This window comes from Streptomyces sp. NPDC031340 (assembly GCF_055569945.1).
Genome location: NZ_JBVIIE010000014.1, coordinates 1 through 56,636, shown reverse-complemented (window position 1 = coordinate 56,636; position 56,636 = coordinate 1). Strand labels below are relative to the sequence as shown.

General features: G+C 72.0%; 51 protein-coding genes and 5 tRNA genes (1 of these 56 running past the window's edge). 20 read left to right on the top strand and 36 right to left on the bottom strand.

The features are described from left to right. The 4 genes from ACZ5GT_RS13200 to ACZ5GT_RS13185 all read right to left on the bottom strand — a co-directional run. On the bottom strand, positions 1–504 hold the 5' end (the start) of the coding sequence (locus ACZ5GT_RS13200; RefSeq protein WP_469020440.1) for a sugar porter family MFS transporter. The gene continues 915 nt to the left of window position 1, outside the view; the window shows 504 of its 1,419 coding nt (coding positions 1–504); it begins with the start codon at positions 502–504; the stop codon falls past the left edge of the window. A 223-nt stretch (positions 505–727) separates the two neighbouring features. Beyond that, positions 728–4,303 carry a chromosome segregation protein SMC gene (gene smc / locus ACZ5GT_RS13195; protein ID WP_469020438.1) on the bottom strand — a complete coding sequence of 1,192 codons (3,576 nt, stop codon included), beginning with the start codon at positions 4,301–4,303 and terminating at the stop codon, positions 728–730. Positions 4,304–4,540: 237 nt separating this feature from the next. Next, entirely contained in the window at positions 4,541–4,744 is a 204-nt protein-coding gene (locus tag ACZ5GT_RS13190; protein ID WP_020942469.1) for a hypothetical protein, read from the bottom strand. A gap of 381 nt (positions 4,745–5,125) precedes the next feature. Further along, entirely contained in the window at positions 5,126–5,407 is a 282-nt protein-coding gene (locus ACZ5GT_RS13185; protein WP_469020435.1) for an acylphosphatase, read from the bottom strand. 169 nt (positions 5,408–5,576) lie between these two features. Here ACZ5GT_RS13185 and ACZ5GT_RS13180 point away from each other — a divergent pair, with 169 nt between their 5' ends. From ACZ5GT_RS13180 to ACZ5GT_RS13170, 3 genes are all read left to right on the top strand, one after another. Then, positions 5,577–6,710 carry a CAP domain-containing protein gene (locus ACZ5GT_RS13180; RefSeq protein ID WP_469020431.1) on the top strand — a complete coding sequence of 378 codons (1,134 nt, stop codon included), beginning with the start codon at positions 5,577–5,579 and terminating at the stop codon, positions 6,708–6,710. Between the two features lie 88 nt (positions 6,711–6,798). Further along, positions 6,799–7,185 carry a hypothetical protein gene (locus ACZ5GT_RS13175; RefSeq protein WP_469020428.1) on the top strand — a complete coding sequence of 129 codons (387 nt, stop codon included), beginning with the start codon at positions 6,799–6,801 and terminating at the stop codon, positions 7,183–7,185. An 89-nt stretch (positions 7,186–7,274) separates the two neighbouring features. Then, positions 7,275–7,676 (top strand): winged helix-turn-helix transcriptional regulator, encoded by a 402-nt coding sequence (locus tag ACZ5GT_RS13170; RefSeq protein WP_469020426.1) that lies wholly within the window; start codon positions 7,275–7,277, stop codon positions 7,674–7,676. Here the strand turns inward: ACZ5GT_RS13170 and mutM are convergent. The 8 genes from mutM to recG form a co-directional block, all read right to left on the bottom strand. After that, on the bottom strand, positions 7,649–8,509 hold the full coding sequence (mutM, locus tag ACZ5GT_RS13165) for a bifunctional DNA-formamidopyrimidine glycosylase/DNA-(apurinic or apyrimidinic site) lyase (RefSeq protein WP_469020424.1): 861 nt from the start codon (positions 8,507–8,509) through the stop codon (positions 7,649–7,651). The two genes, ACZ5GT_RS13170 and mutM, sit on opposite strands and share 28 nt — an antisense overlap. Before the next feature lie 100 nt (positions 8,510–8,609). After that, the gene (rnc, locus tag ACZ5GT_RS13160) at positions 8,610–9,479 is read right to left on the bottom strand and encodes a ribonuclease III (protein WP_469020420.1); all 870 of its coding nucleotides are present in this window, start codon (positions 9,477–9,479) and stop codon (positions 8,610–8,612) included. Between the two features lie 7 nt (positions 9,480–9,486). Next, entirely contained in the window at positions 9,487–9,660 is a 174-nt protein-coding gene (gene rpmF, locus ACZ5GT_RS13155; protein WP_007493396.1) for a 50S ribosomal protein L32, read from the bottom strand. Positions 9,661–9,662: 2 nt separating this feature from the next. Further along, positions 9,663–10,319, bottom strand: coding sequence for a YceD family protein (locus ACZ5GT_RS13150; protein ID WP_469020418.1), 657 nt, complete (start codon positions 10,317–10,319; stop codon positions 9,663–9,665). 130 nt (positions 10,320–10,449) lie between these two features. Next, on the bottom strand, positions 10,450–11,511 hold the full coding sequence (locus ACZ5GT_RS13145) for an ATP synthase F0 subunit B (RefSeq protein WP_469020808.1): 1,062 nt from the start codon (positions 11,509–11,511) through the stop codon (positions 10,450–10,452). Between the two features lie 57 nt (positions 11,512–11,568). Next, a complete protein-coding gene (coaD, locus tag ACZ5GT_RS13140) occupies positions 11,569–12,048 on the bottom strand; it encodes a pantetheine-phosphate adenylyltransferase (protein WP_469020806.1) in 480 nt (159 codons plus the stop codon). A gap of 26 nt (positions 12,049–12,074) precedes the next feature. After that, a complete protein-coding gene (rsmD, locus tag ACZ5GT_RS13135) occupies positions 12,075–12,662 on the bottom strand; it encodes a 16S rRNA (guanine(966)-N(2))-methyltransferase RsmD (protein WP_469020415.1) in 588 nt (195 codons plus the stop codon). Positions 12,663–12,829: 167 nt separating this feature from the next. Continuing rightward, entirely contained in the window at positions 12,830–15,058 is a 2,229-nt protein-coding gene (gene recG, locus ACZ5GT_RS13130) for an ATP-dependent DNA helicase RecG (protein ID WP_469020413.1), read from the bottom strand. Between the two features lie 164 nt (positions 15,059–15,222). Between recG and ACZ5GT_RS13125 the strand changes: the two genes are divergently transcribed. Then, positions 15,223–17,073, top strand: coding sequence for an HSP90 family protein (locus tag ACZ5GT_RS13125; protein WP_469020410.1), 1,851 nt, complete (start codon positions 15,223–15,225; stop codon positions 17,071–17,073). Next, on the top strand, positions 17,070–20,090 hold the full coding sequence (locus ACZ5GT_RS13120) for a tetratricopeptide repeat protein (protein WP_469020408.1): 3,021 nt from the start codon (positions 17,070–17,072) through the stop codon (positions 20,088–20,090). Before ACZ5GT_RS13125 ends, ACZ5GT_RS13120 begins: the two co-directional genes overlap by 4 nt. A 618-nt stretch (positions 20,091–20,708) precedes the next feature. Here ACZ5GT_RS13120 and ACZ5GT_RS13115 read toward each other — a convergent pair. Then, positions 20,709–22,481, bottom strand: coding sequence for a DAK2 domain-containing protein (locus ACZ5GT_RS13115; protein WP_469020803.1), 1,773 nt, complete (start codon positions 22,479–22,481; stop codon positions 20,709–20,711). A 266-nt stretch (positions 22,482–22,747) separates the two neighbouring features. On the opposite strand from ACZ5GT_RS13115, the gene rpmB reads away from it, so the two are divergent. After that, positions 22,748–22,933 carry a 50S ribosomal protein L28 gene (gene rpmB / locus ACZ5GT_RS13110; protein ID WP_003993230.1) on the top strand — a complete coding sequence of 62 codons (186 nt, stop codon included), beginning with the start codon at positions 22,748–22,750 and terminating at the stop codon, positions 22,931–22,933. A gap of 105 nt (positions 22,934–23,038) precedes the next feature. Here rpmB and thiD read toward each other — a convergent pair whose 3' ends face one another. After that, entirely contained in the window at positions 23,039–23,839 is an 801-nt protein-coding gene (gene thiD, locus ACZ5GT_RS13105; RefSeq protein WP_469020405.1) for a bifunctional hydroxymethylpyrimidine kinase/phosphomethylpyrimidine kinase, read from the bottom strand. Continuing rightward, positions 23,836–24,801: a thiamine-phosphate kinase gene (locus ACZ5GT_RS13100; RefSeq protein ID WP_469020403.1), complete on the bottom strand. Its 966-nt coding sequence runs from the start codon at positions 24,799–24,801 to the stop codon at positions 23,836–23,838. The genes thiD and ACZ5GT_RS13100 overlap by 4 nt, the downstream gene beginning before the upstream one ends. Positions 24,802–25,007: 206 nt before the next feature. Here ACZ5GT_RS13100 and ACZ5GT_RS13095 point away from each other — a divergent pair, with 206 nt between their 5' ends. Together ACZ5GT_RS13095 and ACZ5GT_RS13090 are read left to right on the top strand one after the other, a co-directional pair. After that, a complete protein-coding gene (locus tag ACZ5GT_RS13095; protein WP_324788849.1) occupies positions 25,008–25,241 on the top strand; it encodes an Lrp/AsnC family transcriptional regulator in 234 nt (77 codons plus the stop codon). A gap of 20 nt (positions 25,242–25,261) precedes the next feature. Beyond that, positions 25,262–25,744 (top strand): DUF3515 domain-containing protein, encoded by a 483-nt coding sequence (locus tag ACZ5GT_RS13090; protein WP_469020400.1) that lies wholly within the window; start codon positions 25,262–25,264, stop codon positions 25,742–25,744. Between the two features lie 416 nt (positions 25,745–26,160). Here the strand turns inward: ACZ5GT_RS13090 and ACZ5GT_RS13085 are convergent, their stop codons facing one another. The 3 genes from ACZ5GT_RS13085 to ACZ5GT_RS13075 all read right to left on the bottom strand — a co-directional run bounded on the left by ACZ5GT_RS13085 (position 26,161) and on the right by ACZ5GT_RS13075 (position 29,257). Further along, on the bottom strand, positions 26,161–27,318 hold the full coding sequence (locus ACZ5GT_RS13085; protein ID WP_469020396.1) for a D-alanine--D-alanine ligase family protein: 1,158 nt from the start codon (positions 27,316–27,318) through the stop codon (positions 26,161–26,163). Between the two features lie 152 nt (positions 27,319–27,470). Next, positions 27,471–28,481 (bottom strand): NAD(P)H-dependent glycerol-3-phosphate dehydrogenase, encoded by a 1,011-nt coding sequence (locus ACZ5GT_RS13080; RefSeq protein ID WP_469020393.1) that lies wholly within the window; start codon positions 28,479–28,481, stop codon positions 27,471–27,473. Beyond that, complete coding sequence (locus ACZ5GT_RS13075; protein ID WP_469020390.1) at positions 28,478–29,257, bottom strand: lysophospholipid acyltransferase family protein; 780 nt, start codon at positions 29,255–29,257, stop codon at positions 28,478–28,480. The genes ACZ5GT_RS13080 and ACZ5GT_RS13075 overlap by 4 nt, the downstream gene beginning before the upstream one ends. A gap of 341 nt (positions 29,258–29,598) precedes the next feature. Here ACZ5GT_RS13075 and cofC point away from each other — a divergent pair, with 341 nt between their 5' ends. After that, the gene (cofC, locus tag ACZ5GT_RS13070; RefSeq protein WP_469020388.1) at positions 29,599–30,237 is read left to right on the top strand and encodes a 2-phospho-L-lactate guanylyltransferase; all 639 of its coding nucleotides are present in this window, start codon (positions 29,599–29,601) and stop codon (positions 30,235–30,237) included. 10 nt (positions 30,238–30,247) lie between these two features. Next, positions 30,248–30,451 carry a hypothetical protein gene (locus tag ACZ5GT_RS13065; RefSeq protein ID WP_469020386.1) on the top strand — a complete coding sequence of 68 codons (204 nt, stop codon included), beginning with the start codon at positions 30,248–30,250 and terminating at the stop codon, positions 30,449–30,451. 81 nt (positions 30,452–30,532) lie between these two features. On the opposite strand, the gene ACZ5GT_RS13060 is transcribed toward ACZ5GT_RS13065, so the two are convergent. From ACZ5GT_RS13060 to leuC, 4 genes are all read right to left on the bottom strand, one after another. Continuing rightward, positions 30,533–31,144, bottom strand: a complete 612-nt coding sequence (locus ACZ5GT_RS13060) for an HU family DNA-binding protein (RefSeq protein WP_469020383.1) — start codon at positions 31,142–31,144, stop codon at positions 30,533–30,535. Between the two features lie 137 nt (positions 31,145–31,281). After that, entirely contained in the window at positions 31,282–31,512 is a 231-nt protein-coding gene (locus tag ACZ5GT_RS13055) for an SCO5555 family protein (protein WP_469020381.1), read from the bottom strand. Positions 31,513–31,775: 263 nt separating this feature from the next. Then, a complete protein-coding gene (leuD, locus tag ACZ5GT_RS13050; RefSeq protein WP_469020378.1) occupies positions 31,776–32,369 on the bottom strand; it encodes a 3-isopropylmalate dehydratase small subunit in 594 nt (197 codons plus the stop codon). A 6-nt stretch (positions 32,370–32,375) separates the two neighbouring features. Beyond that, positions 32,376–33,809 (bottom strand): 3-isopropylmalate dehydratase large subunit, encoded by a 1,434-nt coding sequence (gene leuC / locus ACZ5GT_RS13045; RefSeq protein WP_469020374.1) that lies wholly within the window; start codon positions 33,807–33,809, stop codon positions 32,376–32,378. Between the two features lie 188 nt (positions 33,810–33,997). Between leuC and ndgR the strand changes: the two genes are divergently transcribed. Next, entirely contained in the window at positions 33,998–34,714 is a 717-nt protein-coding gene (gene ndgR, locus ACZ5GT_RS13040) for an IclR family transcriptional regulator NdgR (RefSeq protein ID WP_015036427.1), read from the top strand. 178 nt (positions 34,715–34,892) lie between these two features. Here the strand turns inward: ndgR and ACZ5GT_RS13035 are convergent, their stop codons facing one another. After that, complete coding sequence (locus ACZ5GT_RS13035; RefSeq protein WP_469020368.1) at positions 34,893–35,405, bottom strand: DUF4188 domain-containing protein; 513 nt, start codon at positions 35,403–35,405, stop codon at positions 34,893–34,895. 90 nt (positions 35,406–35,495) lie between these two features. Between ACZ5GT_RS13035 and ACZ5GT_RS13030 the strand changes: the two genes are divergently transcribed. Continuing rightward, positions 35,496–36,140, top strand: a complete 645-nt coding sequence (locus ACZ5GT_RS13030; RefSeq protein ID WP_469020365.1) for a MerR family transcriptional regulator — start codon at positions 35,496–35,498, stop codon at positions 36,138–36,140. Positions 36,141–36,198: 58 nt separating this feature from the next. On the opposite strand, the gene ACZ5GT_RS13025 is transcribed toward ACZ5GT_RS13030, so the two are convergent. The 10 genes from ACZ5GT_RS13025 to ACZ5GT_RS12980 form a co-directional block, all read right to left on the bottom strand. Then, positions 36,199–36,271, bottom strand: a tRNA-Glu gene (locus ACZ5GT_RS13025). Positions 36,272–36,299: 28 nt separating this feature from the next. Beyond that, positions 36,300–36,371, bottom strand: a tRNA-Gln gene (locus ACZ5GT_RS13020). A gap of 20 nt (positions 36,372–36,391) precedes the next feature. Continuing rightward, a tRNA-Glu gene (locus ACZ5GT_RS13015) sits at positions 36,392–36,464 on the bottom strand. Between the two features lie 28 nt (positions 36,465–36,492). Beyond that, positions 36,493–36,565, bottom strand: a tRNA-Glu gene (locus ACZ5GT_RS13010). 39 nt (positions 36,566–36,604) lie between these two features. Beyond that, positions 36,605–36,676, bottom strand: a tRNA-Gln gene (locus tag ACZ5GT_RS13005). Positions 36,677–36,767: 91 nt separating this feature from the next. After that, positions 36,768–37,499: an HAD family hydrolase gene (locus ACZ5GT_RS13000; protein ID WP_469020360.1), complete on the bottom strand. Its 732-nt coding sequence runs from the start codon at positions 37,497–37,499 to the stop codon at positions 36,768–36,770. 45 nt (positions 37,500–37,544) lie between these two features. Beyond that, the gene (locus ACZ5GT_RS12995; protein ID WP_469020355.1) at positions 37,545–38,039 is read right to left on the bottom strand and encodes a hypothetical protein; all 495 of its coding nucleotides are present in this window, start codon (positions 38,037–38,039) and stop codon (positions 37,545–37,547) included. Positions 38,040–38,176: 137 nt separating this feature from the next. Continuing rightward, positions 38,177–39,664, bottom strand: coding sequence for a glutamate--tRNA ligase (gltX, locus tag ACZ5GT_RS12990; protein ID WP_469020349.1), 1,488 nt, complete (start codon positions 39,662–39,664; stop codon positions 38,177–38,179). Continuing rightward, positions 39,657–40,433 (bottom strand): fumarylacetoacetate hydrolase family protein, encoded by a 777-nt coding sequence (locus ACZ5GT_RS12985; protein WP_469020347.1) that lies wholly within the window; start codon positions 40,431–40,433, stop codon positions 39,657–39,659. Before ACZ5GT_RS12985 ends, gltX begins: the two co-directional genes overlap by 8 nt. A gap of 183 nt (positions 40,434–40,616) precedes the next feature. Further along, entirely contained in the window at positions 40,617–40,802 is a 186-nt protein-coding gene (locus tag ACZ5GT_RS12980; protein ID WP_351887381.1) for a hypothetical protein, read from the bottom strand. A gap of 604 nt (positions 40,803–41,406) precedes the next feature. Between ACZ5GT_RS12980 and ACZ5GT_RS12975 the strand changes: the two genes are divergently transcribed. From ACZ5GT_RS12975 to ACZ5GT_RS12940, 8 genes are all read left to right on the top strand, one after another. After that, a complete protein-coding gene (locus ACZ5GT_RS12975) occupies positions 41,407–45,195 on the top strand; it encodes a sensor histidine kinase (protein ID WP_469020343.1) in 3,789 nt (1,262 codons plus the stop codon). 9 nt (positions 45,196–45,204) lie between these two features. Further along, the gene (locus ACZ5GT_RS12970; RefSeq protein WP_003973453.1) at positions 45,205–45,618 is read left to right on the top strand and encodes a roadblock/LC7 domain-containing protein; all 414 of its coding nucleotides are present in this window, start codon (positions 45,205–45,207) and stop codon (positions 45,616–45,618) included. 110 nt (positions 45,619–45,728) lie between these two features. Then, a complete protein-coding gene (locus tag ACZ5GT_RS12965; RefSeq protein WP_108015325.1) occupies positions 45,729–46,124 on the top strand; it encodes a DUF742 domain-containing protein in 396 nt (131 codons plus the stop codon). Beyond that, a complete protein-coding gene (locus ACZ5GT_RS12960) occupies positions 46,105–46,680 on the top strand; it encodes a GTP-binding protein (RefSeq protein WP_115905688.1) in 576 nt (191 codons plus the stop codon). The genes ACZ5GT_RS12965 and ACZ5GT_RS12960 overlap by 20 nt, the downstream gene beginning before the upstream one ends. A gap of 376 nt (positions 46,681–47,056) precedes the next feature. Continuing rightward, entirely contained in the window at positions 47,057–50,359 is a 3,303-nt protein-coding gene (locus ACZ5GT_RS12955; protein WP_469020339.1) for a nitrate- and nitrite sensing domain-containing protein, read from the top strand. 10 nt (positions 50,360–50,369) lie between these two features. Further along, positions 50,370–50,783 (top strand): roadblock/LC7 domain-containing protein, encoded by a 414-nt coding sequence (locus ACZ5GT_RS12950; RefSeq protein WP_033321188.1) that lies wholly within the window; start codon positions 50,370–50,372, stop codon positions 50,781–50,783. Between the two features lie 94 nt (positions 50,784–50,877). Continuing rightward, positions 50,878–51,441, top strand: a complete 564-nt coding sequence (locus ACZ5GT_RS12945) for a DUF742 domain-containing protein (protein ID WP_469020335.1) — start codon at positions 50,878–50,880, stop codon at positions 51,439–51,441. Further along, positions 51,422–52,003 (top strand): GTP-binding protein, encoded by a 582-nt coding sequence (locus ACZ5GT_RS12940; protein WP_026248371.1) that lies wholly within the window; start codon positions 51,422–51,424, stop codon positions 52,001–52,003. The genes ACZ5GT_RS12945 and ACZ5GT_RS12940 overlap by 20 nt, the downstream gene beginning before the upstream one ends. 140 nt (positions 52,004–52,143) lie before the next feature. Here ACZ5GT_RS12940 and ACZ5GT_RS12935 read toward each other — a convergent pair whose 3' ends face one another. The 3 genes from ACZ5GT_RS12935 to ACZ5GT_RS12925 all read right to left on the bottom strand — a co-directional run bounded on the left by ACZ5GT_RS12935 (position 52,144) and on the right by ACZ5GT_RS12925 (position 56,494). After that, positions 52,144–52,335, bottom strand: coding sequence for an acyl-CoA carboxylase subunit epsilon (locus ACZ5GT_RS12935; protein ID WP_469020331.1), 192 nt, complete (start codon positions 52,333–52,335; stop codon positions 52,144–52,146). A 57-nt stretch (positions 52,336–52,392) separates the two neighbouring features. After that, the gene (locus tag ACZ5GT_RS12930; RefSeq protein WP_469020328.1) at positions 52,393–53,976 is read right to left on the bottom strand and encodes an acyl-CoA carboxylase subunit beta; all 1,584 of its coding nucleotides are present in this window, start codon (positions 53,974–53,976) and stop codon (positions 52,393–52,395) included. Between the two features lie 154 nt (positions 53,977–54,130). Then, positions 54,131–56,494: a polysaccharide lyase 8 family protein gene (locus ACZ5GT_RS12925; RefSeq protein ID WP_469020326.1), complete on the bottom strand. Its 2,364-nt coding sequence runs from the start codon at positions 56,492–56,494 to the stop codon at positions 54,131–54,133. Positions 56,495–56,636: the final 142 nt, after the last annotated feature.

The window sequence follows — 56,636 nt, the reverse complement described above, 5'->3', positions numbered from 1 at the left end:
GACCAGCTGGGAGACGGCGATGCCGACGACGATCGCGGCTTGCTGGAAGGAGCCGAGCCGGCCGCGGTAGGCGGGCGGGGCGACCTCGGCGATGTAGGCGGGGCCGATCACGGAGGCCATGCCGATGGCGAAGCCGCCGACGACGCGCCAGAACGCGAGGTCCCACAGGGCGAACGGAAGTGCCGAGCCGACGGCGCTGACGGTGAACAGCACGGCGGCGATCTGCATGCAGCGGATGCGGCCGATGCGGTCGGCCATGCGGCCGGCGGTCGCGGCGCCGATTGCGCAGCCGATCAGGGCGACGGCGATGACCTGGGCCAGGGCCGCGGAGCCGACGTCGTAGCGGTCCCGGACGGCCTCGACGGCGCCGTTGATCACGGAGCTGTCGTAGCCGAAGAGGAAACCGCCCATCGCGGCCGCCGCCGCGATGAATATGACGTGCCCGAGATGATCGGGGTGAGCCGTCCTGGCTCCTGACTGCTGCGTCTGCGTCGTGCTGGTCACGTTCCACTCCTCGGGCCACCGGCAACGTCGCCGGGTGGGGGTCAGCCCCTTACGAATGCCCCGTGGCGCATCCACCACACGCCACTGACACCTGAAGGCAATAGCAACGCAACAGAGATTATTCCTTCAAGTTCCGAAGTCGATAATCGGGCATGTGTGACGCCAGAGAGGATACGGAGGGCCGCGCGTTCATTCCTTGAACTGGACGGGGCGGTGCTCCCGGTCAGCGGAGTCGCTGGCTGATGACCTTCGACACCCCGTCGCCCTGCATGGAGACGCCGTACAGCGCGTCGGCGACCTCCATGGTGCGCTTCTGGTGGGTGATCACGATCAGCTGCGAGGTCTCCTGCAGCTCCTGCATGATGCGGATCAGCCGCTGCAGGTTGGTGTCGTCGAGGGCGGCCTCGACCTCGTCCATGACATAGAACGGGCTCGGCCGGGCCTTGAAGATGGACACGAGCATCGCGACGGCCGTCAGCGACCGTTCGCCGCCCGAGAGCAGGCTCAGCCGCTTGACCTTCTTGCCGGGCGGGCGCGCCTCGACGTCCACGCCGGTGGTGAGCATGTTGTCCGGATCGGTCAGGACCAGCCGCCCCTCGCCGCCCGGGAACAGCCTGCCGAAGACGCCCTCGAACTCCCGGGCCGTGTCCCGGTAGGCCTCGGTGAAGACCTGCTCGACGCGTTCGTCGACCTCCTTGACCACCTGAAGCAGGTCGGCGCGGGTCTTCTTGAGGTCCTCGAGCTGTTCGCTGAGGAACTTGTGGCGTTCCTCCAGGGCCGCGAACTCCTCCAGGGCGAGCGGGTTGACCTTGCCCAGCTGCTGGTAGGCGCGTTCGGCGGCCTTGAGCCGCTTCTCCTGCTCGGCCCTGACGAACGGCCTGGGCCGGTTGCGCGGGTGCTCCGGGTCCTCGGGCAGCCGCTCGCCCTCGGCGGGCAGCGAGGGCGGGACCGGCTGGTGGGGGCCGTACTCGGACACCAGCCCCGCCGGTTCGACGCCGAGTTCCTCCAGCGCCCTGGTCTCCAGCTGCTCGATCCGCAGCCGTTTCTCGGCGCCGAGCACCTCGCCCCGGTGGACCGAGTCCGTCAGCTTGTCGAGTTCGGCCTTGAGGTCCCGGCCGGTGGTGCGGGCGGCGGCGAGTTCCTCCTCGCGCCGGGCCTTGGCGGCCTCGGCGGCGGCCCGCTCCTGGTCGGCGCGGGCGAGGGAGACCTCGACGTGCGCGAGGAGCTGACGGGCGCCGTGGGCGACGGCCCCGGCGACGGCCGCCTCGTGCCTCAGCCGGGCGCGCCGCTGCTCGGCCCGCGCGCGTGCCTCGCGTTCGGCGCGGGCGGCCCGGTCCAGGGAGTCGGCGCGTCCGGCGAGCCCCTTGACGCGTTCCTCGTGGGTGCGTACCTGGAGGCGGGCCTCCATCTCGGTCTGGCGGGCGTTTGCGCCGTCGGCGGCGAGACGGTCCCGTACCGACGTGTCGGGTTCCTCCTCGGCCGGCATCTCCTCGGCGACGGCGAGGCGCTCGGCGAGTTCCTCGACCTCTCGCAGGGCCTTGTCGAGGGCCACCTGGGCGCGGGCGGCGGCCGCCACGGACCGCTCGGCCTCCCCCGCCGCTCCCCTGGCCTGCCCCGCGAGCCGGCCGAGCTGCTGGGCGACAGCGGATTTCTCCCGGTCGGCGGCCCGTCGGCGCTCGCCCAGTTCCTCGACGAGCGCGGCGCACTCCCGGCGCCGCTCGGCCGCCGCATGCTGCGCCTCGGCGAGCTCCTCGCAGCGCACGGCGAGTTCGGCCAGCTCGGCGGCGGCCTCGTCGACGGACGCCTGCACCTCCAGCAGGCTGGGCGCCCCCGCGGACCCGCCGTGCGCCAGGTGCGCGCCCAGCAGGTCGCCCTCGGCGGTCACCGCGGTCAGAGCGGGGCGCGCGTGGACGAGATCCTCGGCGTCTGCCAGGGTGCCGACGACGACGATGCCGCGCAGCAGACGGCGTACCGCCGGCATGAGCTCGGCGGGGCCGCGGACGAGGTCGGCGGCGAAGGGCGCGGCGCCGCCGCTGAGGTGTGCCGGCGGTCCCGGCGCGGCATCCTCCGGTTCGTCCGGGGCGCCCGCCAGCAGCAGCGTCGCCCGGCCCGCGTCCTGCTTGCGCAGCAGGCGGATGGCGTCGGCGGCCGCGGATGTGGTGGTCACCGCGACGGCGTCCGCGGCTGCGCCGAGGGCGGCGGCCAGCGGGACCTCATGTCCGGGGGTCACCGTCAGCAGCTCGGCCGCCGGGCCCAGGAGCCCGGTGAGGCGGTCCTTCGCGGCGAGCAGGGCCCCCGTGCCGTCCTTGCGGCGCAGGCCGGTGGCGAGCGCCTCGTGGCGGGCCTGGGTCGCCGCGCGCCGGCGTTCCGCCACGGTGGCGGCCTCCCGGGCGGCGGTCAGCGCGGCCTCCGCCTCGGCCAGCGCCCGCTTCGCCACCTCGTGCCGTTCGGCGAGTTCGGCGTCGTCGGCGTCGAGGCCGTCGACCTCGGCCCGCAGGGCCTCGTACTCCTCCTGGGCGGCCGCGGCCCGCTCCTGCGCCTCGTCTCGGGCGGCGGCCAGCCGGTCGATCTCGGCCTGTGCGGCGGCGGCCCGCGAGCGGGCCGCGCCCACCTGCCCGCTGAGCCGGGCGAGGCCCTCGCGCCGGTCGGCGATGGCGCGCGCCACGTCCTTCAGGCGGCGTTCCTCGAGGGCGAGCTCCCGTTCCAGGTCGGCGCGGTGGGCGACGGTGTCCTCCAGGGCGCGCTCGGCGGCCTCCAGGGCCGCTTCGAGTTCGGCCTCCTGCTCGCGGACGCGGGCGGCCTCGCGCTCCATGTCCTCCGGGTCGCGGCCGCGCCGCTCCTCGGGGGACGCGGAGGTGGCGCTCTTGACGCGCGCGTCGGCCAGCGAGATCGTGCCGCGCACCCGCTCGGCGAGCTGGGAGAGCTCGTACCAGGTCTGCTGGGCGGCTTGCAGGCGCGGGGTGAGCTTCCGCACCTCGTCCTCCAGGAGGGCCTCGGTCCGGAGGGCCTTGCCCAGCTCCCGCTCGGCGGCTTCCTTGCGTTCCTTGAGGGCGGCCTCGTCGGCGATCTCCGCCTTCAGCGCCTCCCGCAGCCGTACGAGGTCGTCGGCGAGCAGGCGCAGCCGGGCGTCGCGCAGGTCGGCCTGGATGACGGCCGCCCGTCGCGCGACCGCCGCCTGCCGGCCCAGGGGCTTGAGCTGCCGTCTGAGCTCGTCGGTCAGGTCCTGCACGCGCGCGAGGTTGGCCTGCATCGCGTCCAGCTTGCGCAGCGCCTTCTCCTTGCGCTTACGGTGCTTGAGGACGCCGGCCGCCTCCTCGATGAAGGCGCGGCGGCCCATGGGGTCGGCGTGCAGGACGGAGTCGAGCTGGCCCTGGCCGACGATGACGTGCATCTCGCGGCCGATGCCGGAGTCGGAGAGCAGTTCCTGGATGTCGAGCAGACGGCAGGTGTCGCCGTTGATCTGGTACTCGCTGCCGCCGTTGCGGAACATGATCCGCGTGATGGTGACCTCGGAGTACTCGATCGGGAGGGCGCCGTCGGAGTTGTCGATGGTCAGGGAGACCTCGGCCCGGCCGAGCGGGGGGCGGCCGGTGGTGCCGGCGAAGATGACGTCCTCCATCTTGCCGCCGCGCAGCGACTTGGCGCCCTGTTCGCCCATGACCCAGCTGAGGGCGTCCACCACGTTGGACTTGCCCGAGCCGTTCGGCCCGACGACGCACGTGATCCCCGGCTCGAACCGGAGCGTGGTCGCCGAGGCGAACGACTTGAACCCGCGGAGGGTCAGGGCCTTGAGGTGCACGCCGCTGGACTTTACCTTCCGGGTGCCGTCTCACACCGTGAACGACGGCACCCTCGCGGTTTCACCCACGATGGCGCAGGGCACACCAGAAGTTAAGACGGTGAAAGGATGCGCGGGGGACGAGAAAGAGCGCGGGGGCTCAAGAAAGAAGGGACGCCGAGGCGTCCCTTGCAAATCTGACAACCCAGCGGTTGGTACGAGCACCCCAACCACTGCTGTCATTGTGTGCTGCAGTGATCAGGTGAGCGCAGGCTCCGCCTGGTGTGCGTCGATGCTCTCCATGATCCTGTCGTGAGAAGCGGCAGCCGTCAGCGCCTCGTTCTCGGCCTGGATCCGTCCCAGCTCGGATTCCAGGTCCTGTACGCGCTGCTGGAGCCGTCGCATCTCGGCGAGGAGTCGCGGGTCGGAGCCGCCGACGTAACCGAGAAGCGCCTTTGCCATGATGGATGGTCCTCCACAATGAGTGACCGACCGATGCGGTGTGGGTCGTGAGGGATTCGCACCCGCGGTGCTTGACACTGTTGAGTTCGCACTGCCGTTCAACCATGCCAAACAGCCAGGGTGCGCGGGGTACTTTCAGCGTCTCACCAAAAAGTTTGACGGTCAACACGATCACGCCCCGTATCGGCGGGCAACCCTGGGTCGCGCGGCCGGAAGGGGCAGCGCCGCGATCCCTGCGGGGCCTCTGGGGGCGGGGAGATCATCCTCAGGTGCGGAGCCTGCCATGACGAGCCGTTCTTGGCAACCACCAGGTCAGTCCCGGTCCGGGCAGGTGCCGGTGGCATGTCCCGGTCTCCGGCCGCCGGCCGGCACCGGGCCGGCTCAGCGGACGGCGAAGCCGTCGTAGCCTCCGCGGGGTGTGTCCCAGATCTCGGTGACGCCGTCGACGCGTCCGGGCGTGTCGTCGCCCTGGAGCCAGTCGAGCAGTCCCTCGCAGTGCTCCCGCGGGCCCTCCGCGACCACCTGGACCCGCCCGTCCCCCAAATTGAGAGCAAAACCACTCAGGCTGCCGATCTCGAGGGCCTTGGCCCGCGTGAACCAGCGAAAACCCACACCCTGGACGCGTCCTCGCACCCAGGCGACCAGTCGCACATCGTCGCTCATGGCTGCAACCTAACGGGCTGATGTCTCCCTGGGCACTTCCTCCCCGCACGCCATGCGGTACCGTCCCGATCCAATGAATCTCATATAAAACTCACTCCTTCGAGTGAGCGGCGTCACCCGCACGCTCCGTGCGAGCCGGGCTGACCGCCAGGACGAGGAAGGCCAGAACATGGGACGCCACCGACGCTCCGCCGCCGGCCGCGCCGCCACGGGCCGCGCCACGGGGGTAACAGAAACAGGCGGCTCCTACCCGGGCAGCTATGACCCCCCGCAGTACTCGTACAGCTACGACCCGCCGCAGACCCACGGCGCCGACGCGTCGCCCGGCATGGGCACCGCGCCGTTCCTGGACACCGAGGCGTACGCCGAGGCGTCGGCGCGGAGCGCCGCGTACCTCTTCGCCAGCGAGGACGACTTCGCCACCGTCTTCCCGGAGCACGGGTTCAGGCCCGACGGCGGCACGCGGCGCGGCGGGAACCACCGCCGGCGCAGGAGGCGGGCCGTGACGCCGGTGCGCACCGGTCTGCTCGGCGTCTCGGCGGCGGTCGCCCTGGGCACCGTGGCGGTGGCCACCGGCGCGGTGCCGGGGCTCGACAACTACAAGCTCGGCGGCGGCAGCAGCAGCGGCGACAAGGTGCAGGCCGCGGGCTCGCCGACCAACTCGGCGAGCGAGCAGGGCGGCACCTCCGGCAGCGCGGACAGCCGCGCCGCCGGCTCCTCGACGAGCCGCGGCACCGACCGCACCGTGTCGCCCTCGTCGCCGGCGGCGTCCACGTCGACGGCGGCGCCGAGCGAGGCCCCGACGACGAAGCGGCCGAAGCCGAAGCCGGAGCCGGGCAAGACCAAGAAGCCGAAGACGACGCCCTCGAAGAAGCAGACCGCGAAGCCCGCGGAGACCGCCGCCCCCGCGGTGACGGTGTCGACGGCGACGGCCGCCGAGGCCGAGGTGCTCAGGCTGGTCAACGACGAGCGCGCCAAGGTGGGCTGCAGCGCGCTGGCCGCCAACAGCTCGCTGGCAGAGCTGGCCGGCGACTTCAGCGACGCCATGGCCGAGGACGACTTCTTCGACCACACCGACCCCAGCGGCGCGACGCCCTGGGACCGGGCGGCGAAGCTCGGCATAGACAACCTCGGCGGCGAGAACATCGCCCGCGGCCAGACGGACCCGGCCGCGGTGATGGAGGCCTGGATGAACAGCCCCGGCCACCGCGCGAACATCCTGAACTGCGACTTCAAGACGCTGGGCGTCGGAGTGCACTTCGGCTCGGGCGGCCCTTGGTGGACGCAGGACTTCGGCTACTGAGGAGACCGGCGCCGCCGTGACCGGCGGACCGTCCGCGGTCCGCCGGGGCCCACGTGTGCCGATACGATTCCCGGCCATGAAGGGTTCGATGATCGCGCTGGTCAGCGCGGGAGCAATCGCCGTCGCCGCAGCCGGGTACGCCCTCGGGGCGACCCGGCACGACGGCGCGTCCGACCGCTCCACCGCTTGCGCTCAGGCCGACAAGGAGTTCACCGGACGGGCCGGCCAGTTGCGGAAGCAGAAGCAGCGGGAAGCCCACGACGAGAAATACCTCAATTCCGTCAATCCGAACATGGAATCGGCGCAGGTCAAGATCCTCAGCATGATCGTGGAGCAGAACCCGGCATGCTTCGACGCCGGGACCCGTGCGACAGCGGCCTATCTGCGGCAACACCCGCCCCAGGGCGAGGAGGACGCCGCCGCGTGCGAGCTCACCGGCGTTCCCGCCGAAGACTGCCCCATATCGGCGGACTGAACGGACTCCCCGGCCCGGACGGCCGGAGGGCGCTGTCTCCTGCGCAGCGCAAGCCGTCGGGCAGCGCTGCGGGCGAGTACGCTGGCGTCATGGACAGCACCGAGGAGCGCGTGCCGGCGCGGGACCTCCCGTACGACGTGTTCGCCAGGGCCTGCCCGTCGCGCGGCACGCTGGAGCACGTCACGGGCCGTTGGGGCGGGCTCATCCTCGGCGCGCTGCACGACGGTTCGCTGCGCTTCAACGCGCTGCGCCGCAGGGTCGACGGGGTGAGCGAGAAGATGCTGTCCCAGACGCTGCACGCGCTGGAGCGCGACGGCCTGGTGCACCGCGAGGCCCAGCCGACGAACCCGCCCCGGGTGGACTACGAACTCACCCCGCTCGGCCGGGAGGTCGCCGAGCGCCTGCTGGGGCTGATCCACTTCGTGGAGGGCCGCATGGACGAGGTGCTCGAGGCCCGCCGGCGCTACGACGAGACGCGCGGCGCCCGCTGACAGCGCGGGCAGAAGTAGCTGGACCGGTTCATCCAGGGGCGGCGGCGCATCGGAGTGCCGCAGCGCCTGCAGGGCAGCCCCTCGCGGCCGTACGCGTCGAGCGAGCGGTCGAAGTAGCCCGACTCGCCGTTGACGTTGACGTAGAGGCTGTCGAAGCTGGTGCCGCCGACCGCCAGTGCCTCGTTCATCACGTCCCGGATGTGGCCGAGGAGTTCGGCGGTGCGCGGGCGGGTGAAGGCCGCGGTGGGGCGTTCGAAGTGGATGCGGGCGCGCCACAGGGCCTCGTCCGCGTAGATGTTGCCGACCCCGCTGATCAGCGACTGGTCGAGCAGGGCCCGTTTGATCGTGGTCCGCTTGTGGCGCAGGGCCCGGTGGAAGGCCTCGTCGTCGAACAGCGGGTCCAGGGGGTCGCGGGCGATGTGCGCGATGACGTCGGGCAGGCCGTCGTCGTCGGTGTCGTGCAGCGAAAGGCCGCCGAAGGTGCGCTGGTCGACGAAGCGGAGTTCGGTGTCCAGGCCGTCGGCGAAGCGGACCCGTACCCGGAGGTGCTTCTCGTCCGGCGCCTCGTGCGGCTGGACCAGCAGCTGGCCGCTCATGCCGAGGTGCGCCAGCACCGCCTGGCGGGTGTCCTCCAGGGGCAGCCACAGGTACTTGCCGCGGCGGCTGGGCACGCCGACGCGGTGGCCCTTGAGGCGGTGCGTGAAGTCGTCGGCGCCGGCCACGTGACGGCGCACAGCGCGCGGGTGCAGTACCTCGGCGTCGGCGACGACCCGGTGGGCGACCCACCGTTCCAGGCCGCGCCGGACGACCTCGACCTCGGGCAACTCGGGCATGGGATCCCCCGTGGGCAGACCGGCAGACCGGTGTACGAGCCGAGCGCCCGTCCCGGGACGGGAACGGGCGCTCGGGATGTGCTGTTCGCTGTGGTGCGGGTCAGGCGGAGACCGACGACGGGCTCTCCCCGTCCCCGGCGGCCTCCCCGGCGGCTTCCTCGACGGCCTGCTCGGCCACCGTCTCGGCCGCCGCCGCGGCGCGCTGGTCCGCCGCGGCCCGGATGGACCGCCAGGCGGACTCGGCGGCCTGCTGCTCCGCCTCCTTCTTGCTGCGGCCGGTGCCGGTGCCGTACGAGACGCCTCCGACGCGGGCGGCAGCGGTGAAGGTCTTCTCGTGGTCGGGGCCGGTCTCCGTGACCAGGTACTCGGGAACGCCGAGCCCCTCGGTCGCGGTGAGCTCCTGCAAGGACGTCTTCCAGTCCAGGCCGGCTCCGAGGTTGGAGGACTTCTCGATCAGCGGGTCGAACAGGCGGTGCACCAGTTCGGAGGCCGCGTCGAGGCCCTGGTCGAGATAGACCGCGCCGATCACCGCTTCCAGGGTGTCGGCGAGGATGGACGCCTTGTCCCGGCCTCCCGTGCCTTCCTCACCGCGGCCGAGCCGGATGAAGGAGCCAAGGTCGAGACCGCGGCCGACTTCCGCCAGCGCACGCGAGTTGACCACCGCGGCCCGCAACTTGGCCAGCTGGCCTTCGGGCAGGTCGGGGTGGGTGTTGTACAGCGTGTCCGTGACCACGAGGCCGAGTACGGAGTCCCCGAGGAACTCCAGTCGCTCGTTGGTCGGCAGACCGCCGTTCTCGTATGCGTAGGAACGGTGGGTCAGCGCTCGCACCAGAAGGGCGGACTCGACCTGGTAGCCGAGCCGCCCTTCCAGAAGCGTGTGGGACGAGGCTGTGTTGTCCGCCTTCTTCTTGGCGGATGGGTCCGCCTTGGCGTCATCCGCCTTCTTGGCAGTGGACACGGTGCCTCTCACCAGCCGCTCAGACCTCGAGGACCTGGCGCTTGTTGTAGGTGCCGCAAGACGGGCACGCGATGTGCTGCAGCTTGGGCTCGTGGCAGCGCTCGCACGCAACCAGGGTGGGGACCGCAGCCTTCCACTGCGACCGGCGGTGGCGCGTGTTGCTGCGCGACATCTTCCGCTTCGGAACAGCCACGGCTACTTCTCCTGCTTCTCGTCGACGCGCGCTGATCGAGTCGCGTCGCCGCTCATCTCGTCCTTCTCGCCGTCCGTCATGGTGTCGGCGAGTCCCTGCAGTGCCGCCCAACGGATGTCGACGGCGTCATGGTGGTGGTCCGGGTCGTCCGCGAGGCGTGCTCCGCATTCGGCGCACAGTCCCGGGCAGTCTTCCTGGCACACCGGCTGCATCGGCAGTGCGAGCACCACCGCATCACGCAGCACTGACTCGAGGTCGAACAGGCCGTCCTCGATGAAGAGCCTGTCCTCGTCGTCCTCGGCGTCGTCGCCGGGTTCCGCGTGGTGCGTGCGGCCCCGGTCGTCGGCGTCAGGGTACGAGAACATCTCCTGGAAGTCCGCTTCCACATCGAGCTGAAGCGGCTCCAGACACCTTACGCACTCCCCCTCGGCCTGTGCACGGGCGGTGCCTGTGACGAGCACCCCTTCCATGACCGACTCGAGCCGGAGTTCGAGTTCCACCGGGGCGCCTTCCGGCACTCCGATGACACCCTGGATACCCAGGTCCCTGGGAGCGTCGACCGTGCGGGTCAGGCGCTGCAGCGCGCCAGGCCGCCGGCCCAGCTCGTGCGTGTCGAACACGAGAGGGTTGCGGTGGTCGAGGCGGGCGTTGGAGGCCATTCCTGCTTTCGATCCGTGAACTCGGAGGGACGCCGCCCTTCGGTGTGCGGGCAGCGTTGATCGCGGATGTACGCGCGACCGAACAGCCAGGATACTGGACCTTTCGGCTACGGCCCAATCGGCCGGTTTCTCACTGCCCGCGGCCCTGTTCGTACGCCCGCAGCTGCTCGGGAGTGATCATGCTGGTGTCGAACAGGCTGGTCTCGTCGAGGGCGTATCCCGCCTGGGCCTGCGAGGCCTGCTGGGGCTGGGGGGCCTGCGGGGCCTGGTTCGGGTCGTAGGCGGGCTGCTGGGCGTCGTAGCCCTGGAAGGCGGCATACGGGTCGGCCTGCTGGTAGCCGTACGGGTCCTGCTGGCCGCCGTACTGCTGCTGGTAGCCGGCGTAGGCGTCCTGCTGCTGGTACCCGTATGCCGGCTGCTGGTCGTACTGCTGGGAGCGGCCGGCCGCCGCCTGGGCGTCCTGCTCCGCCAGGGCGGCCAGGTCGGCCAGGTAGTCGGCGTCGCTGGAGTGCTGCACGGTGCCCTGGTCGTCGGCGAGGGCGCCGAGGTCGTCGGTGGCGATGCGGCCGTGCAGCTTCTGGCGGCCGCGGCCGACGGCCTCCAGGGTCTTGGCGAGGACCGCCTCGAAGGCGCCCAGCTTGGTGTCCACGTACGCGTCGGCGTCGCGGCGCAGGGTCTCCGGGTCGTGGCTGCGTTCCGGGGCGTCGTCTTCCTCCGGGTCCACGTACCCCTGCTCGTCCAGGCCGGGGCCGGTGCCGAGCAGCTTCTGGCGGCCGCGGCCGACCGAGCCGAGGGTCTTGGTGAGGACGACCTCGAAGTTGGCGAGCTTGGAGTCGACGTAGTCGTCGGCCTCGGCGCGGATCTCCTCGGCCTCCTGGCGGGCCTCGGCGAGGATGCGGTCCGCCTCGGCCTGGGAGCGGCGGGCGATCTCGGTGTCGGAGACCAGGGAGCCGCGCTCGGCGTGCGCCTGCCCGATGATCCGCTCGGCTTCCTGGCGGGCCTGCTCCACCATCTGCTCACGGTCGCCGATCAGCTCCTGCGCCTGCGCCAGGGAGCCGGGCAGGGCCTGGCGCACCTCGTCCAGCATCGCGAGCAGTTCGGCGCGGTTGACCACGCACGAGGCCGACATGGGCATGGACCGGGCGCCGGAGACCGCGGCGACGATCTCGTCGAGCTTCTTCTGCACGTCCACCGTGTTGCTCGCCACTTCCTGCCAGTGTTGGAGACGGACGGGACGACTGTAGCCCCATCAGCCCCGGCGCAAGCGCCCGTTCAGGGCCTCCAGGACCACCGGCGGCACCAGGTGGGACACGTCGCCGCCCCAGGTCGCCACCTCCTTGACGAGCGAGGAGGACAGGAAGCTGTAGGTGGGGTTGGTCGGCACGAACAGGGTCTCCACGCCGGAGAGCCCGTTGTTCATCTGGGCCATCTGCAGCTCGTAGTCGAAGTCGCTGACCGCGCGCAGGCCCTTGACGATGGCCGGGATGTCGCGTTCCTTGCAGTAGTCGACGAGGAGGCCGTGGAAGGCCTCCACGATCACGTTGCCGTACTCGGCGGTGACCTGGCGGATCAGGTCGATCCGCTCGTCGATCTCGAACAGGCCCTTCTTGGACTTGTTGATCATCACCGCGACGTACACCTCGTCGTAGAGGCGGGAGGCGCGGGAGATGATGTCGAGGTGTCCGTTGGTGATCGGGTCGAACGACCCGGGACATACGGCGCGGCGCACTTGTGATCCCTCGCTCTCCGGTCCGGTCATCGTGCGTCTTCGCACGTAGAGGCGGCGCGACCGTACCAAAACGTTCCCTCGCCGTAGCGACGGGCCCGGATCGCGGAGAAGCCGTCCGGCCACCTGAACTCGCCGCCTCTGGTGCTGCGCTCCACGGTGACGAGGGCCCGCGCCGCGAGCCAGCCCTGCGAGCGGAGTGTGAGCAGAATCTCCCGAAGATCGTCGTCCGGGACGGCGTAGGGCGGATCGAGGAAGACGATGTCGTACGGCTGCGCCGGCGCCGGCGACTGGACGACCTGTTCGGCGCGGCCCGCCCTGACCTCGGCGCCCGCCAGGCCGAGGCGCCCGACGTTCTCCCGCACGACGCGGGCCGCGCGGGCGTCGGCCTCGACGAGGAGGACGTGGCCCGCGCCCCGGGAGAGCGCCTCCAGGCCGACGGCGCCCGAGCCGGCGTACAGGTCGAGGACCCGCTCGCCGTCGAGGGGGCCGCCGAGCAGGGACTGCCAGGTGGAGAACAGGCCCTCGCGCGCGCGGTCGGAGGTGGGGCGGGTGCCGGTGCCGGGAGGGACGGCCAGGCGGCGTCCACCGGCCGCGCCGGCGATCACGCGGGTCATCGCGGGTCCTCGTTCGTCGGGTGGGTCATCGGATGGTTCATCTGATGGCGGGCGGGTGGGTGGTGAGACGGGTCATCGGACGGGTCGGTCCGCCGGCCACGGGTCCAGTCTTGCAGCCGGAGGCAAGACGGTGCCCACGCCCCTTCGCGGCCGGTCTCGTCCCCTTCTCACCCCTTCTCCAGGTACTGCTCCCGCTCCTCGTCCAGCAGGGCGTCCAGGGCGGTGCGCAGGCCCGGCAGGCCGGTCAGCTCCGGGTCGGCCGCCACCACGGCGGTCGCCTCCTGTCTCGCCTCGGCGATGATCTCCTCGTCCTCGATGACCGTGAGCATGCGCAGGCTGGTGCGGGCGCCGGACTGGGCCTGGCCGAGGACGTCGCCCTCGCGGCGCTGTTCGAGGTCGATGCGGGACAGCTCGAAGCCGTCGAGGGTGGCGGCGACCGCGTTCAGGCGCTGCCGCGCCGGGGCGGCCTCGGGCATCTCGGTGACCAGCAGGCACAGGCCGGCCGCGGAGCCCCGGCCGACGCGGCCGCGCAGCTGGTGGAGCTGGGAGACGCCGAAGCGGTCGGCGTCCATGATCACCATGGCGGTGGCGTTCGGGACGTTGACGCCGACCTCGATGACGGTGGTGGCGACCAGGACGTCGGCGTCGCCGGCGGCGAAGCGGCGCATGACGGCGTCCTTGTCGTCCGGCGCCATGCGGCCGTACAGGACCTCGATGCGGAGCCCCTGGAGCGGGCCCTTCGCCAGCTGGGCGGCCACGTCGAGGACGGCGAGCGGGGGCCGCTTCTCGGCCTCGTCCTCCGGGGACTTCCGCTTCTTCGCGTCCCCGCCCTCGTCGTCCTCGTCGCCGATGCGCGGGCAGACGACGTACGCCTGGTGGCCGGCCGCGACCTCCTCGCGCACCCGCTCCCAGGCGCGGGCGAGGAAGTGCGGCTTGTCGGCGGCCGGGACGACATGGCTGGCGATGGGCGAGCGGCCGGCCGGGAGCTGGTCGAGGACGGAGGTCTCCAGGTCACCGAAGACGGTCATGGCGACGGTGCGCGGGATGGGCGTGGCGGTCATGACGAGCAGGTGCGGCGGCTGCTTGCCCTTCCCGCGCAGGGCGTCGCGCTGTTCGACGCCGAAGCGGTGCTGCTCGTCGACCACGACCAGCCCGAGATCGTGGAACTGCACCTTGTCCTCGATCAGCGCGTGCGTGCCGATGACCAGGCCGGCCTCGCCGGTGACGAGGTCGAGCAGCGCCTGCCGCCGGGCGGCCGCGCCGGTGGAGCCGGTGAGCAGGACCACCTTGGTGGCGTGCTCCGCCCCGCCGAGCATGCCCCCCTCGGCCAGCTCCCCCATCATCTCCACCACGGACCGGTGGTGCTGCTGGGCGAGCACCTCGGTGGGCGCGAGCATCGCGGCCTGACCGCCGGCGTCGACGACGGCGAGCATGGCGCGCAGGGCGACCAGGGTCTTTCCCGAACCGACCTCGCCCTGCAGCAGCCGGTGCATCGGGTGCTCGGTCGCGAGGTCGGCGAAGATCTCCTCGGAGACCTTGCGCTGGCCCTCGGTGAGGGTGAAGGGGAGGCGGGCGTCGAAGGCCGTGAGGAGGCCGTCCGGGGACGGTCTGCGGGGCACCGCGGGGAGCAGGCTGTCGGCGTGGCGGCGACGGGCCAGGGCCACCTGGAGGACGAAGGCCTCGTCCCACTTCAGGCGGGCGCGGGCGTCGGCGACGTCGGCCTTGGTGTGCGGGCGGTGGATCTTCAGCAGGGCCTCGGGCAGGGGGACCAGGCCGCGGCCGTCGCGCAGGGAGGGCGGCAGGGGGTCGACCGCCTCCTGCGCGGTGGGCAGCACCGTCTGGATCGCCTTGCCGATCTTCCAGGACTCCAGCTTGGCGGTGGCGGGGTAGATGGGGATCAGGGCGCCCGCCCAGGTCTCGGCGGTCTCCCCCGGGTCGTCCTCCGCACCGCGCAGCAACTCGTAGGCGGGGTGCGCCAGTTGGAGGCGGCGGTTGAAGACGGAGACCTTGCCGGAGAACATCGCGCGGGTGCCCGGCAGGAGTTCCTTGTGGGGCTTGTGCACGCCGTTGCCGAAGAAGACCAGCTGGAGCCTGCCGCTGCCGTCCGTGATCGTGACCTCGAGGCGCTGGCCCTTGCCCCGGGGGGCCCTGGAGGAGGCGAAGGTGTGCAGGCGGGCGTCGGCGACCATCGCGACCACCGTGACGTGCTCGTCCATGGGGAGGTCGGCGAGGTGGGTGAGCTGGCCACGCTCCTCGTATCTGCGCGGGTAGTGGTGGAGGAGGTCGCCGACGGTGTGCAGGGCGAGGTGCTCGGCCATCACCTTCGCGGTGGCGGGGCCGAGCACCGACTTCAGCGGCTGTTGCAGTGGTCCTTGCAGTGCGGGCACGGGATCCATTGCACACCACCGCACTGACATTGCCGTATCCGTACCGGGGAACGCCTGGTCAGGCGGTTCGGTCGGGCCCTAGGATGACGCGCCTCCGGCCATCCCGCGGTCACCGCCCCACCAGGGACCGCCCGACCCCGCGCCTCCCCCGTCCCCCCACCGGCGCAGCGACGATGGACTCCCAGACCTCACAGTCATCCCAGCCGTCCCACCCACCCCACCCACCTCACATGTTCCAGGTCGACCTTCGCGGCCTGGTGGATCTGCTGTCCCATCACCTCTACTCGAGCCCCAAGGTCTACCTGAGGGAGCTGCTGCAGAACGCCGTGGACGCCATCACGGCCCGGCGCGCGGAACAGCCCGGCGCCCCCGCGCGGGTGCGGCTCCACGCGGATTCCGCCGACGGCGTCGCCGCCCTGCGGATCGAGGACACCGGCGTCGGGCTGACCGAGTCGGACGTGCACGACCTGCTGGCCACCATCGGCCGCAGCTCCAAGCGCGCCGACGGCATCCAGGAGGCCCGCTCGGACTTCCTCGGGCAGTTCGGCATCGGCCTGCTGGCCTGCTTCGTGGTCGCCGAGCGGATCCGGGTGGTCAGCCGCAGCGCCCGGACGCCGGACGCGGCTCCCGTGGAGTGGACGGCGAGCGACGACGGCTCGTACACCGTGCGGACGCTGCCCCTCCAGGCGCGGCCCGAACCGGGCACCACCGTGCACCTGGTGGCCCGGGCGGGGGCCGCGGAGTGGCTGTCGCCGGAGCGGGTGCGCACGCTCGCGCGCCACTTCGGCTCCCTGCTGCCCTACGACGTCCGGGTCGGCGACGAGGCGGTCACCGACCTGCCCGCGCCCTGGGACCGCCCCCACCCCTCCCCCGCCGCGCGGCGGGTGGCCCTGGCGCGCCACTGTCACGAGCTGTTCGGCTTCACCCCGCTGGACTCGATCGGGCTGGACGTGCCGCTCGCCGGGATCCGCGGTGTGGCCTACGTCCTGCCGTCCGCCGTCAGCCCCGCCCAGCGGGCGACGCACCGTGTCCACCTCAAGGGCATGCTGCTGACCGAGCGGGCCGAACAGCTGCTGCCGGACTGGGCGTTCTTCGTGCGCTGCGTCCTGGACACGGACAGCCTGCGGCCGACGGCCTCCCGCGAGTCGCTCTACGAGGACGAGACGCTGGCGGCCGTGCGGGAGGCGCTCGGCGAGCGGATCCGGTCGTGGCTGACGGGGCTCGCGGCCGGCGACCCGGAGCGGCTGGCGGCCTTCCTGAACGTGCACCACCTGGGCGTGAAGTCGCTCGCGCGGCACGACAAGGAGATGCTGCGCACGATGCTGCCGTGGCTGCCCTTCGAGACGACGGACGGGCGGCTGTCGCTGGAGGAGTTCGCGCAACGCCACCCGGTGGTGCACTTCACCCGCACCGTCGAGGAGTACCGGCAGGTCGCGCCGATCGCGTCCGCGCAGGGCGTCGGAGTGATCAACGGCGGTTACACGTACGACAGCGAGCTGGTCGAGGCGCTGCCGTCGGTGCGGCCGGGGACGGTGGTGGCCGAGCTGGACGCGGACACGGTGACCGCGCACCTGGACGCCGTGGACCCGGCGGAGGAGCTGGCGCTGGCCGGGTTCCTGGCGGCGGCGCGGGCCAGGCTGGACCCGGTGGGGTGTGACATCGTTCTCCGCGCCTTCCACCCGCTGTCCGTCCCCGCCCTCCACCTCGACGACCGCGCGGCCCGTCACGAACAGGCCCGCGCCGAGGCGGAGGAGCAGGCCGACGACCTGTGGGCCGGCATCCTCGGCTCGCTGCGCGGCAGCGCCCCCCGCGCGCGTCTGGTGCTCAACCATCTCAACCCGCTGGTGCGCCGGATCAGTTCGCTGGGCGATCCGGAGCTGATCGGCACCGCGACGGAGTCCCTGTACGGGCAGGCCCTGCTGATGTCCCAGCGCCCGCTGCGGCCGGCCGACTCGGCGCTGCTGAACAGGGCGTTCATCGGCCTGCTGGAGTGGGCCACGCACGGCGAGGACGGTCACCGGTGAGCGGCATCACTGACATCGACTCCCTCCGCCGGGCGATGGCGGACAACTCCGACCAGCCGGAGGGGCCGGCCCGCAACGCGCGCGCGGAGCAGCTGCTCGTCGAGGCCGAGAAGCTGGACGTCCCGCTGGCCGTGATCGAGGCGCTCGGGCACCAGCTGAAGGTCTACAACTACAGCTCCGAGAAGGACAAGATGTTCGTCCCCTTCGCGCGCCTGCTGCGCATGTGGGACGAGCGTCCGGAGGACTTCGACGAGTACGAGACGCACTCGCTGCACTGGGTCTTCAAGTGGATGTCGGCCGGCATGCTCGACCAGCCGCACATCCCGCTCGCCTCGATCGAGAAGTGGCTCGCCGAGATGGAGCACCGTTACCGGCTCGCGGGCCACTCGGAACGGGCGGTGCGCAGCGCCGAGTTGAGCGTGGCCGCGCATGTCGGTGACGTGGCGCGGGCGGAGCGGGCGTACGCCGCGTGGCTGGCTGCGGACCGGGACAGCATGGCCGACTGCCACGCGTGCGAGCTGCACGGGCAGGGCTGGTGGCAGGCGGAGCGGGGCCGGGACGCGGAGGCGCTGCTGCTGTGGCGGCCGGTCCTGGAGGGCGAGTTCACCTGCGCGCACGAGCCGCACACGGTGCTGGCGTCCTCGCTGGTGCCGCTGCTGCGGCTGGACCGGCCCGACGAGGCACGCGCCAACCACCTGCGGGGCTTCAGGCTGGTGCGGTCCATGGAGAGCATGCGGGGCGCGTACGCGGACCATGTGGAGTTCTGCGCGCTGACCGGCAACGAGGCGCGCGGCCTGGAACTGCTCGCGGAGCGGCCGGCGTACTTCACGGACACCGGGCATCCGCGCAGCAAGCTGGACTTCATGACGGTCGTGGCGCTGCTCATGGACCGGCTTCAGCGGCGGGGGCTGGGCGAGGAGCGGGTGCCGGGTCCGGCGGGCCGGGCGTGGACGGCGCGGGAACTGGGCGCACATGCGCGCGCGGAGGCCCTCGCCCTGGCGGCGCGGTTCGACGAGCGCAACGGCACCCCGTACGTCAGTGAGCGGGCACGCGCGCGCATGGCGCAGGAGCCGCTGGTGGAACGGCTGCCGCTGGGTGTGCGCACCGTCCGCCCGGTCTCCGCGCCGCCCCCCTCGGCGGCGGCGCCGGCCGCCGGACCCGCGAGCGAGCCCGGCCTGAACGCCCTGCTGGCCGAGGCGCGGCGGCTGTCGGAGGGGCTGCGGCCGAACGCCGTCGAGGCGTGGGCGGCGGTCGCGCGGGCCGCGGAGGCCGCCGGGGGCGCCGGGGGCGCCGGACTGGACGCCCGCGCCCGCGCGGAGGTCGTCGACCACGAGGCGATGGGCCTGGGCCCGGAGGGCGCCGAGCTGTTCGAGCGGGCCGCCGGGCTGTACGCGGAGGCGGGCGACCCCGGGGAAGCGCTGGCGGCACGCACGCGCGCGGCCTACGTACGCGCCCTGGCGGGCCGGGTCGAGGAGGCCCTCGCCGCGGTCGCCGAGCCCTGCGACCGGGTCCTGGTGCTGTACGCCGACGGGGCCACCGGCCTGCGGCAGACGGCGTCCGTGCTGATGGGGCGGGCCCGGATATGGATGCGGCGGGTGCAGGAGGCGGGCGAGGCCGCCGGGGACGGAGTCGTCGCGGAGGAGATCGCCGCCGGGGCCGGTGCCGCGGTGCGCGAGGTGCTCACCCTCGTCGACGGGCACGCCGGGGACGACGTACGGCTCGCCTCGCGGGCGGCCGAGGCGCGGGCGATGCTGGCGGACCTGGCGGCCCGCGCGGGGGACCTGGCGGAGGCGGCCGAGCTGTTCCGGCGGGCCGCCGCGCAGTTCGTCGACGTGGGGCTGCCGTGGTTCGCGGTGGAGTACGAGGCGCGGCTGGCCGGGCTGGCGCACCACCTGGGCGACGTCGCGGAGACGGAACGGGCGCTGCGGGCGGCCCTGGAGCACGGCGGACCGTACCTGGAGGCGGTCGGACGGGCGCAGTTGCATCTCCAGCTCGCCGAGGTGCTCGGTGGGCGGGACCTGGCCGAGGAGGCCGCCGCGCACGCCCTGGAGGCCGCCCACTGGGCCGACGAGGCCGACGACGGGCCCGCGCTGGGCGCCTGGGCCCGGCACCAGCTCGGCGGTCTGCTGCTGCGCCAGGGCCGGTGGGCGGAGGCTGCGGAGGTGTTGGAGTCCGCGCTGCCCGACCTGGATGCCCGGACACACGGCGACGGCGCGGTCGTGCAGACGCTGTGGTGGCTCGGCGACTGCCTGAGCGAGCTCGGCGAGCACCGCGCGTCCGCGGAACGGCGGCTGCGGGCGGCCGAGATCGCCCGGCACTGGCCGGAGCAGCACGACCACGCCACGCTCGCCCACCTCGCCGCCGAGTCCCTCGGCCACGCGGGGCTGCCCGCCGAGGCCGACCGGGCCTACGTGCGCGCGGGCGAGCTGTGGCGCTCCCTCGGCGACGTCCACGGCCTGGTGCGCTCCCTGCGCGCCCGCGCGTGGCTCGCCCTGCGGACGGACGACGGGGCCGAGGCGGCGCGGGAGTTGATGGCGGACGCGGTCCGGGAGTGCCGGGCGGCGCTGGACGGCGGCCCGCCCGACGAGCCGGCACGGCCGCAACTGCTCGCCGAACTCGGCCACACGCACCGCCAGTTCGGCGAGCTGCTGGCCCGTTCCGCCGCCGAGGACGCCGACGACGACGCCATCCGGGCCACGCTGGAGGCAGCCCTGGCCCAGGTCTCCGAGGCGGCCGCGGTGTTCGCCTCCCTCGGCACCGACGCCCTGCACAGCCGCACCGGCGCCGAACTTGCCGCCGGGTGGCTGGAGTCCGACCTCGGCCGGCCCGATCGGGCGGCGGCACGCGCGCATGCGGTCCTGGCGGCCTACGACGGCCACGACGAGACGGAGGCGACGGACGAGCCCGACGAGACCGGCGAGCCAGGCGAGCCAGGCGAGACCGACGGGACGGTCGCGGGGCGCCGGGCGGAGGCGGAGCAGCTACTGCGAGCCGTACGGGAGCAGCAAGCCGGCTGAACAGCCCCGCAAGGCTGCGGACGCCGGGCTGCGATCCCGAGGCGGCAGGCGGCCGGGCAGCGGGGGCGCAGGGCGGCGTGACGCGGGGCGGCGTGACGCGGGGCGGCGTGGCGCAGGCCGACGTGGCGCAGGGCGGCGTGGCGTCCGGGAGCGGCAAACCGGGCGAGCGACCCCGCAGGGCTGCGTCCGCGGAGCAGCGAGGCTCAGGCCGGCGTGACGCGGGGCTGCGGGACCCAAGGCGGCAGGGCGCAGCACTGCGGCGCGCAGGGCGGCGGGACGCGAGGCGGCGCGGGGCACAAGGCTGCCGACAATAGGTGCCGGGACGCAGCCCGGGGTGACGCAGGGCTGCGCGGCATCCGGGAGCAGCAGACCTGCTGAGCCGCCCCGCAAGGCTGCGTCCGCAGGGCAAGCGAGGCTCAGGCCGGCGTGACGCAGGGCGGCGGGACGCAGGCCGACGTGGCGCGGGGCTGCGGTGCGTCCGGGAGCGGCGACCGGCTGGGCTGTGCGCCGTGAGGCGGCAGGACACTGGGCTGCGGAGCCTGAGGAGGCGGGGCGCAGGGCAGCGGGGTCCGAGGAGGCAAGTGCGCAGGGCTGCGGGGTGCAGGGTGCCGGGGTGTGTTACTCGACGCCGATGAGCAGTGGGGCGCCCTGGCGTCCGCCGTGGTGGACGACCGTGTCGACGGCGAGGTACGACTCACGCACCCGTGCTTCGAGGTGGTCGGCGATGGACTCGGGCGCCTCGTCGCCGAGGACGAGCGTGACGAGTTCGCCGCCGGCCGCGAGCATGCGGTCGAGTACCGTCTCGGCGACGGCGGTGACGTCGGAACCGATCACGGCCACGTCGCCCTCGATCAGGCCGAGCACGTCGCCGGCCTGGCAGATGCCGGCCGTGGTCCAGGACTCGCGTTCGGCGACGGCCACCTCGGCGTACCGGGTCGCGCCCGCCGCCGAGGTCATCGACACGACGTCCTCGTCGAAGCGGCGCCCGGGCTCGTGCACGGCCAGCGCCGCGATGCCCTGGACCGGGGAGCGCGTCGGGATCAGGGCCACCCGGACGCCCTCGGCGCGCGCCTGCTCGGCCGCCGCGGCCGCGGTGTGGCGCAGCTCGGCGTCGTTGGGCAGCAGCACGACCTCGCGCGCGTGGGCCCGCCGTACGGCGTCCACCAGCTCCCCGCTGGCGGGCGGCTCCCCCGGGCGCGCGAGCACACTGGTCGCGCCGGCCTCGGCGTACAGGCCGGCCAGTCCCTCACCGGGCACGACGGCCACCACCGCGCGCTGGGCGGGCTCCTGCGGCAGGCGCTCACCGGCGCGCGCGTGCACGTCGCCGGCCCCGAAGTGGGTGATCCGGATCCGGTACGGCCGTCCGGCCTCGATGCCCGCCTCCACGGCGGCACCCGCGTCGTCCACGTGCACGTGGACGTTCCACAGCCCGTCGCCGCCGACCACGACCAGGGAGTCCCCGAGACCGTCGAGGCGTTCGCGCAGCCGCGCCACGGCCGTGTCCCCGGCCTCCAGGAGGTAGATCACCTCGAAGGCGGGGCCGTCGTCATCCGGACCGTCGGCGCATTCGCCGCCGACGCAATCACCACCGACGCACTCGCCGTCGGCGAGGACGGTCGCGCGGTCCGGCGCGCCCCCTCCGTGCCCGCCCCACGCACCCGCGTCCGCGTCCGTGACGCGCGCGTGGACCGGGGCGACCCGCACCGGCACCGCCCCCGGCGTCTCCCCCGTGAACGTCTCCACCAGCGCGGCCAGCACCGCCACCAGCCCCCGGCCGCCGGCGTCGACCACCCCGGCGCGGCCCAGCACCCCCAGCTGCCCGGGCGTCGCGGCGAGGGCCCCCCGCGCGCCCTCGTAAGCGGCCCGCGCGACCGCCCCGCAGTCCCCGTCCGCCGCGACGGCCGCCTCCGCGGCGGCGGCGGCGACCGACAGGACCGTGCCCTCGACGGGGTGCTCGACGGCCCGGCGGGCGGACTCGGCGGCGTTGTGCAGGGCGCGCCGCAGACCGGGCCCGTCGGTGTGCGGCATCTCACCGTCGGCGGCGAGGACCTGGGCCATGCCGCGCAGCAACTGCGCGAGGATCGTCCCCGAGTTGCCCTGCGCGCCGATCAGCGCGCCGTGCGCCATCGCGTGCACCGCCTCGGCCAGCAGGGGCCCGTCGGTTCTGCCCGGCGCCGGGGAGCCGGCCTCGTGGGCCGCGAACACCGCCTCGACCGCCGCGACGGCGGACTCCACGGTCAGGTAGAGGTTCGTGCCGGTGTCCCCGTCGGCGACGGGGAAGACGTTGATCGCGTCGATCTCCTCGCGCGCGCGTCCGAGCGCCTCCAGCGCGAGGCCGCACCAGGTGCGCACCGCGAGAGCATCGAAGAATGTCTGCGGCACGTGCGCCACCTGCGCCTCCTTGAGCTGCTGGACTGCAGGCAGCGTAGACCCCGGGCCGGTGCGGACCCGGCGGCGGGCCGGGCGGGGGCCGGGAGCGGGGGTCTGAGCAGCCATGGTAGTTTCGTTGCACCGGCGCGGTCGTTGTATGCTGCTCCGGTTGCCCGATCCTGATCGGGCCATTCCCCTGGCAACGCCATCCAGATCTCTGATCCTTGATCTTGATCCCGGCATGCCGGGATCAACCGTAAGTGCATCTGAAGTCTTTGGAGTGACCCGTGGCTGCCAACTGCGACGTCTGCGGCAAGGGGCCGGGCTTCGGCAACAACATCTCGCACTCGCACCGCCGTACGTCCCGCCGCTGGAACCCGAACATCCAGCGTGTGCGTACCGTGGTGGGCGGGACGCCGAAGCGCGTGAACGCTTGCACCTCGTGCATCAAGGCCGGCAAGGTCTCGCGCTGACGCTCTGCTGTTGAGCGCGCGGCCACCGCTGGTTCGCTGCACGGAGCCGGTCCACCACCAGGTGGGCCGGCTTCTTGCTGTGCCCGGAAGCGGATCGGACCGGGGTCAGGCCGCGGGAGTATCCGTCCTGAAGGCCCAGCCGTGGTCCACGGGCCCGATACCGGCGCCGAGGGCGAAGCCGGCCGCGATCGCCCCGGTGACGTACTCCTTGGCGGCCGTCACCGCCTCCGGGACGGACCGCCCCTTCGCCAGCTGCGCGGCGATCGCCGAGGCGAGGGTGCAGCCGGTGCCGTGCGTGTGCCGGTTGTCGTGCCGGGGCGCGCGCAGCCAGTGCTCCACGGAGCCGTCGGTGAGCAGGTCCACGGCGTCGCCGGGCAGGTGACCGCCCTTGATCAGCACCCACGCCGGACCGTACGCCAGGACGGCCGCCGCGGCCCGCCGCAGATCCCCCTCCGCCTCGACGCGTACGCCGGTCAGCCGGGCCACCTCGTCCAGGTTCGGCGTCGCGACGGTCGCGACCGGAAGCAGCCTCGTGCGTACGGAGTCCAGCGCGGAGGCCGCGAGCAGCTCGTCCCCGTGCTTGGAGATCCCCACCGGGTCCACGACCGTGGGTGCGTCCGTCCGGGCGAGCAACTCCGCGACCGCCTCGACGAGTTCGGCCGAGGCCAGCATCCCGGTCTTCACGGCCTGCACGCCGATGTCGTCGACCACGCTGCGGTACTGGGCCCGCACCGCCTCCACCGGCAGCTCCCAGGCGCCCTGCACGCCCAGGGAGTTCTGCGCGGTGACCGCCGTGACGACGCTCATCCCGTGCACCCCGAGCGCCAGCATGGTCTTCAGGTCGGCCTGGATCCCGGCCCCGCCGCCGGAGTCGGAGCCCGCCACCGTCAGCACGCGCGGGATCACGTCTCGATGTCCCCGAAGTGGTCCCAGCCGCCCTTGCTGGTCCACGGCGCTCCGTCGACCGTCACCTGGGGCAGCGCGGAGGGGTTCAGCACCTCGCCGATCACCTTCCAGCGGGCGGGCAGCTTCACGTCCGGCGGGAAGGTCGCCACGATCGCGTGGTCCTCTCCCCCGGTCAGCACCCACTGCATGGGGTCGACGCCGACGGCCTGCCCGATGTCGTTCATCTGGGACGGGATGTCTATGGCGCCGGAGCGGATGTCGATGCGGACCTTGCTGGCCTCGGCGATGTGCCCGAGGTCGGCGATCAGCCCGTCGCTGACGTCGCACATCGCCGTAGCGCCGAGCGCCGCGGCGGCCGGACCGGCGTGGTAGGGCGGCTCGGGGCGCCGGTGCGCCTCCACGAACGCCCGCGGGGAGCGGAAGCCGCGGGAGAGTACCGCGTGCCCGGCCGCGGACCAACCCAGCCAGCCGGTGACCGCGACCCGGTCGCCGGGCTGCGCGCCGCCCCGGGTGACGGGCTCCTGGTTGCGCAGGTCGCCGAGCGCGGTGATCGACACCATGATCGTGTCGCCGCGTACGACGTCGCCGCCGACCACGGACGCGCCCGCGACCTGGCACTCGTCGCGCAGGCCGTCCATCAGCTCGCTCGGCCAGGTCACCGGCAGCTCGGCCGGCACGACCAGGCCGAGCAGCAGCGCGGTCGGCACGGCGCCCATGGCGGCGATGTCCGCGAGGTTCTGCGCGGCCGCCTTGCGTCCGACGTCGTAAGCGGTGGACCAGTCGCGGCGGAAGTGCCGTCCCTCCAGGAGGATGTCGGTGCTGGCCACCACCCGCCGGTCGGGCGCGGCGACGACCGCGGCGTCGTCGCCGGGGCCGACCCGGACCGCCGGGGTGGTGGTGAGACGGGAGGTGAGCTCCCTGATGAGCCCGAACTCCCCGAGCTCACCAACAGTGCCCTTCATTTCCCTTGCTCCCCTTCCGTCCCGTGCCGTGCCCGGTCGCGCGTCATCAGTGTCCCCGATACGGTCGAGGTGGCCGTCGGCTTCCGTCGTGCCCGCCCCGCGGCGCGCAGGCCCCGGCTACCGCGGGTCTCCCCGTGGCACGCGGCGACGCGATACGGTGGCGTTCCTTTTCCCCACATGATCCTCGTGGCCGCCCTGGAGGTTCCGTGGTACAGGCGTACATTCTGATCCAGACGGAGGTCGGCAAGGCGTCGACCGTCGCCGAGACGATCAGCAAGCTTCCTGGAGTCATCCAGGCCGAGGACGTGACCGGACCGTACGACGTGATCGTGCGCGCCCAGTCCGACACCGTGGACGACCTCGGTCGCATGGTGGTCGCCAAGGTCCAGCAAGTGGACGGCATCACGCGCACCCTGACCTGCCCGGTCGTGCATCTGTAGCCCCCGTCTACCCTTGGCCGGTGAAGTTCTTCCGTCACCGGCTCATCGGCCTGCCCGCGTTCGCCCTGCTGATCGCCGTCGCCGGCTGCTCCTCGGCAGACGAGCATGCGACGGCGGCGGTTCCCAGCCCCTCCCCGAAGGCCGCGAAACTGTGCCGGCACCTGGACGAGGCGCTGCCCGCGAAGGTGGACGGCCAGAGCCGCCGGGATCCCGAGCCCGCGTCCGCGCTGACCGCGGGCTGGGGGAACCCGGCGATCATACTGCGGTGCGGTGTGCCGCGGCCCGCGGAGATGAGCGATCCGGAGGCCGACGGCGTGGAGGCGAACGGGGTGGGCTGGCTGCTGCAGAAACGGGACGACGGCTCGTTCCGTTTCACCACGACGCTGCGCGTGGTGTACGTGGAGGTGACGATCCCGAAGGCGCGCACCGGCAACGGCCTGGCGCCGCTGGTGGACCTGGCGCCGGCCGTCAAGAAGGCGATCCCCGAGGGGATCGCCGACTGACTCACCGCCGCCTGACGCGCCACCGGCCGACTCGGCGCGGGGCAGACGCAGCGCCCGGCCTGCTCAACGCGGGCCGGACCCACGCCCGCTCGGCTCGGCGCGGGACAGCTCACCCAGACCGGCGGCTCAGCGCAGGCAGGCTCGCGCAGGCCAGCAACTCAGCGCGGGCCGACTCAGCGCCCGCCCCGCTCGGCGCGGGACGGCTCACCCAGACCGGCGGCTCAGCGCAAGCACGGCTCACCCAGACCGGCGGCTCAGCGCAGGCCGGCTCGCGCGGACCGGCGGCTCAGCGCAAGCACGGCTCACCCAGGCCGGCGGCTCAGCGCAGGCCGGGTCGCGCGGACCGGCGGCTCAGCGCAAGCACGGCTCACCCAGGCCGGCGGCTCAGCGCAGGCCGGGTCGCGCGGGACGGCGGCTCAGCGGAGGCCCGTGGGCCTGCGCAGGGCCGCCTGGAGGAGCCGGTCCACCAGTTCCGGGTAGCCGATCCCGGTCGCCTGCCACATCTGCGGGTACATCGAGATGGGCGTGAAGCCGGGCATCGTGTTGATCTCGTTGATCACGAACTCCCCGTCCTCGGTGAGGAAGAAGTCCGCGCGCACCAGCCCCTCGCAGGAGGCCGCCTCGAACGCCTCCACGGCGAGCGACCGCACCTCGGCGGTCTGCTCCGGCGTCAGCGGCGCCGGCACGATGCCCGGGGTGGAGTCGATGTACTTGGCCTCGAAATCGTAGTAGGCGTGCGCGTCCGGCGGCGGGATCTCCGCGGGCACCGAGGCGCGCGGGCCGTCCTCGAACTCCAGGACGCCGCACTCGATCTCGCGGCCGCGCACGGCGGCCTCCACGAGGATCTTCGGGTCGTGCCGCTGGGCCTCCGCGATCGCCTCGTCCAGGCCCGAGAGGTCGTCGACCTTGGTGATGCCGATGGACGAGCCCGCGCGCGCGGGCTTCACGAACAGCGGCCAGCCGTGCTCGCCGGCGAAGTCGACGATCCGCTTGCGGGCGGCCGGCTCGTCCCGCTGCCACTCGCGCGGCCGGATCACCACGTACGGGCCGACCTTGAGCCCGAAGGAGGCGAACACCCGCTTCATGTACTCCTTGTCCTGGCCGACGGCCGAGGAGAGCACGCCCGAGCCCACGTACGGCACACCGGCCAGGTCCAGCAGTCCCTGCAGGGTGCCGTCCTCGCCGTACGGGCCGTGCAGCACGGGGAAGACGACGTCGACCTCGCCGAGTGCCTTGGGCACCGACCCGGGCTCGCTGTAGACGACTTCGCGGTTGGCGGGGTCGACGGGGAGCACCACACCGCCCTCGCCGGGCTCGGCCAGCTCCCCGACCTCCGGCGTACGGCGGTCGGTGATCGCCATGCGGTCCGGTTCGTCGGCGGTGAGCACCCAGCGGCCTTCCCGGGTGATGCCGATCGGCAGGACGTCGTACTTCGTCCGGTCGATGGCCCTCAGGACGGCGCCGGCGGTGACCGTGGAGATCCCGTGTTCGGAGCTGCGCCCCCCGAACACGACGGCCACGCGCGGCTTGCGAGGCGGCTGCTCAGGGCTCTGGGGAAGGTTCTGGGTGCTCATATCGCGATGAGCGTACCCGGTGGTGGTGCCCGGAGACAGCGTGCGCCCCCGGTGAGCCGGAGGGCGCGTCGGCGTACCGGCAGCGGCATCGGCACCGGTACACCGGGCGGGGCGCCCGCGTGGCGGACGCCCCGGAGCGGGTGGTGCGTCGCTCAGCGTCGTTCCGGCTTCGCGCTGCGCGACATCAGCTCCTTGACGGCGACCACCGGGGACTTGCCCTCGTGCACGATGGCGACGACCGTCTCGGTGATGGGCATGTCGACACCGTGCCGGCGTGCCAGATCCAGCACGGACTCGCAGGACTTGACGCCCTCGGCGGTCTGCTTGGTGACCGCGATGGTCTCCTGCAGGGTCATGCCCTTGCCGAGGTTGGTGCCGAAGGTGTGGTTGCGGGACAGCGGCGAGGAGCAGGTCGCCACCAGGTCGCCCAGGCCGGCCAGTCCGGAGAAGGTCAGCGGATCGGCGCCCAGCGCGACCCCGAGCCGGGTGGTCTCGGCGAGTCCGCGCGTGATGAGGGAGCCCTTGGCGTTGTCGCCGAGGCCCATGCCGTCCGCGATGCCGACCGCGAGACCGATGACGTTCTTGACCGCGCCGCCCAGTTCGCAGCCGACCACGTCGGTGTTGGTGTACGGCCGGAAGTACGGCGTGTGGCAGGCGGCCTGCAGCCGTCGGGCGACGGCCTCGTCGGTGCACGCGACCACGGAGGCGGCCGGCATCCGGGATGCGATCTCCCGGGCCAGGTTGGGCCCGGTGACCACGGCGATCCGGTCCGCGCCGACCTTGGCGACGTCCTCGATCACCTCGCTCATCCGCATGGCGGAACCGAGTTCGACGCCCTTCATCAGCGAGACCAGGACCGTGCCCGGGGCCAGCAGCGGCACCCACTCGGCGAGGTTGGCGCGCAGCGTCTGGGAGGGCACCGACAGGACCGTGAAGTCGGCGCCCGCGGCGGCCTCGGCGGGGTCGGTGGTGGCCCGCAGGTTCTCCGGGAGCTCCACGCCGGGCAGGTAGTCGGGGTTCGTGCGGCCGGAGTTGATCGCCTCGGCGACCTCCGCGCGGCGCGCCCACAGGCTGACCCGGCAGCCCGCGTCGGCCAGTACCGTGCCGAACGCCGTGCCCCACGAACCGGCGCCGAAGACCGCCGCCTTGACAGGCTCGCTCACTTGCTGCCGTCCCTTTCCCGGCCGGTCCGCGCCCGGCCGGTCTGTGCCTCGGTCCTGCGGCGCTGCTCGATCCGCTCATGACGCGGGTCGTAGGGCGTCGCGGGCGCCTTCGCGCCGCGGATCTCCTCCAGCTGGCGGGTGATGGCGGCCATGATGGTCTCGGTCGCCTCCTTCAGCAGCTCGGGAGTCATCTCCTGGTCGTAGAAGCGCGAGAGGTCCACGGGCGGGCCGGCGAGCACGTGGTGGGTCTTGCGCGGAAAGAGGTCCGGCTTCCTCGCGTACGGCGGCAGCAGCTCGTTGGCGCCCCACTGGGCGACCGGAATCACCGGGCACTTGGTCTGCAGGGCGACGCGGGCGGCGCCGGTCTTGCCGGTCATCGGCCAGCCGTCCGGGTCGCGGGTGAGGGTGCCCTCGGGGTAGAAGGCGACACACTCGCCGCGTTCCACGGCGTCGATGGCCGCCCGGAAGGCGCTCAGGGCGTCCGTGCTCTCACGGTAGACGGGGATCTGCCCGGTGCCGCGCATCGCGGCACCGACGAATCCCTTCCGGAAAAGGCCGCTCTTAGCGAGAAATCGGGGGACCCGTCCGGTGTTGTACTGAAAGTGCGCGTATGCGACCGGATCCACGTGGGAATTGTGGTTCACCACGGTGATAAATCCGCCCTCGGCCGGAATGTGCTCCATTCCACGCCAGTCCCGCTTGATCAGAACCACCAGCGGCGGTTTGCAGAGCACCGCGGCGAAGCGGTACCAGAAGCCGATTCTGCGGCGGGGCACGCGGACACCTTCCTCTAGGGATCAAGGACGTCGGGGCCTGGGGGCCGCACAAGTGTCGCCCCAGGCCGCCGGTCTGTCGAGAACACCGTACGCCCGCCCGTCTCCCACCCCCACCCTTCCAAGGAGCTTCGCGCCTCCTCCTCCGGCCCGTCTCCCACCCCCACCCTTCCAAGGAGCTTCGCGCCTCCTCCTCCGACCCGTCTCCCACCCCCACCCTTCCAAGAAGCTTGCCTTCGCGCCCCTCCTCCTCCCGCCCCTCCACCCCCGCCCGACGGACGGCCGAGGCGACGGCTGAGTGACAATGGCCGCGACTGCCGCGACTAGGGAGGGAGGGAACGCTCGTGCAGTGGACCTTGGTCATCCCCGTGAAACCTCTGGCACGTGCCAAGAGCAGGCTCTCGGACACCGCCGACGACGGACTGCGCCCGGGCCTCGCCCTCGCCTTCGCCCAGGACACGGTGGCCGCCGCGCTGGCCTGCCCGGCGGTCGGGCATGTGGCCGTCGTCACGGACGACGCCCTGGCCGGCCGTGAACTGGCCGCGCTGGGCGCCCGGATCGTCGCCGGGGAACCCGGCGGCGGCCTGAACCCGGCCCTGACGCACGCGGCGGCGGCGGCACGCGCCGCGCGCCCCGGCGGCCCGGTGGCGGCCCTGAACGCCGACCTGCCGGCCCTGCGTCCCGCGGAATTGTCCCGGGTTCTGGAAGCGGCCGCGGAATTTCCCCGCGCTTTTCTCGCGGATGCGGCGGCGATCGGCACGACCGTGCTGGCCGCCGCCCCCGGCCGGGAATTGCGCCCGGCATTCGGCGGCGATTCCCGGGCCCGGCACCGCGCGTCCGGCGCCGCGGAACTCACCCTCGACGGGGTCGACTCGGTGCGTCAGGACGTGGACACCGGCGAGGATCTGCGGGCGGCCCTGAGCCTGGGCGTCGGGCCGCGGACGGCCGCGATGGCCGCACAGCTGCTGATCCCGGGGCAGTAGGCTGCCGGGCATGCAGGCGACCGCGTACACGTACGACCCCGAAACCCGCAGCGGGCAGGTGCTGCTCGACGACGGGACGCCGGTGCCCTTCGAGGCGGCGGCGTTCGACGCGGGCGGGCTGAGGCTGCTGCGGCCCGGGCAGCGGGTGCGCATCGAGACCGAGGGCGAGGGCGCCGGGCGGCGCATCACGCTGGTGACCCTCCAGACCTTCTGAGCCCCTCGGGAAACTCCCGTAACGCGCCGCGGGCCGGACTCCGTGCGGAGTCCGGCCCGGCGCGTGGGTGCCCCTGCGTCATTACCTCTTGCGGGCGGTGGCCTTCTTGGCGGTGGTGGTGCGGGCCGGCGACTTCTTGGCCGGGGCCTTCTTGGCCGTCGTCTTCTTGGCGGCGGTCTTCTTCGCGGCGGTGGTCTTGGCGGCGGCCGTGGTCTTGGCGGGCGCCTTCTTCGCGGCGGCCTTCTTCGCGGCGGCCGTGGTCTTCTTGGCCGGCGCCTTCTTCGCGGCGGCCTTCTTGGCGGCGGCGGTCTTGGTGGTTGCCTTCTTCGTCGCCGCCTTCTTGACCGTGGCGGCAGCCCCGCCGGTCAGGCTGCCCTTGGGGGCCTTCTTGACGGCGATGTCGCCCTTCGGGAGCTTCTTCGAGCCGCTCACCAGGTCCTTGAAGCCCTGCCCCGCACGGAAGCGCGGCACGGAGGTCTTCTTGACCCGAACCCGCTCGCCGGTCTGAGGGTTGCGGGCGTAACGGGCCGGGCGGTCGACCTTCTCGAAGGAACCGAAGCCGGTGACCGAGACCCGGTCACCCGCGACCACCGCACGGACGATGGCGTCCAGGACGGCGTCGACAGCATCGGCGGCCTGCTGGCGGCCGCCCATCTTGTCGGCAATCGCTTCTACGAGCTGCGCCTTGTTCACGTCTTCCCCTTCGGAGACATCGCCAGAACGAAAGTGTTCAAGCTTTTCGCACGTTAGGCAGATATATACCGCAAATCAAACACGAAACGGGCTTATCACCCTTGTGCCGCAGCGGAACTCGACTGCCTGGGAGTTGATCAGCGTTCCTCTCCGGGGAATCGACCCTCGTCGAGGTCCACGCGGAACCCCTCCAGCCGCCTTGCCGCGTCGGCGAGATCGTGCTTGGCCACGGCCGTAATGGCCAGCAGCTTCCGGGTCAGCGCCATCCGTACGCCCTCCGGGACTTGCAGTGCGCGCACCGTCGAGTGCGCTTCTTTGAGCTGGTCCGCGACTGCCGCATAGAGCTCGAGTTGGCCGTCGTGTTCCATGCACAGATTGTGCCATCTGGGGCAAGTTGTCGCCTGCGCAGGGGGTAACTCCCGCCTCGGACGGCCGATTCGGCACCGGCACAAGCCGGTGCCGCAGGACCCGGTTACCCCGGCAACAAGCGCTCTAACGTGGGAAGTTGAGGGTGCCCGGGGGGAGGCGCCGGGCCGTCCGGGTCCAGAAACGGCTGTACCCCCGATCGGGGCGATCGGGGGTACAGCGAGGAGATCGAGGTGGCCGAAACCAGCTCTTGCGGAGCCGGGGATCAGACCTGCAGCGTGTGCGGCTTGTACGACGGCCGCTTCTGCTCGTAGGCCGCGATGTCGGGCTCGTTCTGCAGCGTGATCGAGATGTCGTCCAGGCCGTTCAGCAGCCGCCAGCGCGAGTTCTCGTCCAGCTCGAAGGAGGCGGTGATGCCCTCGGCGCGCACCTCGCGGTTCTCCAGGTCGACGGTGATCTCGGCCTGCGGGTCGGCCTCCGTGAGCTCCCACAGGGCGTCCACGATCTTCTGCTCCAGAACCACCGTGAGCAGGCCGTTCTTGAGCGAGTTGCCGCGGAAGATGTCCGCGAAGCGGGAGGAGATCACGGCCTTGAAGCCGTAGTTCTGCAGCGCCCAGACGGCGTGCTCACGGGAGGAGCCGGTGCCGAAGTCGGGGCCGGCGACCAGGACCGTGGCGCCCGCGCGCTCCGGGCGGTTGAGGACGAAGGCCGCGTCCTTGCGCCAGGCCTCGAACAGCCCGTCCTCGAAACCGTCCCGGGTCACCTTCTTGAGCCAGTGAGCAGGGATGATCTGGTCGGTGTCGACGTTGGAGCGGCGCAGCGGGACGGCCCGGCCGGTGTGCGTGGTGAAAGCTTCCATGACTGATCAGACTCCAGCGGGCACAGATGCGGCGGTTGTGTCGGTCAGGTCGGCCGGGGAGGCCAGGTGGCCCAGGACCGCCGTCGCGGCGGCGACCTGCGGCGACACCAGGTGCGTACGACCGCCCTTGCCCTGCCGGCCCTCGAAGTTGCGGTTGGAGGTGGAGGCGGAGCGCTCGCCGGGGGCCAGCTGGTCGGGGTTCATGCCCAGACACATCGAGCAGCCCGCGTGCCGCCACTCGGCGCCGGCCTCCTTGAACACGACGTCCAGGCCCTCGGAGACGGCCTGCAGACCCACCCGCGCCGAGCCCGGGACGACCAGCATCCGTACGCCGTCGGCGACTTTGCGGCCCTTGAGCAGATCGGCGGCGGCGCGCAGGTCCTCGATGCGGCCGTTGGTGCACGAGCCTACGAAGACGGTGTCCACCTTGATGGAGCGCAGCGGCTGCCCGGCCTCCAACCCCATGTACTCCAGGGCCTTTTCGGCGGCGAGGCGCTCCGAAGCGTCTTCGTACGAAGCGGGGTCGGGGACGGACGCCGAAAGCGGCGCGCCCTGACCGGGGTTGGTGCCCCAGGTGACGAACGGCGACAGCGACGCGGCGTCGATCACGACCTCGGCGTCGAACTCGGCGTCGTCGTCGGTGCGCAGCGTCTTCCAGTACTCGACGGCCGCGTCCCAGTCGGCGCCCTCGGGGGCGTGCGGACGGCCCTCCAGGTACGCGAAGGTGGTCTCGTCGGGGGCGATCATGCCCGCGCGGGCGCCGGCCTCGATCGACATGTTGCAGATGGTCATCCGGGCCTCCATCGAGAGCTTCTCGATGGCGGAGCCGCGGTACTCCAGGATGTAGCCCTGGCCGCCGCCGGTGCCGATCTTCGCGATGATCGCCAGGATCAGGTCCTTGGCGGTGACGCCCTCGGGCAGTTCGCCGTCGACCGTGATCGCCATGGTCTTCGGGCGGGCCAGCGGCAGCGTCTGGGTCGCCAGCACGTGCTCGACCTGCGAGGTGCCGATGCCGAACGCCAGCGCGCCGAAGGCGCCGTGCGTGGAGGTGTGCGAGTCGCCGCAGACGACGGTCATGCCGGGCTGGGTCAGGCCCAGCTGCGGGCCGACGACGTGCACGACGCCCTGCTCGACGTCGCCCAGCGGGTGCAGCCGGACGCCGAACTCGGCGCAGTTCTTGCGCAGCGTCTCCAGCTGGGCCCGGGAGACCGGGTCCGCGATGGGCTTGTCGATGTCCAGGGTGGGGGTGTTGTGGTCCTCGGTGGCGATGGTCAGGTCGAGCCGGCGCACGCCGCGCCCGCTCTTGCGGAGCCCGTCGAAGGCCTGCGGGCTGGTCACCTCGTGCAGCAGGTGCAGATCGATGTAGAGGAGGTCGGGCTCGCCCTCGGCGCGCCGGACGACATGGTCGTCCCAGACCTTCTCCGCGAGTGTCCTACCCATCGCTTTCCCTCCGGCCGGCAAGAGTCCACCGGCCCAACTAGAGATCTTGAGGAGGCGGCGCCCGCGCCCCTGTTCCGGGCGTCCGCCGCCGGGCCCTCACGTTCACGGGCCGCTGTGTCATCCAAGAGTGGCGCGTTCCACGGAAAATTGAACTTGCGTTTCACAGAGTGAGACGCGAGTATCGTTGCATGGACAACAGTAGCGGCGTGGGCGTTCTGGACAAGGCGGCCCTTGTCCTGAGCGCCCTGGAGTCCGGCCCGGCCACCCTCGCGGGTCTGGTGGCGGCCACCGGACTGGCACGACCGACGGCCCACAGACTCGCGGTCGCCCTGGAGCATCACCGCATGGTGGCACGTGACATGCAGGGCCGCTTCATTCTCGGCCCGCGCCTCGCGGAACTGGCCGCGGCGGCGGGCGAGGACCGCCTGCTGGCCACCGCGGGCCCGGTGCTGACCCACCTGCGGGACGTCACGGGCGAGAGCGCCCAGCTCTACCGCCGCCAGGGCGACATGCGCATATGCGTCGCCGCGGCGGAGCGCCTGTCCGGGCTGCGGGACACCGTCCCGGTCGGCTCGACGCTGACGATGAAGGCGGGATCCTCCGCGCAGATCCTGATGGCCTGGGAGGAGCCGGAGCGCCTGCACCGCGGCCTGCAGGGCGCCCGCTTCACGGCGACGGCCCTGTCGGGTGTGCGGCGCCGCGGCTGGGCCCAGTCGATCGGCGAGCGCGAGCCGGGGGTCGCGTCCGTCTCCGCGCCGGTGCGCGGCCCCTCCAACCGCGTGGTGGCCGCCGTGTCGGTCTCCGGCCCCATCGAGCGCCTGACCCGCCACCCGGGCCGGATGCACGCCCAGGCCGTCATCGACGCCGCGGCCCGCCTCTCGGAGGCCCTGCGCCGCACGGGCTGATCCGCGGCACGCGCCGGCTCACCGCGCCGACGGGACAGGGCGGCCTCAACGCCGCGGCAGCCCTGCCCCGACAGCACGACGACCGGCCTCCGGACGACCGACAGGCGATCGCCCCGGAAGACCGGTCGGCGCCCCCTGCGGGACCGGCCGGACGACCGGCCTCGGGACGGGCGTGACGCTAGGCGTCCGTGCCCCGCCCCGCTGCCCGGGCGAACCGCTGCGCGGCGGTCCGCCCGCGGCGCTCGATCGGCAGCACCCCCGTGGCCGCCGCGAGACCGAAGGGCGGCATGTCGAAATAGATCGACTCGTACGACCCCTCGGGCACGACGTACGCCTCGTGCCACAGCCCCACGTGCCCGCGCACCTTCCCCGCCCGCTCCTTGCGGTTGACGATCCCCCACACCCGGTGGTGGAACATCTCCGGCGACGACGCGTAGGCGTAGAGCTTCTCCTGGGACTCCCAGTACTGGACGACGTAGTAGGTCCGCGGCGAGGCGGTCAGCAGGATGCGCCCCAGCAGCCCCCGGTTGCTTTCCCGGGCAAGCTCCCCCAGCATCCGGAACATCGACAGCATCACCGGGAGCCACTGGTGCACCGCCCAGAAGTGATTGATACGCATCCCGATCAGCAGGACCACCGCGTCGCCTTCGGCGGCCGCGGTCGTGCGGCCCGGAATCGGCTTTGCGAACATGGGGCACCCCCGTGGTCCCTGATTGGATACCGGAACTATCCTTCTGAGCGGTGATTGGATAGTGGCACTTCCCAAGGAGAGGCGCAAGAGGTGCGGCTGGCGGAACTGAGCAAGCGCAGCGGTGTGCCCATCGCGACGATCAAGTACTACCTGCGCGAAGGGCTGTTGGCGCCGGGCCGCCAGATCAACGCGAGGACCGCCGAGTACGACGAGGACCATCTGCGCCGGCTGCGCGTGGTGCGGGCGCTCATCCAGATCGGGCGGCTCCCGGTGGCGACGGCCCGCGAGGTGCTGGGCCACATCGACGACGACTCCCTGGGTCGGACGATCCGGATGGGCGCGGCCCTGTGGGCACTGCCCCAGGTGCCCGATCCGGACGGCGAGGACGAGTTCGTCGAGCGGGCGCGCGCCGAGGTGGAGCGGATGCTGGAGCAGCTCGGCTGGTCGAACGCGCAGGCACTCAGCACCATCTCCCCCGCCTACCGTTCGCTGGTGACGGGGCTGGCCGCGTTCCGGCGGCTCGGCTACGACTGGGACATCGAACTGACGGTGCCGTACGCGCGGTTGATGCACCAGGTGGCGGTCCTCGACCTGGACTTCGTGGAGTCCCACGCGTCGGAGGCGGAGAAGGTGGAGGTCGCGGTGCTGGGCACGGTCCTGCTCGAACCGGTGCTGAGCGCCCTGCGGCGGGTCGCGCAGGAGGAGGAGTCGGCCCGCCGGTACGGCTTCGAGTGAGCGGCGGGCCGGGGCACGACGAAGGCCCCCCACCCGAGTGGAGGGCCTTGCTGTCGAGTACCCCCGACCGGATTCGAACCGGCGCTACCGCCTTGAGAGGGCGGCGTGCTAGGCCGCTACACAACGGGGGCATGGACACTGCGTTTCCGCAGGCCCGAGCTGGTCTACCTGGACTCGAACCAAGACTAACTGAACCAGAATCAGTCGTGCTGCCAATTACACCATAGACCAATGTGGTTTAGACCAGTCAGTACCCCCGACCGGATTCGAACCGGCGCTACCGCCTTGAGAGGGCGGCGTGCTAGGCCGCTACACAACGGGGGCCCTAGCGATCCCGAGTGATCGAGATCAGTACCCCCGACCGGATTCGAACCGGCGCTACTGCCTTGAGAGGGCAGCGTGCTAGGCCGCTACACAACGGGGGCTTGCGGATGTGATCCGCGAGTGCAGATGAGCTCTGCGAGCTGGCCTACCTGGACTCGAACCAAGACTAACTGAACCAGAATCAGTCGTGCTGCCAATTACACCATAGGCCACTGGAACGCAAGCCCCTGCGGGGTTCTCGTTCTAGTTCGCTCCCCCGGTTCCCGGCCTTTCGGCCCGCTCCCCGGCGGCGCAGGAAGAACATTACCTGAAGGAGGACGGGGCTCCAAAACGAGTATCCGCACCGAGGATCGCCGGGAGTTCCGCGAGGGAGGCGATCCGGCGGGGACCGTGGAACGTGCCGGCGTCGGCGTACACGCCGCCGCGGTCGATCCACACCGACAGCAGCCCGGCGTCCGCGGCGCCCCGCCCGTCGATCTCGGGGTGGTCGCCGACGTACGCGACCTCACGCGGGGCCAGGCGCAGGGCGTCGCAGGCGGCCAGGAAGGCGGCCGCATCCGGCTTGGAGACACCGAGTTCCGCGGCGCACAGGATGGTCTCGAAGCGGTCGTGCACGCCGAGCACGCGCAGCTTGCGGTCCTGGACGGTGAGGCTGGAGTTGGACAGCACGGCGTGCCGGTGACTGGCGGAGAGGGCGTCGAGCACGGGCAGGACGTCCGGGAAGAGGGCCCAGGCGGCCTCGTAGTGCCGTACGTAACGCTGAAACCAGGCGTCGGCCTCGGCGTCGGTCAGCGGCTCGTCCAGGAAGACCCGCACGCGCTCGCGGCGCTGGTCCTCGAAGGTGGTCTCACCGGCCGAGAACCTGGCCCACTGCTGGTCGGTCACCCGCCGCCAGTGGGCGAGGGCCTGCTCGGCGGTGCCGTACCGGTCGAGCCGGCCCTCGGCCACGAGGTGGTCGCGCATGCCGACGCGGTCCGCGGTCGTGTAGTCGAAGAGGGTGTCGTCGACGTCCCAGACCACGGCCCGAATGCTCATGTTCCGACGGTAACCCGGCCGGGGCGCGGGCGTCCGGGAAACGGGTCAGTCGTGGGCGCCCCACCAGACGAACCGCTCGATCGGGATCATGTCCGTCACGGCGGCCGTGCTGCTGTAGATCGCGTCACCGTTGTCGGAGGTGCGCAGCTGGTCCGTGTAGAGGTTCATGATGCGGTGGTCGTCGGCGTTCCAGAACTGCTGTCCGCTGCCGCCGCAGGGGCTCGTCCACACGGCGTTGTTCAGGGACTTGGAGTCCGTGGTGAGGCAGTCGCCGTTGGCGTTGCTCACCAGCCTGCGGAAGGTGTAGCCGAAGGCGTCGGTGGTCACCGAGCCCCAGTGCCAGTTCCGCGTGACGAGGCCGTCGTTGCAGGGGGCGGACCAGACGTTGTCGGTCGTGGGCGAGGCGGTGAGGCAGTTGCCCTCGTAGTCGTTCGTGTACGTCCAGTTGGCGGCGGACGCGTAGGACAGGGTGCCGCCGGCGGCGAGCAGCACGGCGGCGAGGCCGGCGGGGACGGTCAGTCGCGTTCTCCAGGATGTCATGATCATGATCTTCGGGAGGGCGTACGGCCCCCCGGCGAACCGGCCCTGAACGGATCATGTCGATCGGCGTACGCGCGGACGGACGGAAGCGGAAGGGCGGCGACCGACACGGCCGCCGCCCTTCACGCGCGCGTGCGTCACGCCGCGAGCTTCTCCAGGGCGGCGTCGATGCGGGCCAGCGTCGCGTCCTTGCCCAGGACCTCGAGGGACTCGAACAGCGGCAGGCCGACCGTGCGGCCGGTGACGGCGACCCGGACCGGGGCCTGGGCCTTGCCGAGCTTGAGGCCGTGGGCCTCGCCGGCGGCCAGCACGGCCTCCTTCAGGGACTCGGCGGAGGTCCAGTCAGCCGCCTCGAGCTTCTCCCGCGCCGTGCGCAGCAGGGCGTCGGAGCCCTCCTTCATCGCCTTCGTCCAGCTCGCCTCGTCGAAGACCGGCTCGGGCAGGAACAGGAAGTCGACGTTTTCGGTGATCTCCGACAGCACCTTCAGGCGGGTCTGCGCGTGCGGCGCGATGGCCTGCCACTTGGCCTCGTCGAAGTCCTCCGGCGCCCAAGGGGCGAACGGGGCCCGCAGCCACGGCGCGCAGCGCTCCGTGAAGTCCTTCACGTCCAGCAGGCGGATGTGGTCGGCGTTGATCGCCTCGCACTTCTTGAGGTCGAAGCGCGCCGGGTTGGGGTTGACGTCCGCGATGTCGAAGGCCGCGACCATCTCCGCGACCGTGAAGATGTCCCGGTCGGCCGAGAGCGACCAGCCCAGCAGCGAGAGGTAGTTGAGCAGGCCCTCGGGGAGGAAGCCGCGCTCGCGGTAGAGGTTGAGCGAGGACTGCGGGTCCCGCTTCGACAGCTTCTTGTTGCCCTCGCCCATGACGTAGGGGAGGTGCCCGAACTCGGGGACGCCCTTGGCGACGCCCAGCTCGATCAGCGCCTTGTAGAGGGCGATCTGGCGCGGGGTGGAGGAGAGCAGGTCCTCGCCGCGCAGGACGTGCGTGATCTCCATCAGGGCGTCGTCGACGGGGTTGACCAGCGTGTACAGCGGGGCGCCGTTGGCGCGCACGATGCCGTAGTCCGGGACGTTCTCCGGGAGGTACGTGATCTCGCCGCGGACCAGGTCGGTGAAGGTGATCGTCTCGTCGGGCATCCGGAAGCGGACGATGGGCTCGCGGCCCTGGGCCCGGTACTCCTCGACCCGGTCGTCGGTGAGGTCGCGGCAGTGGCCGTCGTAGCCGGACGGCTTGCCGGCGGCGCGGGCGGCGTCGCGGCGGGTGTCGAGCTCCTCCTGCGAGCAGTAGCAGTGGTAGGCGTGGCCGGCCTCGATCAGCTTGGCGGCGACGTCCTTGTAGAGGTCCATGCGCTGCGACTGGCGGTACGGCGCGTGCGGGCCGCCGACCTCGGGGCCCTCGTCCCAGTCGAAGCCGAGCCAGCGCATCGCGTCGAGGAGCTGGTTGTAGGACTCCTCGGAGTCGCGGGCCGCGTCGGTGTCCTCGATGCGGAAGACGAGAGTGCCCTGGTGGTGCCGGGCGAACGCCCAGTTGAACAGGGCGGTGCGCACCAGGCCCACGTGCGGGTTACCGGTGGGCGAGGGACAGAAACGGACGCGTACGGAGGAGGAGCCGGATGCGCTAGCCACGCTTGACAACCTTGTTGGTGAGAGTGCCGATGCCTTCGATGGTGACGGCGACCTCGTCGCCGACGTTGAGGGGGCCGACCCCCGCGGGGGTGCCCGTGAGGATCACGTCGCCGGGGAGCAGCGTCATGGCCTCGGAGATGTTGACGATCAGATCCTCGACCGGGTGGATCATCTCGCTGGTGCGGCCGAGCTGGCGCTGCTGGCCGTTGACCGTGAGCTGGATCGTCAGGTCGCTCGCGTCCAGGTCCGTCTCCACCCAGGGGCCGAGCGGGCAGGAGGTGTCGAAGCCCTTGGCCCGGGCCCACTGCTTCTCCCTGCGCTGGACGTCGCGGGCGGTGACGTCGTTGGCGCAGGTGTAGCCGAGGATCACGTCCTTGACGCGCTCGCGGGGGACCTCGCGGCACATGCGGCCGATGACCACGGCCAGCTCGGCCTCGTGGTGCAGTTCCTCGGAGAAGGACGGGTACGCGATCTCGTCGCCGGGGCCGATCACCGAGGTGGAGGGCTTGAAGAAGGCGAAGGGCGCGTCCGGCACCTCGTTGCCCAGTTCGCGCGCGTGCTCGGCGTAGTTGCGGCCGAAGGCCACGACCTTGTTGGGGAGCACCGGCGGCAGCAGCCGGACCTTGTTCAGCGGTACCTTCGTGCCGGAGAGCTCGAAGTCCGCGAACGGGATGCCCTTGATGATGTCGAGGACGAGTTCGTCCGGCCTGTCGCCCTCGACCGCGCCGAAGGCGACGTTCCCGTCGATGGAGAATCTGGCGATGCGCACGGGATGCCTGCGCCCCTTACTGAGCCGACTGGAGTCTGACGCTCCAGGCTAACGCGGTACGCAGCCGGGACCTCGCGCAGCACGGCGCGAGCCCCGGGGCCGGGCGGCCTCCGGGGCTCCGCGGCGACCGGCCGGACCGTGCGGCCGGCGGCCGGTGCGCGTGCTGCTTCGGGCTTGCTCCGCCTACTCGGCGGCGGCCGCGACGGGCACGTCCATGAGGACGGTGCGCCGGGGGTTGGCGGTCTGGGCGGGGAGTTCGACGGAGTGCTCCGGCTGCTCCGGGGTCTGCAGCTCGTCGGCGTCCTCGAGGTGCGCCAGCGTCGTGCGCCGCGGGTTGGCTATCGTGCGGAACATCATCGTCGTCTTCACGGCTGTAGTCGACCTTGTCCTGTACGGGCACCCGCGTGCGGCGAAAGCCCCCAACACGGGCACGGTTGTCAAAGTGTTACGTCCTGTAAACCGTCAGGCTAAACATGCAATTCCCTTCGGAAGCCCTGAAGAAGCCGTGATCACCGTGTGAGTTTGCTCACTACCTCAAGGGCAAACCGGTCAATTCCGGCCCGCAATCCACCTGATCGAAACGGACATTGGCTCCCTGAAGCCACCATTCCGCTCCTGATCATGGCGACTGGGACACCGCTCACCACCGGACGACTCGCGGGCATACGTCCGATATTAACCGGATCTCGCTCTACGTCCGGTGACCCGCCACTCACAAACTGTCACGTGCGTCACGGCATGGCCCACGGGCCTTGTTGGAGATCCTGCACTGTGCTGGAATTCCACGGACCGCCGCAGGATCGAGCCGGCGCGCAGGGGGCGCAACGCAGCGCCGAGTGGCGGCGAGACAGGGGGAGCCAGCGCCGGTCACTCACGACCACCCGGGGGGCGTTTTCAGGGCGTTCCCCACAACGCCGACACCGTGTCCCTCCGTTCACCCGGAGGGGCGCCTGGTCCAGAGGTTGCGACGCTAGTGCAGGGACGTTTCAAGAGGGATAACGGCGCTTCGGCTCAGCCGGAGCCGCACGGCGGGACTGGCCCCATGGCCGGCAGCTCCTCGCCCCAGCACGCCCAGAACCCGGGCCCGACCCCGTCCGGCGACGGCGGCGACCGCGCCGGGCGCCCCGGCCCGACGGCGCCTTCCGGGCCCCCCGGCCCCACCTCCGCGCCGGTCAAGCCGCCCACCGGTCCGAGCGGTCCCGGATCGCGCGTGGCCCTGCGCAACTGGCGCATCTCCACGCGTCTGGTGTCGCTGCTCGCGCTCCCGGTGGTGGCGGCCACCTCGCTGGGCGCCCTGCGCATCAGCGACAACATGGACGACATCCAGCAGCTCGACAACATGAAGCTGCTGACGGACATGACCAAGCAGGCCACCGAACTGGCCGCCGCGCTCCAGGACGAGCGCGACCAGTCCGCCGGCCCCCTCGCGCACAGCTCCAAGGCCAGCGCGTACACGGTCAAGGGCTACCGGGACAAGACGGACCGGTCCGTGACCAACTTCAAGGACGCCGCGGAGGAGATCGACACCTCCAGCATGTCCAGCGGCAACCTGCTGGGCGTCCGGGAGACCCTGGTCGGCCTCGTCCGCGACCTGGGCGACCTGGCGAAGATCCGCAACTCCGCCTACGAGGCCACGGACAACTCGACCCAGACCGTCGAGTCCTACCACCGCCTCATCACCAACCTGCTGGACCTCTCCCAGGACATGGCGGAGGCCACCAGCAACCCCGAGATGATCCAGCGCACCCGCGCCCTGGCGGCCTTCTCCTCCGCCAAGGAGTACGCGTCGGTGCAGCGCGCGGTCCTCGCGGCGGCGCTGCCGGCCAACAACAACACCGTCGGCGACCTGTCGGAGAACGACCGCCTCTACGCCCAGTCCGCGCTGGCCAGCCAGACCTCCGACCTGCGCACCTTCAAGAGCCTCTACGGCACCGAGCGGGCGGCCGCGCTCCTGAAGCCCATCGAGGAGAACAACGCCTCGATCAAGGCCACCGACACCTACGCCAGCCGGGCGCTGGCGAGCAAGGACGGCCTGTCCGACCTGCAGAAGCGCTCCTACCAGGACTGGGTGGACGACAGCTCGACCAAGATCGAGCAGATGCAGAAGATCGAGCACACGCTGCTCGAGGACATGGAGCAGAAGGCGCGCGAGCTGCGCAGCGCCTCCGAGCAGGAAGCGATCATCTCCGGTGCGCTGATCCTGCTGGTGCTCGGCGTCTCGCTGGTCGGCGCCTTCGTGGTGGCCCGGTCCATGATCCGCTCGCTGCGCCGGCTGCAGGAGACCGCCACCAAGGTCGCCCAGGAACGCCTGCCCGAGCTGGTCAAGCAGCTGTCCGAGGCCGACCCGCAGGACGTCGACACCTCCGTCGAGTCGGTCGGTGTGCACTCCCGTGACGAGATCGGCCAGGTGGCCGCGGCCTTCGACGACGTGCACCGCGAGGCGGTCCGCCTCGCCGCCGAGCAGGCCCTGCTGCGGGGCAACGTCAACGCGATGTTCACCAACCTCTCCCGCCGCTCCCAGGGTCTGATCCAGCGCCAGCTGTCGCTGATCTCCGAACTGGAGTCCCGCGAGGCCGACCCGGACCAGCTGTCCTCGCTGTTCAAGCTCGACCACCTCGCGACGCGTATGCGCCGTAACGGTGAGAACCTCCTCGTCCTCGCCGGTGAGGAGCCCGGCCGCCGCTGGACCCGTCCGGTCCCGCTGGTCGACGTGCTCCGCGCCGCCGCGTCCGAGGTGGAGCAGTACGAGCGCATCGAGCTGGCCTCCGTGCCCACCACCGAAGTGGCCGGCCGGGTCGTCAACGACCTCGTGCACCTGCTCGCCGAGCTGCTGGAGAACGCGACCTCCTTCTCCTCCCCGCAGACCAAGGTCAAGGTCACCGGTCACGCGCTGCCCGACGGCCGGGTGCTGATCGAGATCCACGACACCGGTATCGGCCTCTCCCCCGAGGACCTCGCGGCGATCAACGAGCGGCTCGCCTCGCCGCCCACCGTGGACGTCTCCGTCTCCCGCCGCATGGGCCTGTTCGTGGTCGGCCGCCTCTCGCAGCGCCACGGCATCCGCATCCAGCTGCGCCCGTCCGACTCCGGCGGCACCACCGCGCTGGTCATGCTGCCCGTCGACGTCGCGCAGGGCGCCAAGAAGCCCGCTCCCGGCGGCAAGCCCGGCGCCCCCGCGCCGAGCGGCGGTCCGGCCGCCGCGCAGGCGGCCGCGGGTGCCGCCGCGGCACGCCGGCAGGCCGCCGCGCAGAACGGTGGCGGTTTCGGTGGCGGTGCCCTGGGCGCCGGTCCGGCCGGTGGCGGTGCCCTGGGCGCCGGTCCGGCGGGCGGCGGCCGTCTCGGCGCCGGTCAGGGACCGCGGGCCGCGCTGCCCGGTGCGGGCGCGGGCGGTCGTCCCGGTGCGCCGGGCGGACCGCGTGGACCGCAGGGGCCCGGGGTTCCCCCGCAGGGCCGGCCGGCTCCGGCCGCCGGCGCGGGCGCCGGGTTCGGCGGTCAGGCGCCGGGTGCGCCGCAGGGTCTGCAGGCGGCGGGCGCCGGCCAGGACGCCTTCGGCGGCGCTCGTGGCCCCGTGCCTCCGCAGCTGCCGGACGCCGGGGACGCGGGCCAGGCAGGGCCCGAGCGGCAGGGCGGACGGCGCCACCGCCGGGCCCAGCTGCCCGGCCGCGGCAGCAGCCCGCGCGCCGAACTGCCGGGCGGCGACCAGCAGCAGCCCCGGGTGCCGAGCTGGAGCGACGAGAACGCGCAGCCTCCGGTGCCCCGTGCCTCGCTCGACGCCCCGCGCGGACACGACGAGCAGGACCCCGCCCAGACCTCCCGCATGCCGCGGATCGACGACCGGCAGGGCGCCGGCTCCACCTCCGAGTTCCCCCGCCCGGACTTCGGCCCGGACTTCGGCGCCCCGGCGCCCAACAGTCCTCAGGACACCGGCCAGTTCGCGCGTCAGGAATTCGCTCCCCCGGCGCCGGCCGCGAACCCGCAGCAGAACGGTGGCCAGTTCGTCCGCCCGGACGTCTTCGGCACCCCGGGCGGCCAGTACGGCCAGAACAACCACAACAACCCGAACAACCCCGCGAACACGGGGCAGTTCGCGGTACCGCAGGCCTACGACAACGGCTCCACCGGCCAGTTCCAGCGGCCGGGCTACGACGGCTCCTCCACCGGACAGCACGCGCTGCCGGGCCGGCCGGACCAGGGCTCCACCGGGCAGTTCGAGCGGCCGCAGGTGGGCGGTGGCCGCGGCGGCGCCGACTTCGGCGCCCCGCGCCCGCAGATGCCCCCGCGCCCGCAGCATCCGGTCCGCCAGGAGCCCGAGGCCCTTCCGCCGGCGGCCGGACCGGGCGACGGCCGCACCCCGCTCTACGACACGCTGGAGACCAACTGGTTCCGCGGCGGCCGTCAGGGGCAGGGCGAGCCCGCCCAGCCCCCGCAGCAGCCGCAGGCCCCGGCCGCCCCCCAGCGTCCCGGGACCGCCGCCTGGCGCACCTCGCCGAACGACGACCTCGTCCGGCAGGCCGAGCGCGTACGGCAGCCGGCCGCGGGCGGCGTCACCACCTCCGGTCTGCCGCGCCGGGTACCCCGGGCGAACCTCGTCCCGGGCACGGCTCAGCAGCAACAGCACCAAAGCGGTCCGCAGGTCTCGCGTTCGCCTGACGACGTACGCGGCCGACTGACCAACCTCCGTCGGGGCATCGCGCAGGGTCGCCAGGCCGGTACCGGCCAGACCGGCAGTTTCCCGAGCCCCACTCACCAGCAGGAGCGTTAGTTGAGCCAGATGAGCCAGGCGGCACAGAACCTCAACTGGTTGATCACCAACTTCGTGGACAACACCCCCGGGGTGTCCCACACCGTCGTCGTGTCCGCCGACGGACTCCTTCTGGCGATGTCCGAAGGCTTCCCCCGCGACCGCGCCGACCAGCTCGCGGCCGTCGCGTCCGGCCTCACCTCGCTGACCGCCGGGGCGTCCCGGATCTTCGAGGGCGGCAACGTGGCGCAGACGGTCGTCGAGATGGAACGCGGATTCCTGTTCCTGATGTCCGTCTCGGACGGCTCGTCCCTGGCCGTGCTCGCGCACCCCGAGTGCGACATCGGCCTGGTGGGCTATGAGATGGCCCTGCTCGTCGACCGTGCAGGTGCGGTCCTCACGCCGGACCTGCGCGCCGAACTACAGGGCAGTCTGCTGCACTGATCGGCCTAGATCCACCCCCCTCACCAGATCACCGTCCGGCCGCCACAGTCCCCCCACCGGCCCCGTCAGACGGCTAGCCCGAACGACTTGCTGTCCCGCCCGGAGGATTCATGACCCCGCCCACCGCCTCTCATGATCCGTACGCGGAGCCGTACGAGGATGAGGGCGACCAGCCGCTGGTCCGTCCCTATGCGATGACCGGCGGCCGGACCCGGCCGCGTTATCAGCTCGCCATCGAGGCACTGATCAGCACCACGGCCGATCCGGCAGCGCTCATGGGGCTGCTCCCGGAGCACCAGCGCATCTGCCACCTGTGCCGTGAGGTGAAGTCGGTCGCGGAGGTGTCGGCGTTGCTGGCCATGCCGCTGGGCGTGGCACGGATTCTCGTCGCGGATCTGGCCGAGGCCGGTCTCGTCGCCGTTCACCAGCCTGGTGGCGACGAGACGACCGGTGCGCCCGACGTGACACTGCTCGAAAGGGTGCTCAGTGGACTTCGCAAGCTCTGAACCGAGCCGGGCCACCACGTCCGCCAAGATCGTGGTGGCGGGTGGCTTCGGCGTCGGCAAGACGACCTTCGTCGGCGCCGTATCGGAGATCAACCCGCTGCGCACGGAGGCCGTCATGACGTCCGCGTCGGCGGGCATCGACGACCTCACGCACACCGGGGACAAGACCACCACCACGGTGGCCATGGACTTCGGCCGCATCACGCTCGACCAGGACCTGATCCTGTACCTGTTCGGCACGCCCGGCCAGGACCGCTTCTGGTTCATGTGGGACGACCTGGTGCGCGGCGCGATCGGCGCGGTGGTGCTCGTGGACACCCGGCGTCTGGCCGACTGCTTCCCGGCCGTCGACTACTTCGAGAACAGCGGGCTGCCGTTCGTCGTCGCGCTCAACGGCTTCGACGGACACCAGCCCTACGCTCCCGAGGAGGTGCGCGAGGCGCTGCAGATCGGGCCGGACACCCCGATCATCACCACCGACGCGCGACACCGTGCGGATGCAAAGAGCGCACTGATCACGCTGGTCGAGCACGCGCTCATGGCCCGCCTGCGGTAGTACCCAAAATGACAGCCGCTTACGGCAGTTGTCGTAGGGACATCGGAGCCGGCTGTGGCCTTTGACACGGTCGGCCCCGGTGTTCATAACAGTTTGACAGAGGAATCGGGCGATACGGCCACGCGTCGCGGTCGACCGGTGCCGCTGTGTCCACGTCGGCCCCGTCATTTGACGGGGCTCGCTCTTTATGACCGTTTTATCTGTGACTTACATCGGAGCGAACCGGTTCGTTCCACTGTTTGGAAGACCGCAGGTCGACATGCTGGAATGCCTGAACTGCCCAATAGTCAACGACGTACTCATCAGTCGATGAGGCACGGGCTCTGAGAAACTGCGGCACAACGTAGGTGCCGACCGCCGAGAGGTTGTTGGTCGAGTGAGGCGAAGCAAGAACGGTCCCGAGCCGTCGGCGCGGGGCAACTTCACCCCGCCGCCGCGCGGAGCGGCGGCCGCCCCTGTGCCCGGATCGGAGCCGGCGGCCACGCCCGCTCCCAGCGGCGGCCGCCTCTCCCCGCGCAACTGGCGGGTGCCGACCCGGCTGAACGCGATCCTGCTCATACCCGTGATGGTCGGCCTCGTCATGGGCGGCTTCCAGGTCAAGAGCTCGATCGACACCTGGCAGAACGCCGAGGACGCCGAGAAGACCGCCCGCCTGGTACGCGCCTCGCTGACCTACGCCGACGCCCTCTACAACGAGCGCGACATCACCGCGGCCCCCCTGCTGAAGGGCAAGGCGCAGACCGCCAGGGACAAGGCGACCGTCACCCAGGCCCGCGCCGCCACCGACAAGGCCGCCGACGCCTTCGACGAGGCCGCCCAGAACATGCCGCAGAAGGCGGGCCTGCAGCGCCGCCTGAGGCTGTTCCGCGCCGAGGAGCCCGGCCTGCAGTCGCTGCGCGCCGTGGCGTACACCTCCAAGCTCACCGGTGTGCAGTCCGAGGAGGGCTACCTCAAGGTCGCGCACCCGCTGCTGGAGTTCGCCAACGAGCTCGGTCTGGGCACCGGCAACATCACCTCCTACGGCCGTACCGTCTACGCGATCTCGCTGACCAAGTCCGCGGTGTCGCTGGAGCGCGCGATCGGCATGCACCTGCTGATCAACCCCGGCCCCCAGCAGGGGGACCTGGCCAAGCAGCGCGTCGCGCTGTCCTCGTACGCCTACCTCGAGCGCATCGCCATCGAGGAGTACAAGGGCGGCGGCACCGAGCAGGACGCGCAGAACCTCGCCGACGCGCAGGTCAAGATGAAGGCGGACGGCGCGGCGATGGCCAAGCAGGCCGCCGCGCAGGCGAAGGCCCAGGGCAAGACCTACGTGCCGCCGCCCTCCGGCTCCACGGCCATGATCACCGCCCTGTCGATGCTGCAGAGCACCGACGCCACCGAGCGTGCCGCGCTCGCCCAGCAGGGCATCACGCCGGAGAACTGGTGGGCGGTCAACACACTCAAGTTCAACGGGTACCGCCAGATCGAGACGGACATGGCCGACAAGGCCGTGAACGAGGCCTCGGACATCGCCGCGACCGCCAAGCGGGACGCCCTCATCACCGGTGCCGCCGTCGTGGTGGCCCTGCTGCTGGCGTTCATCCTGGCCGGCGCGGTCGCCCGCCAGATGAGCCGCTCGATGCGCCAGTTGCGCAACGCCGCGTTCGGCATCGCCGAGCAGCGCCTGCCGATGCTGGTCGACCAGCTCTCGCGCACCGACCCGGGCCGGGTGGACACTCGCGTCCAGCCCATCCCGATCACCACCCGGGACGAGATCGGCGAGGTCGCCCGCGCCTTCGACCAGGTCCACCGCGAGGCCGTCCGGCTCGCCGCCGAGCAGGCCCTGCTGCGGGGCAACATCAACGCGATCTTCACCAACCTCTCGCGCCGCAACCAGTCCCTGATCGAGGGCCAGCTGACCCTGATCACCGACCTGGAGAACAACGAGGCCGACCCCGACCAGCTGGAGAACCTCTTCAAGCTGGACCACCTGGCCACCCGTATGCGCCGCAACGGCGAGAACCTCCTGGTGCTCGCGGGCGAGGAGCCCGGCCGCCGCTGGGACCAGCCGGTGCCGCTGGTCGACGTGCTGCGCGCCGCTTCCTCCGAGGTGGAGCAGTACGAGCGCATCGAGCTGTCCGGCGTCCCGGAGGCCGAGATCCACGGCCGCGCGGTCACCGACCTCGTGCACCTGCTGGCCGAGCTGCTGGAGAACGCCACCACGTTCTCCTCTCCGCAGACCAAGGTCCGGGTCACCGCGACCCGGCTGCCCGACGGCCGCGTCATGATCGAGATCCACGACAAGGGCATCGGCCTGACCGCCGAGGACTTCGCGGACATCAACCACAAGCTGGCCAACCCGCCGACCGTGGACGCCGCGATCTCCCAGCGCATGGGCCTGTTCGTGGTCGGCCGGCTCTCCGACCGGCACGGCATCCGCGTCCAGCTGCGCCCCTCCGGCGAGCAGGCCGGCACCACCTCGCTGGTCATGCTGCCCGACGCGATCACCCACGGCGGCGGCGGCGAGCAGCAGCAGCCGGCCGTGAACGAGTTCACGGTCTCGCAGATCATCCCGGAGCAGAACTTCCAGGGCGGCGAGGACTTCAGCCAGCAGCCGCTGCGCACGGCCGCCGAACTCGGCTTCGACGACAGCCGCTACGCGGAGGTCCCGGACGACATCCGGGACCTGGACCCGGTCGGCCGCTCGCTGATGCGCGAGGAGCGCCGTGCGGCGCTGGAGGCCCAGACGCAGGGCCAGCCGGGCGACCCGGAGGCCGACCGGGCCCAGGCGTACGCCGACGCCTTCGACGCGCAGCCCGGCTACGACAACGGCCAGGGCTACCCGGAGCAGCAGACGCCGTACGAACAGCCGCAGCAGGCGCCGTACGAGCAGCCGCAGCAGGCGTCCTACGAGCAGCCGATGACGTACGAGGAGCAGCGTCAGGCGCCGTACGACGAGCAGTACTACGCGCCGAACGGCCAACTGCCGCAGAACGACGCCTTCTCCGGCGGCTTCCCGGTGAACGGAGGCTACTCCGACGCCGCTTATGCGGAGCCCCGCCAGGACGAGCACGCCACCGCCCACCCGGCCGTCCCCGAGTCCTTCCCGGCGTTCGAAGAGCGGCGCCACCAGGATGACTGGCCGCAGCAGGACGGCTACCGGAACGGATACCCGGACCAGTACGCTCCGGAAGCGGAATCTGCGCAGGCCGCTGACGCGGGCGAGGCCGACCGCGTAGGCTTCGAACGTCCGGGACCGGCCCCCTCCGCCGTCCACGAGCTGACCGACGCCGGGCTTCCCCGCCGCGGATCCACCGCGGCCGGTTCGAACGGCGCGCGGCCCGTGAACGGGGATGCGCCGGCTTCCGACTCGGCTTCCCGGAGCGACGGCGACGCCGGCTTCTGGCGCTCGGCGAACGACGAGCGCTGGCAGCAGGCGGCGCAGCTGAAGAAGCCCAAGGCGGGCGGGGTCACCTCCTCCGGCCTGCCGCGGCGGGTGCCCAAGGCCAACCTGGTCGAGGGAGCCGCCGAGAGCACTCCCCAGGGAGGCCCACAGGTCTCCCGTGCCCCGGAAGACGTCCGGGGCAGGCTGAGCAACCTGCGTCGGGGCGTCCAGCGCGGACGCAACGCCGGGGCAGGCAGTGAAACGAACGGCCAGGGCTTCGGTCCTGACAGCACCTACAACCAGGAGCGTTAGTGTGAGCCCGATGAGCCAGGCGGCACAGAACCTGAACTGGTTGATCACCAACTTCGTGGACAACACCCCGGGGGTGTCCCACACGGTGGTGGTCTCCGCCGACGGACTCCTTCTGGCGATGTCCGAAGGCTTCCCCCGCGACCGCGCCGACCAGCTCGCGGCCGTCGCCTCCGGTCTGACGTCTCTGACGGCAGGCGCCTCCCGCATCTTCGAGGGCGGCAGCGTGAACCAGACGGTCGTGGAGATGGAGCGGGGATTCCTCTTCATCATGTCCATTTCCGACGGTTCGTCGCTCGCCGTTCTCGCGCATCCGGAGGCGGACATCGGTCTCGTCGGGTACGAAATGGCCCTCCTGGTGGACCGAGCAGGAACGGTTCTGACGCCGGATCTCCGTGCGGAGCTACAGGGCAGCCTGCTCAACTAACAGACAGACCGTGCGTTTTGGCGTCCCGTGGCCGTAAGGTTTCGGGACGCGGCTCCACACGGATGGGTGCCCGGCACAGTCGGAGGAGGAGAAAGTGGCAACACCCCCAGGCGGTTCGCATGCGGGCAACTGGTCGTACGGTCCTGCCCAGGGCCGGCACGACGGTTCCCAGAACCCGAACCGTTACGACTTCCCCTCCACGCCGTACGCCCCGCAGGGCCCCGGGCCGTCTCCGTACGACCAGCCGCCCGCGCCGCGCATCCAGCCCGTGCAGCCGCAGCGGCGCTCCCCCGAGCCCGCTCCGGCCGGCGGGGCCTCCAATCCGTTGGTGCGTCCGTACGCCATGACCGGCGGCCGGACGCGCCCGCGCTACCAGCTCGCCATCGAGGCGCTGGTGCACACCACCGCGCAGCCGCACCAGATGCAGGGCCAGCTGCCCGAGCATCAGCGGATCTGCAACCTCTGCCGGGAGATCAAGTCGGTCGCCGAGATCTCGGCGCTCCTGACGATCCCTCTCGGCGTGGCCAGGATCCTCGTCGCCGACTTGGCGGAGGCGGGCCTGGTCGCCATCCATCAGCCCGGCGGCGACGAGAGCGCCGGCGGCCAGCCAGACGTGACACTGCTCGAAAGGGTGCTCAGTGGACTTCGCAAGCTCTAGCGGCGGTCCTTCCCGCTCCACCACCTCCGCGAAGATTGTGGTGGCGGGCGGCTTCGGCGTGGGCAAAACCACGTTCGTCGGCGCCGTCTCGGAGATCAACCCGCTGCGCACAGAGGCCGTCATGACGTCCGCGTCGGCGGGCATCGACGACCTCACCCACACCGGGGACAAGACGACCACGACGGTCGCCATGGACTTCGGCCGCATCACCCTGGACCAGGACCTGATCCTGTACCTGTTCGGCACGCCCGGCCAGGACCGTTTCTGGTTCATGTGGGACGACCTGGTGCGCGGCGCGATCGGCGCGATCGTCCTGGTGGACACCCGCCGTCTCGCCGACTGCTTCCCGGCCGTCGACTACTTCGAGAACTCGGGTCTGCCCTTCGTCATCGCGCTGAACGGCTTCGACGGCAACCAGCCGTACAATCCGGACGAGGTCCGCGAGGCCCTGCAGATCGGCCCGGACACCCCGATCATCACCACCGACGCCCGCCACCGCGCGGACGCCAAGTCGGCGCTGATCACTCTGGTGGAGCACGCGCTGATGGCCCGTCTGCGGTAGCGGCGGACCGTGCGGCCACCGGGCTGCCGCGGACGGCCGTGAGCCGTCGGCGGCAGCCCGTCGTCGTATCCTCCCGATGGGACACACGGAGAAGGGCCCCTCTCGGTCGAGAGGGGCCCTTCTCCGTGTCGCGGAACGGCTCAGCGCCAGCTGTGCGGCGCCCGGAAGCCGGGCTCGCGCTCCAGGCGGCGCCAGCCCGCCTTCGGGCGGCCCCGGTGGGCCGGCGCGGCGGCGGGCCGGGCGGCCGCACGGGCCAGGAGGACGGCCGTGATGGCGGCGACTTCCTCGGGCTCGGCGTGGCCCTTCTCGACACGGATGTCATGGGTGGTCATAGGTCTCAGTCTCCAGGAGGGAAGTTTCCGCAGGGGTACCGCGAGGGATCCGCCGGGTTACTGCGGGGGGTTGCCGTGCTTGCGGGAGGGCAGGTCGGCGTGCTTGTTCTGGAGCATCGCGAGCGAGCGGACGAGGATCTCGCGGGTCTCGGCCGGGTCGATGACGTCGTCGACCAGGCCGCGCTCGGCGGCGTAGTACGGGTGCATCAGCTCGGACTTGTACTCCTTGACCATGCGGGCCCGCATGGCGTCGGGGTCCTCGGCCTCGGCGATCTGGCGGCGGAAGATGACGTTGGCGGCGCCTTCCGCGCCCATCACCGCGATCTCGTTCGTCGGCCAGGCGAACGTGAGGTCGGCACCGATGGACTGGCTGTCCATGACGATGTACGCACCTCCGTAGGCCTTGCGCAGGATCAGGGAGATCCGCGGCACGGTCGCGTTGCAGTAGGCGTACAGCAGCTTCGCGCCGTGGCGGATGATCCCGCCGTGCTCCTGGTCGACGCCGGGGAGGAAGCCCGGCACGTCCAGGAAAGTGACGATCGGAACGTTAAAAGCGTCACACATCTGGACAAAGCGTGCAGCTTTTTCCGATGCCTCGATGTCGAGGACGCCCGCGAGCGTCTGCGGCTGGTTGGCGACGATGCCGACCACCTGGCCGTCCAGCCGGGCCAGCGCGCAGATGATGTTGCGCGCCCAGCGCTCGTGGACCTCCAGGTACTCGCCGTCGTCGACGATCTCCTCGATGACCTTGGCCATGTCGTAGGGCCGGTTGCCGTCCGCCGGGACGAGGTCCAGCAGGACGTCCGAACGGCGGTCGGCCGGGTCCGTGCACTCCACCCGGGGCGGGTTCTCCCGGTTGTTCTGCGGGAGGAGGGAGAGCAGGTAGCGGACCTCCGCGATGCAGGTCTCCTCGTCGTCGTAGGCGAAGTGACACACACCGGAGGTCTCGGCGTGCACGTCGGCGCCGCCCAGGCCGTTCTGGGTGATCTCCTCGCCGGTGACCGCCTTGACCACGTCGGGTCCGGTGATGAACATCTGCGAGGTCTCGCGGACCATGAACACGAAGTCCGTCAGGGCGGGGCTGTAGGCCGCGCCGCCCGCGCACGGGCCCAGCATCACCGAGATCTGCGGGATGACGCCGGAGGCCTTGGTGTTGCGCTGGAAGATGCCGCCGTAGCCGGCGAGCGCGGAGACGCCCTCCTGGATACGGGCGCCCGCGCCGTCGTTGAGGGAGACCAGCGGCGCGCCGGCCGCGATGGCCATGTCCATGATCTTGTGGATCTTCGTGGCGTGGGCCTCGCCCAGCGCGCCGCCGAAGATGCGGAAGTCATGGGCGTAGACGAAGACCGTGCGGCCCTCCACCGTCCCCCAGCCGGTGATCACACCGTCGGTGTAGGGCTTCTTCGCCTCCAGCCCGAAGCCGGTCGCGCGGTGCCGGCGCAGCTGCTCGACCTCCTGGAACGTGCCCGGGTCCAGCAGCAGCTCGATGCGCTCCCGGGCGGTCAGCTTGCCCTTGGCGTGCTGAGCCTCGGTCGCCTTCTCGCTCGGCCCGGCCAGGGCCTGCGCACGGATCTCGTGCAGCTCGGCCACCCGTCCGCGCGCGTCCGTCGGCTCACCCGGCGCCTCATCCAAAACGGTCATGTAGTGACCTTACGAAGGACACCAAGGAAAGCGAGCCGTCGACTCCGTACAGTGTCCGGGCCGTTTTCCTGGTACCCCTGAACAGAACCGAGACGGCATGCAGCCGTTCTGACTGCTCGGAGGGCGTTCCGCTTGTAGGGGTCACACAAAGTCGTCACCTGAGACGCAGCTCACATCGATGGGTGGCGCATCCCACGCCCGGCGTAATCCTCAGGGTCGCACGGGGACCCGTGGAGACGACTTCCACGGTGTCGTCCGCCCGCACCACCCCGCGCACCCGATGATGCCAGGTGATCTCCAACGGCTCGCCCGTTCGGGGTGGCTCGCTCACGCAGAGGGTGGCGGTGCCTCCCCGGCGGCGCAGCAGCACGCTCGCCCCGGCGGACGCGGTCAGCGGGCCCGCGGTGCCGGCCCGCCAGAAGTTGGCGGCCGTCAGGCCGAGGGAGGCGACGTGGACTGCCTGGCGGGCGCTGTCGTTCGCGAGGACCGCCGCCCAGTGGTGGTCGGCGGCGCGGGCCACGACCGTCCGGCGGGAGGCGCCGGGCAGCAGGACGTACCGGTAGGTGGCGTCGGCCGGGTCGGTGCCGTGGTCCAGCCAGAGGGTCTGCCAGCGGCGGGTGCGCCGCTCGGTGGTGGACGTGCTGTTGATGTCGGACCAGGCGCCGGTGCGGTCCTCGCGCAGGGTGCGCAGTCCGCCCTCCGGGACCAGCCAGCCGCCGTGGCCTTCCAGGTGGGCCCAGCCGGGGCCGCGCGCGAAGGCCTGGGTGCCTCCCTCGCCGAGGTTGCGGTTGTCCACCACCGTCTCGACCGGGACGCCGTCCGCGCAGGTGATGCCCGCGCCCAGGCAGATCACCGAGTCCGCGAGGAAGAACCAGGACTTGCGGGCCTCCAGCGTCGAGCCGAGACCCTTCAGGTGCTGGCCGACGGCCGCGAACTCGCCGTCGGTCGTGCCGCCGACCCAGCGCACGTCCGGCCTGGGCTCTCCCCACTCGCCGCCGGCCCGGTCGGGCAGGCGCCTGGTGGAGACCGTCGTACCGGGCAGGCGGTAGCAGTCCACCGTCGGCCAGAACCAGTCCGTGTACTGGTCGCTCGGGCCGTCGGCCCACCAGTAGAGCATTCCGGCGCCGGTGTGCCAGCCGCGCGGGTTCTCGCCGTTGCCGCACTCGTAGTGCGCGATGCGGTCGCTGGCCATGGCGAGGTTCGCCGTGAAGCCGGGGCGGCGGTGCACGGCCCGGTCCATGGCCGCGAAGAGCCGGTGGCCGACGGGTTCGGCGGCCGCCGCGACGGGCGCGTCGGCGATCGCGCGCAGCCGGGCCAGGTCGGCCACCTGGAACTGAGGGGACGTCAGGATCGGTACCACGGTGTCCCGTTCGATCCAGCCCTTGACGAGCGCGTGCCAGCGGTCGCGTTCGGCCGGGCTCGCCCCGCCGGCCAGCAGGGCGACGGCCGCGATGACGCCGTGCCCGTGGAAGTGGTCGCCGCGCAGCACGTGCCGGTCGTCGCTCTTGAGGTGACCCCGGCTGACGGCACGGCCGTTGACGCTGTCCATCACCAGCCCGTCGTGGATCAGGGGCGCGTAGGCGTGCTCGACGGCGTCGAGGACGATCTGCCGGTTCGGGTCGGTCACCTCCCACTCGCTTCCGGCGAGGAGCGCGAAGAGGCGGCCGAGGCCGTCGAGCATGACCTGCCCGTACGTCCCCGAGTAGGCGACCCGGGTGTGCTGGACGAACGACCCGTCCGCGTACAGCCCGTCCCCGGAGGTGACGTACGGGAACACCGGCGACAGCGCGTCGCGGGCGAGGGCGATCCGGTCCGGGGCGCGGCCCAGGATGCCGCGCAGGGCGACGGAGCGGCACAGGTCGACGCGGTTGGCGCCGGTCGACGTGCCGGAGTAGTCGCCGAGCATCGTGTCGGGGACGAAGTGGTCGACGGCCGCGCAGGCCGCGGCGACCTGTGCGTCGGTGAGGTGTTCGTACAGGCCCGCGGTGATGTCCATGAGCAGCCGGGGGCTGCCGATCTGCCACTCCCACCAGTTGCCGTAGCGGGTGGTGGAGGGGTTGTAGACGGTGCCGGAGAGGTGGTCGAGGCCGCGCCGGACGTTCGCGAGGAGTTCCTGATCGCCGGTGCGGCCGGTGCCCGGCTGGAGGAAGGCCTGGGTCATCGTCCACAGGCGGCTGTAGCTGAAGGTGATGCCGGACGGCGGGTCGAACGGGTGGCCCGGCCAGAGGGAACCGGCGGCCGGGGCCATGCCGGCCTGGAAGCGCCGGGCCAGTTCGCCGGTCTCGGCCAGGCGCGAGGCGTACGGCTCGGCGGCGGGGTCGTAGCCGTCGCCGAGGGCGATGGCCAGCCAGCGGCGGCGGAGGGCGTCGTAGGGGTCTGCGCCGGGTTCGGCTTCGGCTTCGGCTTCGACGGTGGCTTCGGAGGCGCGGGCGGATCCGGTGCCGGCGCCGGCACCGAAGGACGTGGCCGCGAGGGCCGCGGCGGACAGGAAGGCGCGGCGCGTCGGAGTCGTGCCCATGGGCGTGTGTCACCTCGACCGGCGGTACGGGTGGGGTGGATGGATGCGGCCGGGGGGGGGGGGGGGGGGGGGGGGGGGGGGGGGGGGGCGGGGGGGGGGGGGGGGGGAGGGGGGCGGGGGGGGGGGGGGGGGGAAGGAAGGG

Excerpts from the sequence above, each read along its gene's own strand:
- ACZ5GT_RS13000 (WP_469020360.1), bottom strand. The coding sequence starts at position 37,499 with ATGAGCATTCGGGCCGTGGTCTGGGACGTCGACGACACCCTCTTCGAC.
- ACZ5GT_RS13150 (WP_469020418.1), bottom strand. The coding sequence starts at position 10,319 with ATGGCCTCCAACGCCCGCCTCGACCACCGCAACCCTCTCGTGTTCGAC.
- ACZ5GT_RS13100 (WP_469020403.1), bottom strand. The coding sequence starts at position 24,801 with ATGAAGGGCACTGTTGGTGAGCTCGGGGAGTTCGGGCTCATCAGGGAG.
- ACZ5GT_RS12925 (WP_469020326.1), bottom strand. The coding sequence starts at position 56,494 with ATGGGCACGACTCCGACGCGCCGCGCCTTCCTGTCCGCCGCGGCCCTC.
- ACZ5GT_RS13125 (WP_469020410.1), top strand. The coding sequence starts at position 15,223 with ATGGACTCCCAGACCTCACAGTCATCCCAGCCGTCCCACCCACCCCAC.
- leuD (WP_469020378.1), bottom strand. The coding sequence starts at position 32,369 with ATGGAAGCTTTCACCACGCACACCGGCCGGGCCGTCCCGCTGCGCCGC.
- ACZ5GT_RS13190 (WP_020942469.1), bottom strand. The coding sequence starts at position 4,744 with ATGGCAAAGGCGCTTCTCGGTTACGTCGGCGGCTCCGACCCGCGACTC.
- ACZ5GT_RS12950 (WP_033321188.1), top strand. The coding sequence starts at position 50,370 with ATGAGCCAGGCGGCACAGAACCTGAACTGGTTGATCACCAACTTCGTG.
- ACZ5GT_RS12995 (WP_469020355.1), bottom strand. The coding sequence starts at position 38,039 with ATGACATCCTGGAGAACGCGACTGACCGTCCCCGCCGGCCTCGCCGCC.
- ACZ5GT_RS13055 (WP_469020381.1), bottom strand. The coding sequence starts at position 31,512 with ATGGAACACGACGGCCAACTCGAGCTCTATGCGGCAGTCGCGGACCAG.
- ACZ5GT_RS12930 (WP_469020328.1), bottom strand. The coding sequence starts at position 53,976 with ATGACCGTTTTGGATGAGGCGCCGGGTGAGCCGACGGACGCGCGCGGA.
- ACZ5GT_RS13085 (WP_469020396.1), bottom strand. The coding sequence starts at position 27,318 with ATGAGCACCCAGAACCTTCCCCAGAGCCCTGAGCAGCCGCCTCGCAAG.
- rsmD (WP_469020415.1), bottom strand. The coding sequence starts at position 12,662 with ATGACCCGCGTGATCGCCGGCGCGGCCGGTGGACGCCGCCTGGCCGTC.
- ACZ5GT_RS13185 (WP_469020435.1), bottom strand. The coding sequence starts at position 5,407 with ATGAGCGACGATGTGCGACTGGTCGCCTGGGTGCGAGGACGCGTCCAG.
- ACZ5GT_RS12935 (WP_469020331.1), bottom strand. The coding sequence starts at position 52,335 with ATGACCACCCATGACATCCGTGTCGAGAAGGGCCACGCCGAGCCCGAG.
- ACZ5GT_RS13175 (WP_469020428.1), top strand. The coding sequence starts at position 6,799 with ATGATCGCGCTGGTCAGCGCGGGAGCAATCGCCGTCGCCGCAGCCGGG.
- ACZ5GT_RS13170 (WP_469020426.1), top strand. The coding sequence starts at position 7,275 with ATGGACAGCACCGAGGAGCGCGTGCCGGCGCGGGACCTCCCGTACGAC.
- ACZ5GT_RS13065 (WP_469020386.1), top strand. The coding sequence starts at position 30,248 with ATGCAGGCGACCGCGTACACGTACGACCCCGAAACCCGCAGCGGGCAG.
- ACZ5GT_RS13035 (WP_469020368.1), bottom strand. The coding sequence starts at position 35,405 with ATGTTCGCAAAGCCGATTCCGGGCCGCACGACCGCGGCCGCCGAAGGC.
- ndgR (WP_015036427.1), top strand. The coding sequence starts at position 33,998 with ATGGACAACAGTAGCGGCGTGGGCGTTCTGGACAAGGCGGCCCTTGTC.
- ACZ5GT_RS12970 (WP_003973453.1), top strand. The coding sequence starts at position 45,205 with ATGAGCCAGGCGGCACAGAACCTCAACTGGTTGATCACCAACTTCGTG.
- ACZ5GT_RS12965 (WP_108015325.1), top strand. The coding sequence starts at position 45,729 with ATGACCCCGCCCACCGCCTCTCATGATCCGTACGCGGAGCCGTACGAG.
- leuC (WP_469020374.1), bottom strand. The coding sequence starts at position 33,809 with ATGGGTAGGACACTCGCGGAGAAGGTCTGGGACGACCATGTCGTCCGG.
- ACZ5GT_RS13180 (WP_469020431.1), top strand. The coding sequence starts at position 5,577 with ATGGGACGCCACCGACGCTCCGCCGCCGGCCGCGCCGCCACGGGCCGC.
- recG (WP_469020413.1), bottom strand. The coding sequence starts at position 15,058 with ATGGATCCCGTGCCCGCACTGCAAGGACCACTGCAACAGCCGCTGAAG.
- mutM (WP_469020424.1), bottom strand. The coding sequence starts at position 8,509 with ATGCCCGAGTTGCCCGAGGTCGAGGTCGTCCGGCGCGGCCTGGAACGG.